Raw genomic sequence first — 57,671 nt, forward strand, 5'->3', positions numbered from 1 at the left:
AAAAGCTAAGCAAAACTTTCCTTCAGGCACCAATACTCTGCGTATTTCAGACAAATGCGTTTTAATAGATTCCCAAAAGTAGATGGTGTGGACAGTAATCACCTTCTCGAATTGACTGTCAGCAAACGGTAACCTCTCCGAGGTTCCAACCTTAAAGTCCATCTGTCCCGATTCAATGTGTTTAGAGTTGAGAGTTTTCGCGCTCGCTACCATTTCACTAGACCAATCAATTCCGGTATAGCGAATGCTGGAACCTTTTCGAAGTACATCGACTGCAAATTTACCATTGCCAGGCCCAATCTCAAGAATATGGTCATGATCCACCACACAAAGTAATTCTAGTGCGGCCAGGTTCGTTGCTTTATTGGCCTTATTCATCTGCAGTGCAGTATCTGAAGCTAAGGCGCCAGATGGCTTCCTTAGTTGTTCGGCGACTAGTTGAGGATCTTTAGACATTGTATCTCCATTTAGTATTTATCATAAAATGTATATTAATATCCAAAATATATTATTTATGATACTTACAAATTGACATTCATTCAGAGATTAAAAATAGTCCTCTCGAGGTGGTTTTGCCTTAGTGTTTAGCCGCCACAAAGAATTTACTATCTTTTATTGCTTAGCTTATAAAGCTCATCATTAAATTTATCTAAATACACCAAAAACAACCAAATACTTTTATGGAAAGCCCTAGAGTTCAAAATAGATCACCCTAAGCAATTTCAATATATAACGTTAAGCGAGTTCATCAGGAAGTTTTAAATGTCGAATAAAAATTAAGACTAAAGGTATTCCACCTGCATGCGCCATAGCGCAGCAAAAGTACGTACATATACAACTATGTAGCGGTGGGTAGATAGTAGCTAATGCTCACCCGGATTCTCAAAAACCAGCACCTATCAATTAAACTACTAGATACCGGCACAATCTTTAAAGAGAATCTGGCATGCTAAATGGCGCTATGCTTGTCTGGTTTATTTTCGCGGCTATAAGTGTGGCCTTTGTCGTTTGGGATTCTATCACCAACGCGCCGACCAGCTGGGTACAGCGCATGGCGTGGATACTGGTTGTTGTATATACAGGTGTTGTTGGGCTGATTCTGTATTTACTGACTTGCCGGCGCCCCTTTCCCGGTGGTCACGATGCATTTACGCGCGCCACTTGGAAACAGAGTGTCAATAGTGAGATGCACTGCCTGGCCGGTGATGCCACCGGTATTGTTATTGCCGCATCCATTGTACCCTTCTTTGGACTCACCAATGGCTGGGATGCCACCATTGAGTATATTGCTGGCTTCATTTGCGGGCTGTTCATTTTTCAGGCGTTGATGATGCTGGGTATGTACCAGGGCAACTATTTGAAAGCGGTGCGCAAGACATTTTTTGCTGAAACGGTTTCTATGAATATGGTAATGGGGGGAATGATTCCTACCATGGTGATTCTGGCTTCAGTGTGGCCAGAATCGGAAGATCCCACCAATGCCACATTTTGGTTTCGAATGAGCCTTGCAAGCATTGTCGGTGGCTTTATCGCTTATCCCATCAACTACTGGCTGGTAAAAAACCACCTAAAACATGGATGCATGACCCTACCAGGACTGGATGGTCCTGCGCCCTGTCTAGGGTTCTGTTCACCGGAAACTGATCCTGATATCAAGAATAGCCAGCCAATCCCCTCATCCACCCATGATTCACAATCCGAACATGAGGGGCATACCATGACAATGCAAACATTGCCTTTTATTGCATCCAGTTTTTGGGTAGCGGGAACTTTTCTGTTTCTCTTATTTGCGATACTAGTGACTAATCAGTTTGTGCCGTTGAAGTTTTGACTGTTTATTTAATAATCAGTCTCGAAAAGATCAGCAAGTAAGATTGAATTATCCTCTGATTCGAGGAATTATGGTAGGATTCGGTTCATTCATCAGTGTCCTTTGGAAGCTAAGAACCGTTCGCTTTAAGCAATAAGGCTCATTTCCCTGACCTGATTTTAAGTATAAATTGCCTTGTAAAGGCTTATCATTGTACTTAATTACGGCTCGCCTTAAATGCTATTTATAGCATTTCAAGCTTGCCCGTAGCAGCGAAATAAATTCTAAAACCTATGGGTTTTCCTCTGCTGATTAAAGGAATACAGCAAATCTATGAATAGCCGTTTACTTAACCTTGATGCACTGCGGGGGCTTGCAGCAATTCTTGTTGTTTGGCAACACAGTAGTGAAGTTTTTATTCGTAATTCCAGTATCGCCCAACATGGCACCGAGCTGGCTGAGTTTGTGAACCAACTAGATTTTGGCCGAATAGGGGTAATCTGTTTCTTTTTAATTTCGGGCTTTGTTATTCCTTTTAGCCTCTCTAGTGCTCAAAGCTCTTTAAAGAACTTTGCCATTCGCCGTTTCTTCCGTCTGTATCCAGCCTACTGGACATCGCTATTTATGGCACTTGGCCTAACTTGGCTTATCAGCGACTGGATGTATCCTGCAGCCACTATTGTCGCAAACACAACCATGCTACAGGGGTTAATGGGGTTTGATAATGTGCAAGGGCTTTACTGGACCTTGACAGTTGAATTAATTTTTTACTGCTTATGTGCATTGATTTTTGCCAAACGGCAACTTGCTAACCCCTTAGTCCTACTACTCTTCTGTTGGGGAGGGTTATCCCTATTTATAGGTTGGCAATTATTGGAACAATTACCCATTAAGCTGCCAGAGATGGCTCCCACCATTACTTATATTCCTTTCTGTATCGCCGTTATGTTCTGCGGAACCTTGATCCGACATAGTTATGTGCGTAAGAAAAACTACTGGTATGCCATTCTCGCAGTAGCAGGCACCTTCTCTATTCCGCTGATGGTTTTGTTTCTTTATTTCCTCGGTAAACCGGTCACCGAAGATCCTTTGCGCTTTGCCCTACCGCATCTCATTGCTTTGGCTATTTTCTTTGTAGTTCTGCTAGTACCCTTTAGGCCATGGCGCAATCTGGTAGCATTGGGAACCATCAGTTATTCCGTTTATCTATTCCACCCCATTGTGATGCGTGGGCTGAATTGGACCATACAGCAGTCGTGGGCACAGTCATTTTCTGCTTATTCTGTAGAGGTCTATATGTTGGCCACGACTCTTGTGAGTATTGCCCTGGGAACTTTGGTGTACAAGCTGATTGAGAAGCCGGCTATCAATATGGGTCGCCACTTAACCAGAAACACAGAAAATAAAGAGATGGCCATTGCCTAAGAGGAAGCTGCCACCAGTTAGTGTTTTTTAACTTGAGGGTATTGAGAAATGCCTGGATAAACGTGTTTTACCCAGGCATGTATGCATCAGAGCAGTGAGCCAATAAAATTTACCTGCCACCACTCCTTATTAAGTGAACTTACTACTGTGCCCAGAGAAGGCTGGCAGCAATCGACCACATCATAATACCCACCAATACATCCAGCACGCGCCAGGTTTTTGGGTTCTTAAACAGCGGCTGCATCATACTGCCACCAACCGATAACAGCGCAAACCAAAGCACCGAGGCACTGCAAGCGCCAATCACAAAGAATAAAGTACCTTCTCCTGCGTACTGGGCACCGACCGAGCCAATCAAGACAACCGTATCCACATAAGCATGGGGGTTTAACAGGGTAAGCGCCACAGCGGTAATCAAGGCAGAGCGCCTGGATTTAACCCACTCTTTCTTATCCTCTAGCCCCTTATTGGTAAAAGCTGAACGAAACGCCATAGCACCATAGCCAATCAGGAAGGCCACGCCCAACCAGGTCAACCAGACCATCCAGTTTCCTTCTGCTTGGGCCAAGTGTGATACCAGGTAGACACCACTGGTGATCAGGACAATATCCATCAGAACACACAGCGCAGCGATACTGTAGTGGTACTGACGGCGAATACTCTGCGTCAATAGATAAGCATTCTGCGCGCCAATTGCCATAATCAAGCTGATAGTAGTGATAAAGCCCTTAGTCAGAGGGGCTAGCAGCAAACCCGAAATCACGTTGCCTCCTGTGGTCATTGGGGTCTGCCCGCGGTGTGCGGGTCGGAAAGTGGCGGGAGATTAAGAGGCGAGCTAGAATAAGTAAATTTAATTATATTGATACCTCATAAGAATATCTTATGTTAGATCTCAAACAGCTTCAGGCCTTTGCTTTCGTGGTAGAGGAGCAGAGTTTTGATAAGGCCGCCGCTTTGCTTCACGTCAGTCAATCTGCAGTATCCCAGCGAATCAAAGCGCTTGAGGGACAAGTCGGGCAGGCCCTACTCATCCGATCAACACCACTGCGCCCTACTGAAGCCGGTCTTAAAGTGCTGGGTTATTTCCAACAGATGCACCTTTTGCAACACGAGCTGCTAGCAGACATAGACCCAGAGGGCAGTAAAACCCGTTATAGCAACCAAAATAAGGTGCGTATCGCCCTTAACTCGGATAGCCTGGACACTTGGTTCCTTAAAGCCGTGACCCCTATCATTCGTTCCCACCACCTACTTGTTGACTTGAAAGTCGATGACCAGGAAGCCACCTTGGAGCTGCTCAAGAACGGAGAAGTCATTGGCTGTATTAGTTCGGTAACCAGTAACCTACAGGGCTGCCAGTCCATTCTATTGGGACACATGGCTTACTACCCGGTATGCACTCCGGCTTTTAAGGCACACTACTTCTCGGACCCAGTCGATGTGGATGAATTTCGCTATGCCCCTGCAGTTGAATTCAACTATAAGGACCAGCTGCAAAGCCGATACTTAAAGCAGTTTTGGGGAATAGAGGCCGGCCAATACCCGTCTCACGAAATCCCCTCTTCTAAGGGATTCCTCAATTTTCTGACATTGGGCTTGGGCTGGGGAATGGCACCAGATATACAAGTGGAGGATTTGTTAAGACAAGAGAAACTGATCAAGCTGACTCCAGATCAGCATCTGAAAATCCCCTTGTACTGGCATGTTTGGAATTTGAAATCCAAGTTAATTAAAGAAATCACGCATACTTTGGCTGAGTATGCTCATAAAGCATTGCACCAGTAAGCAGCACTGGTGCAAATAAATACTTGACCTTAGCTACGCCTCATCTCACTACCTGTTTCAAAACACCGAAGTAGTTACTGGCCAGCTCAACATCATCGTAATAACCACGATCCTTTAGCAACTTATGCAACGCCCTGAGGTTATATGTGGGCACCGCCATGTAGGCATGATGTTCACAGTGGTAACTCAAACCTTCTGTGGGACTGACAAACAGAAGCCCTAAAATACCCCTAGGCACCGAACGCGTATTGTATTTTGGTTCCAAGTGGTAAAGATCTTTGACCCCAGCGTGTTCGGCGATCTGACGCATCCGAATAATAGCCATATACACGGTAAGATAAGCCACAATCCACAATAGATATAACTGCGGGACACCAAAAGCCCACAGTATGGCAAACATTACACTATTAACGAATAAACCTCGGGTTAACTGAAAATTCACTCGCTTTTTACGGCTTAGTAAGTCTCGTCCACTCAAAAATAAATATAAATTCGCTTTTAAACCAGTTAACCCCAAAAAATCTCTGGAAAACTTCCTAACCAAACTCTTTTTACTGACAGGATAATCCTTATAGTTTTGCAGGTCTGGATCTTGATCTGTACCGGCTTTGCGGTGATGCATCATATGACTTTTTATATAGGTTTCTCCATCCATTAACAAAAACGGTGAAGACAACCATTTACAAACAAAATTGTTATAGGCTCGAGTTGCGAAAAGTGTTTTATGACCAGTTTCGTGCATAATGGCTGCCAGGGCCTGCTGCCGCCCAGCAAGTAAAAATACTGCAACAATATAAATTGCCCAGTGTGGCAATAACGCTGCTATGGTAAAAATTCCCATTATACCGAGCCAAGTACTGACCACTATCCACCAGGCCTTGGCATCACTGCGCTGTAGGAACGGCTTAACCTCTTCTTTACTAAGGGGGATATTCATTGCAAGTCACCATTTTGTGATTATGTGTCAACGCCTAACTTCTGCAATTGTTCCAACCAAATATTGCGACCTGTACGGTCATACTTGCGTACAATATTTTTTAGTTCCTGGTATTTATTTTGTGGCCTGATTACTTTTGGTAGTAAAGGGTCAGTCGCTAAACGATGGATAGCCTCGCCACCCAAGCGGCATGTTTCAGATAACGAAGCTTTGGCAGGCTTTGATGCCAGGTTTGTAAGACTGCTCTCAAGAGCATCTATCAAGGCATCATACTCTCGATCTAAACGTTCAATATCCCACAAATCGTGTCCCCATTGATTAACCAGTGTGTCCGATACATCCTGCAAGACAAAGCAGTGCGCATTGGTTTCGAGACCTAGTGTAATCAGCATGTCGGTTAATTTTGCATGACTCAGTGTGAGATTATTGGGTCGCACCAGCAGGTGATCCAGACCTTCGGCAAATCCATACCACTCAAGTACTATTAATGATTTCTTACGAACTGCACGTGCTGCTCTTTTAGGTAGGTGGCAGGCTATCCACCTAAAATCCCAGTTATCGTATAGAAAGGTATTGTTTTTCCAACGGTTTATAAAAGCGCGTTTGGACAGTGCTTTTTCTGTCAAACTGTAGATACCACGCCGATTTTGAGTGATCAGGCCGGTGCCCACCAATCTATTAAGTGTCACCCGTAAATTATTTGTGGAAACATCAAATGCATCAGATATGAAACCCAGTTGACTGGTTGCCAGTTCATGTCGCTTATTAACCCCCATCAAATCCAATAGAATATTTTTGGGGGTAGGCTCATAGGTAAACTGATACATAGTGAATATTACGTCATTAATCCTGAGATACCTTTTGTGTAATATTACAGAACCAGACATAACACACAACACTTTGTAATTTTGACTTTAGAAAAAAGTCATTTAAATCAACATAAACATTACCTGGAGATTACTAAAGGCATTCAGCTCGAACTCTCACTTATTGCCACCTAATAGCATTGCGATTAATAAAACACCCTAAACATACCCATAGAATGACACATTCCCCCACACCCTACTTAGACAAGCACTATACAAATCGCTTACCACCACTGAACACCTTTAATTGTTGATCCAATTTACACAAAAAGAGGCCACCTATATAAACGACCAACCAAACAAAATATATTAACCAATCAATTAGCACCTCCCAAAATGGCAAGACTAAAATTAATTAAACTCAATTGACTTTACGAAAATCTTTTTAAAACAAGAAGACATCAATCAAGCCTCTAATGACAAGCTGGCGCTTAACATATGACCATTGATTAAAATCAACCTACCGAAGATCTGGAGCAACTTTCATTGAAAACCGACTGAAACTTTTACTGAGTGATCGCTATTAGTCCATATTTGTTTTAATCGCAGCTACAACTCACCTTGAGATTCCGGCCCAACAGCCTCAAGAGAAATCCGGGCTATTTAAAGTAAACTTACTCTAGGGCGTCATTCAATAAATATCATGCTGTTTCACTTTCCACTATTACAAAAATCAAGCATCAAGATTAAAAAACGAAAAATAAATAAATTTTTCACTAATTAATTTACCTTCTCAACAGTCCATAAACCATCAATCATATTGCAATAAAATACATGTCACGCTTCACAGAATAACGGAAATGCCTCTCTATAATTCGCTCGATTTTATAAAAGTACAACGTGTAAAGTGGGTCTGATATGAATGATTCCTTCAAACTAATAACAGCTATCTGTTTATCCGCCCTCCTGGCTGCCTGTTCAGGTGGCGGGGGTGGTTCCGACAATGACAATAAAGGCACTCCTGAGGTTAGTGATGATGGAGGGATGAACCAAAATCCCAGTCCTGATTCCGACCCTGATCCCGACCCTGATCCCGACCCTGATCCCGATCCCGATCCCGATCCCGATCCCGATCCCGATCCCGATCCCGATCCCGATCCCGGTGAAGATGGTTCCTTTGAACTCTCTTTGGAACAAAAACGTATCATGTTAGACACTCACAATGAGTACCGGGAGAGATGCGCGAAGGGTGAATCTGGAGAAGGTAACGGCCCAGAATCTGCCGGTAATATGCAGACCCTTTTTTGGGATGATGCTTTGGCAAAAATGGCCAAAGAAAGAGCATCAGCCTGCTATTTTGGTCACTTAAATGAGGCAACCGGTATTAGAGAGGCATTTGAAAAAGTTAAAGGTGAAGTATCTTTTGTATTGCCCGCTGGCAGTATTGAAATCGGAGAAAATGTTTCAATTAATATTTTTAATCCACCGGCATCGCAGTATGCTGCCGAGACCTGGGCCGGCTCAGTTAAATCTTGGTATGATGAAAGCTATGGGTATGACTGGGATAATGAATTCTGTCATGCGGAAACATGTGGCCATTGGGCCCAGGTATGCCATGGAGAAACCCGTTATGTTGGCTGTGCTGTAGCGGAATGCGATAGCATTATTGGTTCTAGTAACCCTGCCTATAACGATGGCGCACATGTGGTGGTATGTAATTACTTCCCCTCATTAGATAAGAGCCGACGTATTCCTTTCACCAATGGCTGGGGATATGAAACCTGTAGAACGTGCCAAAACTACGACCTTCCCTACTGTGTTGATAACATGTGTACAGGAGGGATAGCCAAAGATTGGAATGCCTCAGAAAAAAGAAACAAGAATGTAGATCAGTGTACCGATGGCTTGGGCAGAGATATAGTACCTTGTAGCTTTTACGATAATGAGGGTGTTCCCCCCCAGGTAACAGGGTTCAAATATAAATACTCTGAAGGAAAAGTAATATTATCATGGAATGAAGCCATTAAAAATGGTGGCACACATCACTATAAGATTTTCCGAGATGAGGAGTTTGTAGGTAAAACTCGCCACTTGACCTACAGTGACTCTGATTTAGGTCAGGAAAAAAATTATAGATATAAAATAATTGCTGTGGATCATGCTGATCAAAGAAGTCAGCCAGCATTTCTGGATGTAATTATTGATTAAGTTTACAAGGTCCTAATATAGCACTTGATGACTCAAGGGACCAAGAAGGCTATTAGGGTCTACCTACTTCAATTATCGTAGTTAGAATAATGAGTGTAGGCAGGCCCTAGTAAGAGTCTCAAGAGTTGTTCTTCGTAATAAAAATTGCAGCCAATATAAATTGGCTCAATGCGTACCTTGATGATATGACTTATTAACTCACCGATCTCTAACTACTAATAACTATTTTATCTGTCATAGAGGACCATAGTTTTAGCTTTTCCATAGTCAGAACTCTTTATGGCGGCTCTAAAGGATCTCTGAAGAATACGGTAGATTCTCCTTATCCGATGGGTAAGAGGGAGCTATATGGGCTTCCAGCCTATGCCATGGGAGGAGGCCATCCATTTGAGAAAGGAATTTTCCCAGCGGGTTTTAGGACGCTTCAAACGGTATCCTGCTTCGGCAAAGGTGACTTGGTGCATGATCTATCATAGCCTTGACTGATAACCGAATACTATTAGATTTGATCCGAATTATTGAGGCCCCTTAGAAAAGAAGGTAGCCTCCATGATAACTACCTCAATGTAGTTATCATGGCAGGGGTTTAGTACTACTAACACTTTAAGATAAGAGGATAAAATAAACTAAAGCACGTCATCTAAGTGCTGTAAGAAAGGTACTATTGTTTGATTCCTCACATCCTGACTCATATCTCGACCGATACTCGTATGATCCAAATTTACCCATCTCTGTGAATACCACCCCAGGTCAGTATCTTGAGCGGTATAAGCAAAAGAGTGAACCCCAGATAATTCAATGACCTCAGCCCCACCAGTCAACTGCCTAAGATATAAATTATCTTTGTAAGGAAATTGTGTATTGAGATCAGTGTAATAGCTTAAGTAACTAGAATTCATGGGATTACGATGGAATGAAGAAGTTACTCCCAACTCATTTTGGGTCCATTTACAAACACCATCAAAACTGTGTACAACAGTTCGTATATTACGAAAATCGGGATCAGCTCGCATAGCTTTCGCCAATCTCATAACGAGACAACCACCACGAGAAGAGCCCGCCAAGTAAATAGTCTCTAGATTGGAGGCATAAGCCTTTGACTTTAGCCAACTGAGGTATGCATTTTCTATACGAGACTTCTCATTACCACTAATCATCTGGTTAAATTGTGTATCAAAAGCAATCGCCAAGAAGGTCTCATCTGTTGGAAAATGCTCTGAATCTAGCAACTGTCGAGCAAGTGAACGTCCATCTATACTGCGAGAGCAAGATCTCTTTAGTACTCCACAGTCTTTTTTATAGCCAGACCTCTGGCCTGTCACAGAACTTTCTGCACCATTTCCTGGTGGCTGTTGTCCTGCAGCAATAAATACTAAGTTTTTTACATCATCGCGTGCTGGGTTTTGCACTCTAGCAATCTGAGTATGAAGCTGACGGCTATTACTAACGCCCTCTATCTCCCAGGCTCGATACTCAGATAGGGTGTCTTGTTTGAGGCACCAAAATTCCTGGCAATACCGAACCCGCTCCAAATTCACCGAAAAATCCGACTTTGGCTCGAAAGCTTGAACCTGGGCAGAATTAAAAGCAATCGACAGCCAAAATAATTTTTTTATTATTTGAAATTTCATTATTCACCAATAGTGTACTTTAACAATCTAATGATCCATGGGGAGCCAAACCTCATATAGCCCTAATTACTGCCTTTAGCAATGAAGTAGACCGCAATTGAAAACTATTCTACTCCAAGCGAAAGAGCCATCCATGGCTCTCACTGAGGCAGTTACTACTCAACGGTTTCTGGATTATTTATATTCTCGGCATCAGATTTAGAAACATCAATATGCCGGAAAACTATTCTATCTACCTTAAATTTCTGTGAACGGCCTGACATCACCAGCTTATACGATTCGCCTGCTTTTAGCTTATAAACGGCGACACGTTTATTATCATGACCACCAGGATCAAATTTATTGCCAGATTCCCAGATGAATTTATTATGTTCTCCACCAAAGAACTTTGTATCTTTTTTTAATAGTTCCAGAGGAGCATCTTTACCATGACTATTCCCAGCATTAGGTCCCGCCTCATAATTTCCTTCAAGTCGAAAGTAAGCGTCATTTGCTAGGTCTGTACGAAACTCACCCTCATACACCAAGTTTTCTTTCGCAGCGTGCAGATGCAAATAGTACAAACCACTTCTTGTTATATTGAAAGTGTACTCCAAGGGAGATTTAGGTGGGCCGTTTAGTGGCGTATTACCATTAAACTCAAGATAACTGCTCCCTGTATGGCCGCCAATATCATTTTTCTTGATCCATTCACCTAGATTTGAGTAGGTATTTTCAGCCTCCATAATTACCAGGCCGTTTTGTTCCGTGTAGTCACCTTCAGGTTGATCTGGATTTAACTTATCAAAATTCCAAATCGGACCGATATGACCACATCCTTCTTTACCTATATCCACACGGCCGGGACAGTAGTTTTCATCACCGGCATCATTTGCCGGGCCGTTACCACACTGAATATCATTGTATTTGGGACGGCCAGCCGATCCTGGGCCCGGGCCAATTAGGTCACAAGCTTCTTTAACCGTTATTGTTCCATGGTCGGTCGAAACCATAATATCGGCCATATTGTGGTCAAAAGTTGACTCACAAAAACATTGATCCCCAATAGAATAACTATCCATCCAATTAGTTTGAGGTTCGAGTAAAACATCATTAGGGTTAATTGGTAGAACTTTTACAATATCTGGGTGAACATTGCTATTTATACCTTCCGCTTTGATGACTACTGCCCAGTCCTGATTAGCTTCTGTTGGGGCAGTGCCAATACTATGAGTACCTATTCCGTCAAGTTGATTACCCGTTGTCAACTGGCCGCTTCTTGGATTGAACCAGTAAACCTTATAGGTATCCTCATTTGGAATCTCTATATTCGTTGTGCCACCTTCACGCAAGTAAACTAGATAAACATTACCGCTATCTGAAAGCACCCAATCGTTATTGGTTGAAGTTACTTCATTATCCACATTCAAACTGTGTAGATTAACTTCAAGTTGATTTTGCAAAATATCGTTAAAGAATTTAACAAAGTGACCAGTTTGCTCCCAATGGTTGTCAAACTCCCTTAAGTTCTCTACCGCTAAGTCATACGCGTGGCCGGAATTAGGATTTTTTAAATACCACTCAAATCCTGCACCACCTCCCATAACACTGCCCCACATCCAGTTGACCCTCTGAACTTGGGTAACCTCAGAATGGGGCACAGGCGCTTGCCCGCCGGAAGCTTCAGTGAAAGTAACATACCAAAGATGGTTATTATTCTGGGATTCAGTCAGCCACTTTCTACTCATCTGATAAGGGGCATTGCGATGGTTCGCATCGCTAGGAATATTATCAATTTGAATACTCGGTCCATTAAAATTACTATTTCCCAACAATGGCCGATAGTGCTGATCCCATTGGCCACCATACGTATGGAGCAGGGTGGGATGATCGTAGGGGTCTACATCCTTTAAATATTTAGCGATTGCCTTGTGTTGCTCTTGGCTAAGAGTGCTCTCCTCACCCATATTCCATTGTAGCGCCGGGTGATGTCCAAAGCGGGAAATCATCTCCCGGTAATATAATTTACGTTCAAGCCCTAAATTACCGTTATTCAGAACTTTATTATTCTCTGTTTCCTGCGTCATAAAGTGAATCAGCATGCCTTTACTGGTCATGTGATCCATTACGACTTCCCACTGGTCTAATTTGCTGACATCAAAAGCCCGATGGTTACCATCATATACCGTCCAAGGATGAGCATCGCAACCATCACCACTCTCGGTGTTTGCCATGATATAAATTGCGTTGACATTTTTTTCAGCTATATAATTCACTAAACCAATAAGGCTTTTTCCTTTACCATCTTTCCAGGTAGGGTCTCCATTATTCCAATCACCAAGGTGGGGCTCAAAACTGTGTAATATGCCTTTGCAGGAATTTACGTTATAGTGTTTTTCTGTATTATCAAAGCTTGAATAACCAAAAATATTTTCAGGGCTATCCATTCCACCTTCTATATATACCGACTTATCCCCCAGATGCTGCAAGTAGCGGGTTCCTTTTTTATGTACCAGTAATCCCTTACTCCTCATATCAAGCTCAGGTGCTGTGGATTGTAATACTGGGAAATAACCACTTTCACCATCAAATGAAATAGCATTACCTGCATTTGTATCTAGATCAACCGCAACCTGGCTCCCTTGTCTCATAGATATATCGAAGAACCATTTACCTGAAGTTGGCGGTGAAAAATAGGCACGCCACTTAGTTCCTTCAGTTGCACCTGTATTTGCTGAATTGCCATCAGCGGCGAAATGTCCAGGCACTGTGTAAGACAAGTCACCTTGTGTAAAGATCACGTTATATCGATAATCGGTAAACGTAGCATCATCATTTTCTGATGCATACAAATCATCACAAGTGATCGTTATACGGTGCCACTTTTCCAGCGTACCGGAAACAGTACAATGTTCACTATGGCCGATATCATCCGGGTCAACTGGACCCGGAGGATCTGCTGGATCTGGGTCTGGATCTGTAGGATCGGTTCCATCATTCTGCTTTACAGTAAATGTAATTGAGGCACTGGTTCCGGCAGTGCCTGCCCCATCATCCAGAGAATAAGGTGTTGCGGTAAGGGTGTAAGTTCCAACTGCGGGGGTCCAATGATTAAAATCACCCTGATCATCACCAAATAGAGCATAGGGCGAGACATTTTCAGTCATATTGTGCGTCTGAGCCCCTGCCAACTCAAATATTACACTCTCTGCCTGATCACTATTTGCCCTAATATTTAACTGGCTTCCAACCTGGCTTAGATATATCTCTGCACCATCGGTAAGTGAAAAAATATCCGAGTTGCCCTGTGAATTGACCAGAGTGAAAGACGATATTGCTAATCCATTCCCAGGGTCCGTTATATCAGAACCTGTCGAAGGAGGCGGGCTCTCATTATCAGATTCCCCAGACGACGAGTCGCCACCACAACCAGCCAATGTGGCGGTAATCAGAAGTGCCAAAGGCAAGCTACTGTTATTCATTTCCAGTTTTCTCTACTTTAGAAGTAAACAATTATTTACTAATTACAGGATTTAATAGGCATATAGAAATTGGCTACAGCATGCAGCACTGGCCAGATACTAAATCGCTCAGATACATACCTACCGTGAATTCAGTCACATGTAATCAGGACTAGTTCCACAGCTTATAGATTGGCGAAAAAAACTATTTTTTTTCATTTTTCTCAAACAAGAAGGTTTTGATCCACCTTCACTTTAATAGCATTAGAATTACTCTTATCAAATCCTTAAGCTAACCAACAAACCGAACAAAAGATTCTGAATAGAACCAACAGAACAATTAGCCCCAACAAGATAAAATAGTGAGAAATAAGATGAGTAATGCTAAGAAATTATTCGACGGAGCGGGAAATCTGGACGATGCTATACCTCACTCAAAATATACACCTGCGAGAAAGCTATCTGTTACGATAGAAGAGATTACTTAACCCGATAATTTATAGCTTCAGATTATATTAAAAGCTTTCGCGCGATATTACGATAGCGCTTTTATTTTCACTCCTGATATATATTAAACCATTTTTAATTTATATCTCCGCGGATTAGACAAATTGGAACACCAACTGTTTAGCAAGGATCAGTTAAAATCGGAAGCGTTACCGCCAGCGCAGTAAAAATTATACCTTGTAAGTACTGGAGGAATTTAATCTCACCAAATCCAAATCGCCAGTCAAAAAAACTGGTTCAAAATCACACTTTAAGTGTTAAACTCATACTATAATCGCGTTGCTTTATACATTGACTTAAAAAATTCACCCAAATAATTTATTTGTTATTTGGCGACCAACTTCATAGATTATTAGCAGTACAAAAAAAATCAGTATGACTACCAATAACCAGGAACTTTATGCTTCTGAGCCAACAGGGTTGGCAACTTCCACTTATCGTCACGTACTATACTGGCAACACCTGGGGTTTCCAAAAGATAAGTTAAAGAATATATATGGTGATCATTACTCTGAGTTTCAAAACCTACAACATCGTGTACCAGTAAGGCTGACTGGACAAGCACTTCAAGAGGTATCCGACTACTTCAGTGATAACACCATAGCGTTTCGTACTGGTCTAGATGTGTCAATTTCCAGCATTCAAGCATTTGCTCATGTCTTAATGGCTTGCCCTACTGTCAGACATCTTGTTAGCCTCGGTACGCAATTCCAACAACTGGGCACACAAGGCTATCAAGGGTTATTCAGTGAGGGGAATGAACGCTCCAGTTTTGATATTTTAATTCCTAGCTTTTCGCCTCTCACTACACAACAAGTTGAATTGAATATTGGAGTCATTTTTAAGCTAATTTCAGATATTGTTGTCGATTATGAAAGCTGTCATCCGGTTATTCACTTTGCTCATCATAATTCCGAATTAATGAATAATACCTCCTCCTTAATTAATATTCCCATTGAATTTGGACATCAAAAAAATTGCATTAGCTTTGATAACTCCATTCTTGATAAACAACTATGTAGCCCAGGAAAATCCTCCCTTGACTTTAATAAGCTCACTGCAAAGAAGCAGCTCCAGAAGATGAAGTCAGATGAATCATTACCCAATCGATGTAAAGATATTATCAAAGATTATTTATCAGAGGGTGCAGCCAACCTGGATTTCTTGGCAGACATACTGCAAATTAATAAGCGCTCCTTACAGATTCGCCTAAATGCACAAAATACATCTTTTAGACGTTTATTGGATTTAGCCCGGAGAGAAAAACTGAATTCACTGGATATCCAGTCCATGGACAAGTTACAAGTCGCAAAAGAATTAGGGTTCTCAACAATTATAGCATACGAAGAATCCTACAAACGCTGGAAAAATATTTGAGCAAGCCTGTCAAATAAAAAATAAATAAAAGAGAAAATCAACACACCACCAACCAAAATCATCTTATTTAAACTCTAACTGTTAATCCTACAGCCCACGAAAATACTTCTAGCGAGCATATAGATGTCATTCGATCTATATTGCTCGCCCCCAGAAATTCAACCATCTATTCTCCGACAACTCCTATGGAACTTTTCAGATCATGCTTTCACAACTGAAATTTTAAGAGTGGTCCTGGGACCAATCTTCTATTTATGAAACTCTGGAGAACGTCAGCATCTTCATAAGTCGAATCAAACTCAATTAAGCCACCTAGAAGCAACAAAAATCAGGAATTTTTAAACCACTGATGATTGCCATCAATAAAGCAAATCAATCACCCCAAAATCTAAAGGCTCACATTTAACAAAATTAGTGGCGATGTATCTCCCCCACTAAACACCGATCTATATCTCCTGGAGTACTTTCTAACTGCTTCAATCGCTTTTGGCTCTCCAGCAGAAGATTATTGTTAGCCTGATATTTAGGCTTAAAACCCATAAGCCGTTGGTGGGCAGCACGATAAATATTCTTCGCTTCAGCACTCATCAGAAAATCTGTAATCGTGCTACTAAACAACAAGCGATGATTGTAAAACGCCCCTTCAAGCTGGGCCCTCTGAAGTAAACTAGATGGCTCTGAAGAAATATTTCTAGCTCGATAATTTGCAGGAATATCTATTTTACAAACATTTTCCACATGCGGTTTCGACTCAAATTTATATCTACAATCAGACTTAAAACTCTGCTTCAGCCTTTCTATATTCTTCCCAAAATCCGGATCTGATTGGCCATAAATAACTCTAGAGACCTCAAGAAAAATCATCATACCTCCACACATCATACAGGGCTCCAGAGTGCTGTAGATCGAAGTATCATTCAGGTAATTAGTCTCTTTCCCTCTACATTTACTGCCGATACATTGCTGCATTAATCGCACTTCCGCATGTTGGGTTTTATCTCGACACAAACCAACTGCATTGCGCTGTACGCCTATAATTTTTTCCTGCACATTGTCATACAGGACTGCCGCAATATTGTAGCCGCGCTTCTGTTTTTCTTTTGGCTCCACCCAATCAAGGTAAGCTACCGAGTAAGCAAGCAGCATGAGTATCTCGTCTTTCTCCTGCTGAACAACTGAGCTGGGCGGCAACTCAGCCTGAGCACCCATGGCAATAATCCCAAAATATAACCAGCAAATAAAACGCAACATAAAATGTCCGAAGTATTCTAACGGTTTAAAGCCACTCCCTAGCTAAAGCAACCACAGTTTTTACCCGCGCCGGTAACGCCTTGTGGCGACGTGTAATTAGAAATAAAGTCTCAGTGATAGAGTTCGCCAAGCGATGAGGCTTAATTTGCGTAAAATTATGAAAGGCATTGACTGCATGAGCGGGTAATACCGTAAAACCCAAGCCCATACTGACCGGTTCCAAGATCAGGCCAATTTGGTTACAAAATCCCTTGAGTTTAAACATATCTACATGCTGGAATTCTGAGAAATTTGCCCCCAGTAACAAGCCCGCTTGATGAGCACCATCTGGGTGACCGATATAACCCAACTCTAGCAACACCCTCCAACTCAACTTCTTGACTGACGCAGGAGTCACAAGCAGTAATTCTTCACTGCCTACAGGCTGACTCGCTATCTCCGCCATTGTTGACGGATTAGTTACAAACCCAATGTCTGCCTTATAACCAAGTATGGATTCTTCCACAGCCTGATTTGGAGCAAAACGATAGTCTATGGTCAGTTTCGGGTATTCTCTTTGCAGGTCCAGTAATTTTGGATAGAGCTTTAGACCCACACTACCTGGGGATTGAATACTCACTTGTCCCTCATAAGCTGGATCTTCGCCAAGTCGTTGACCCAGTGTAGAGAGGGATTCGACGATATCTTGAGCCTCTAGGTATAGCTTTTCGCCTGCCTCGGTCAGGGTGAATTGTTTCCCCTGCCGATGGATCAGCGCCAACCCAAGGAAGTCTTCCAGGCGGCGTAAGTGTTGACTAACGCCAGATTGGGTCATATGCAGGTGCTGCGCCGTTTTGGTAAAGCCACCCTGCTCCACCAAAGTACAGAAACTACGCAGCCACACAGGATTAATCATTACAAAAGTTACTCAAAAAAATCACAAATCATAATTATACGTAATGATCTGGGCACAGTAACTTATGCGAAAGTAATTGTTGGAGAGTGACTAATGAAGAGTGTTTATCCGAGAAACTTTTCTCATATCGGTATTTCAGTGCCAGACTTGGAAGCTGCCGTTAAGTTCTACACAGAGGTCATGGGCTGGTACCTGATTATGCCACCAACGGAAATCAGTGAAGATCACAGCGCCATTGGTGAGATGTGTACCGATGTCTTTGGAGCCAAGTGGGGTAGTTTCCGCATCGCTCACCTTTCCACCGGCGATCGTATCGGTGTGGAGCTATTCCAGTTTCCCAACCAGGAAAACCCCAAGGATAATTTCGAATACTGGAAAACCGGCGTATTCCACTTCTGTGTTCAGGACCCGAACCTGGAAGAACTGGCAGAGAAAATTGTCGCAGCTGGTGGTAAAAAGCGTATGCCAAAACCCAGATATTACTATCCAGGAGAAAAGCCATATCGCATGATTTATATGGAAGATCCGTTTGGCAATATTCTGGAAATATACAGCCACAGTTACGAACTGATTTATAGTAGCGGTGCCTACAACTGATTCTATAGTGAACCGGCACCGGTACTTCCGGTGCCATAGTCAACAATTGGTTGATCGCTAGCAGTTTGTATTGCTAGTGCAAGACTTTATTGTCTGAGAGGAAATCGGCAATCACCTTGCCTAGAACCGAGTGTTGATCCTCGTCTAAATGAATACCATCCCGTTCACTGACTTTGACCCACCTATTTGCATCCAGAAATAAGGTACCCAGATCGTTAGAGACTTTTTCCAGCTCCTGCGGGAAACCTTCGCAGCGTTTTTTCGCACCAGTAAATTTATAGCCAATAATGCCGCAAGGATTGTTGATTGTTAGGGGGGCAACAATTAGAACCTTAGGTACTGGCATACCCGGCTCGATAGGTGCACTGCGAATTACGGAGACTAGCTTAGCCACCCCCTGGGCAGACATACTGGCTTTATTATCGTGAGTATCTTGGAAATCATTGGTGCCCAACATTAGGATTACACAATGCAATGGGGAGTGCATTTCAATCACCTGTGCCAATCCTTCAACACCCCGCCGGCCCTCACGAAATGGATCGTCCCAAACGGTCTTGCGACCATTCAGGCAATTTTCAATCACTCGTACATTATGCTTATTTTCGTTTAAGTGGAACTCCATAACCCCAGGCCAACGCTGGGCAAATGTCATGCGCTGTCGCGTATCCGGAATGATGCCCCAGGAAACACTATCGGAATAAACCAGAATATTATCCATCTTGCCGACCTCCTTCCTTATATTTGGGGAACTCACTTACAAAGAGATTCCCGAACTTTATGGACAAAGGGGCCAACTCCTAAGGAAATGTAAGCCCAAGCTAAATTTAAACTCTAGTATGGCACCGCCAAATGCGCTATTCCCCGCAAAGTTAGACGTGAAATAATCAACGAACTGACACCACAAACAGCAATAGCTGCCGTTAACGGCAAAGGCGTGCCATCAAAAACCAGACTGGTTAAAACAATAGCCAATGCTCCGAGCAACATTTGTAAAGCGCCACCCAGGGCTGCGGCAGTACCAGCAATGGGGCCATGTTCTTCAAGAGATAACACCATGGAAGTGGGAATAACCAGCCCAAGGAATATATTACAGGTCAACAACATTGCCACCAGTAATAAAAATTGATCATAACCCCAAAACACAACCATACACATCACCAGAGAGCTGATGGCAAAACCAGCAGTAGCCCACTTCACCACCGCCACTGAACCAAAACGGGTCCCCAGGTTTGCAGCAAATTGACTAGAGATAAAGAAACCCAGCGCATTTAAGGCAAAAGCAAGGCTGAACTCCGTTGGTGTCAGTCCATAAAAATCGGTGTACAGGAAAGAGGCCGTGGCAAGGAAAGAAAAAAAGCTGGCGATACCCAGACCACCGATGCTAGTCAGACCCACATACACAGGGTCGCGCAGCAATGTCGAGAAAGCGCCAAGCATGGCATTTAAACGAAATGGTACACGGTGATGATGATGTAAGGTCTCCGGCAAGCTGGTTACTGCCAGCAATAAGCTGGCCAGGGTCAGCAGAGCAATCAGTAAAAATACACTGCGCCACCCAAAAGGGACTATCAAGGTACTGCCTATCAGCGGGGCGAGCATCGGCGATATAGAAATAACCAACATCACCGTAGTCATTAAGCGAGTGGCCTGGGTACCAGTGTAATAATCTCGAATCACAGCCCTGGGGATCGACATCACCGAAGCGGCACCAACGCCCTGTAAAAACCTTAGAGCGATCAGCGCCTCTATTGAGGGCGCCAGAGCACAACCGATAGAAGCCAAGGTAAAAAGAACCAATCCAAAATACAGCGGTGGCTTTCTACCAAACATGTCCGAAGCGGGGCCATAAAATAGTTGGCATACCCCAAAAGCAACAAAGTAAGATATCAGGGTGTACTGAGCAGCCTCTATAGGGGCTCCCAAATCCTGGGCGATATCCGGTAGGGCCGGCAGATACATATCAATAGCAACAGGCCCAACACAGCTCAATAAGCCCAGAATGAGTGCCATCTTAATAAAATTCAACTTCATAGAATGTCCAATAAATCAGGCTCGGAAATACAAAAAAATCGAAATGTCGCTATCAGGAAATAACCTGATGCTTCCAGAGTAAATTCTCTTATTTCATTCAAGCTAGCGCTCTTGCAGTACAGAATACCTGCCTAGGTATAAGAAATGCGAACACAAACGTTTACAGCCCAAAAGTCGGCTCAACCCCGCAATCTTTTTACTCCCCAATTCCCACAGTTATTCAGTGGCAACTAAAAGCTCTATCGCCCAGAAGTACTGACCATTTCCTAAAAGCCTATACCGACTGGATAGTCGGACCTTAAGATTAGCCAAGGCAAAATTTTGGATGGCGATGATCTAGGAGGATAGCGTTCAAGACGCTGGGGGTTAGGTAAAAATAGATGAAATTATGCGTCCGCTCCCCTATTGACCCTGTTTAGCCCTCCTGCTGATGGGATAGAAATATGTTTGAATCCTATATCTCACTAGCCAGACTGCAGTTTCCTATCGGTAGTTTTATCTACTTACAGAGAAATAAGATATTGTGGCACTAGAAAAACGCCGCAGGAATCACTCTGTACCCAGTTGGTCATTAGCGGCTGCAAAAGCCGAACGTTTGCCCCTGCGCTCTCGCCACCGCTTTGCCCCACAAATTCCTCTACGCACTCGGCCTACACTCAACCGGCGGCAGCAAAAAAACCCTTTGTTTATTGCCCACACGCCCTGTTGGGTAATCACAATGTATCCAGAGGGGGAAACTGTAAATCGGTTACTGGGAACCCTGAAATCTCAGCGCCTTCGTGCTAGCCAAGTCGCTGGCGTTGAAGGGCGCAATGGTATACCCAAGCTTGAGGACGATGAGGTTCTCTGTAACGCCATCACACGTTGGCGTCACTTATGTGAGCTGAAAAGTTCTGAGATCGGTTGTTATCTGGCTCACCTTCGCGCTATTCGTCAGGCTTACCAGGCCGGTCTACAAAGGGTATGTATCCTTGAGGATGACGTTCAGGTGGAAGGTGACTTTGCCAGAGTATTGGCGGAGCTGGAGCGATTGCCCCCAGAAGTGGAAATGATCCGTTTGATGGGGCTGAAAGTACGCAAACGCAAGATCATCCGATCCCTCAATGATGGTGTGCACAAGCTAGTTCGCCCAGAGCGGGGTTGGTGCGGGGCCCAGGGTTATTTGATCAATCGCTGTGGAATGGAAAAGGTTCTGAGGTATGCCAGGCGGATTTTCGAGCCTATCGATAAGGTCTTTGATCACTTTTGGCAGTTTGATCTGAAGCTTTATGGTATCGAGCCCCATCTACTATGGGAAACCGAACACATTTCCAGTATCGAAAAATCTAACGTCCACAAGGCCAAGGTGGCCCGTTGGCTGTATTGGCTACACCCTTTTGGCAAGCTGTGGCGCAGTATTGAAAGACATAGCTACCTATATCGTTTTAAAGGCGATTTTTACCCAGCAGAGAAACCAAAGAAACGCCCAGGGCGCACTGCCCGAATGAAACTCTAATTCAAGAGATAACCAGGGCGCCTCTGAATAATTCTGTGATGCCTCTGGGTTTCAGAGCCGTTCTCTATCAAAAAGTGGCTTTGCACAAATATCTAAGACCTTTCAAGAGAGCACATCGCATAGTGTGAACACTCCACAAGGCCCGCATAGATCTTATGGAATTATTCAGTGGCTCCCTAGATATCCCAATAGCGCTGCATTTTTAAAAACATGAAAGAGGCCGTCCAGGTAATCATGACCAACCCCGTTAAAGCCTCTAAGCCAGCAGTGAAGCGTAGATGCCCCAAAGGCTCAATATCGCCAAAGCCAAGGGAGGTATAAGTGGTAAATGAGAAATACGCACAATCAAGCAGGCTGCCGTTGAAATTACCTTCTAGTGTGCCGAAGTAAGGCGAATTCACCATAAAGTAATAGCCATAGGCGAAGAGCCAGATTTCCGCTACGTGAGCCAAAAGGGCACCAAACACCCCCAGCACTATGGCAAAGTTGTGCCGCACCGGTAGCCAGCGCCCCAGGTGCACCAAAGCATTGAGGACTTCATGATGAATCAGCACCACAATAGCAACAATGATGCTGTTCACCGCAAAGGCAAAAGCCAATTCAGCGTCGATCATGGAAAAACTCGCGCACCAGCCTCCCGGCCTCTTCAGCCATCACACCAGACTCCACAGAAATTTTATGATTGAAGAAACCAGCTTCACCAAGCTTCAGCTGGCTTTCCACCACGCCGGCACGTGGCTCTTTGGCACCAAACACCAAACGACCTACACGCGCATGCATCAAGGTTCCAAAACACATGGTGCAGGGCTCGATAGTGACGTAAAGCGTGGTATTTGGCAGGCGGTAGTTTTGCTCTGCCTCCGCCGCGTGACGCAATGCGACAATTTCCGCATGAGCGCTGGGGTCACAGTTACCAATAGGGCGATTACTGCCCTCGCCAATGATTTTACCTTCCCGCACCAATACGGCCCCAACCGGTACCTCTCCCCGCTCTGCGGCAAGCTCGGCTAATTCCAGGGCTCTGCGCATAAACGCATAGTCTTTAGGTGTCGCCATAACTCTTTCTTAGACCTCTACTACAGGGAGTACCAACGCATACACAAAGTATTTCGCTGTCATTTCTACTAGATTATTTTCTCTTGATGAAACGACGAACAATAAAATCCGCCTCGAGAACCAGGCTTTCCTGCCCTTCCAGCTCCGCGCGAGCCTCTCGATTGCCCTTCCAGGCAAAAGGCGTCATCGCGAGAAAATCCGCAATCGCTTCGTGCCCGCGCAATTCAAAAGGAAAACAGCAGCGTAAATCAACCTCGGGATACAGCCCCTCAATCAATTTTGGGGCTGGGTGTTTACGAGGCTCCCGGTAGAGGTGTCCCTTCAAACTCCACAAGTGATCCGGACCGGGAGAAACATCCAGCAAATGCCCCCCCTCCTTTATTACCCTAAGCATCTCAGTATCCGGTGCAGGCGCAAAAATACGTAAGAGGTGATCCACGCTATTTGAAGCCACTGGCAGGTTGGTATTGCTGGATACAACAAACTGAGCACCACTGTCGGCTTTAGCCGCCATACGGACGCCTGACTTGGAAATATCTACCCCGGCCAACGCATGGCCGTGCCATCCGGCAGACTCCAACTGGCGTAAATAGTAACCTTCGCCACAACCGATATCCAAAAGCCGGCGCCCAGACTGGTAGGGCAGCAGCGCGGTAATCGTGTCCACTAGTGGGCGATAATAGCCCGCCTTGAGAAAGCGGCGACGGGCATGCAGCATTTCTGTGGAATCTCCCGGGTCCTTGCGCCGCTTGCGATAGACGGGTAACAAATTAACGTAACCCTCCCGCGCGCGATCAAAACTGTGCCGGTTACTGCAGTGCCAGGTATCTTTACCCAGCGTCAATGGCGTTGCGCAGAGGGGACATTGCCAAATCATTCAACTTCCTGAACTTGTGTATTCTTCATCATTGAGGGAGGGGTGCGCTGTAAAATAAGATCCGCTGCCTTCTCCGCAATTGCGATCACCGGTGCATTGGTATTACCGCTGATCAGGGCCGGCATTATGGAGGCGTCCACAACCCTCAGTCCATCTACTCCATGTACTTTTAACTCCGCGTCGACTACTGCGAGATCATCATTGCCCATCTTACAAGTGCCCACCGGGTGATAAATTGTCTCGGCATGCTGACGAATATAGTGTTTGATGGAAGCCTTGCTGCTGAGCTTATGCTCCGGCAGCCAGAGGCGCTTCTGGTAGCGTTGTAAATCTTCCTGGTGGATGATGTCCCGAGCCATTTCGAATGACTCCAGCATCACCTGCATATCTTCGGGCTCGCTAAGATAATTGGGTTGGATACTCGGCAGGGCCTTGGGATCCTCTGTATTGAGAGTTATTTCACCCCGGCTTTTGGGGCGCAATGCACATGCATGCAAGGTGTAACCATACCCCGACTGTTTATTGAAACCGTGTTCAAAGGATGGCACTGCCGTGAAGTGGAATTGTATGTCCGGGCGGCCGTTGGCCAAGGTTGAACTCGCGAATCCCCCCGCTTCGGCAACATTACTGGTCAATGGGCCCCGATTCAGGAAGAACCATTCAGGCGCACGCATGGCGTGCTTCACTCTCGCCCACAAGTCATTCGAAAAAGTGATTGGGTCTGAGGTCTCCACCACTTGAGAGATATCGAGGTGGTCCTGGAGGTTTTTACCCACCCCTGGCAGGTGGTTCTGCGGCAGAATATCAAACTTACGCAGCTCCTCTTGTGGGCCAATGCCTGAGAGCAATAGCAAATGCGGGGTCTGTATTGCGCCTGCGCAGAGTAATACCTCCTTATTGGCCAATATTTTTTTACCATTGAGTAATTCCACCCCCACAGCCCTGTCACCTCTCAATATCAGCCGAGCGACTGGACTACGCGTGAGTACTCGTAAATTGGGACGCTTTTTTATCGGATGTAAATAGGCTGCAGCAGCAGAGCACCGCCGACCTCTGCGCTGTGTTACCTGGTAAAAGCCCACTCCATTCTGCTGGCTGCCATTAAAATCACTGTTTGCCCGGTGTCCAGCAGACTGAGCTGCGCGCAGGAAGGCTTGCCCAGACTCAGTTTTCCACTTCAGATCACTTACCGTGAGCGGTCCATAGCCACTATGGTGCGCATCACTGCCACGCTCATTGCCCTCCGACAGAAGAAAGTAAGGCAATAAACTACGCCATCCCCAGCCTGTATTACCTGCGGCTTCCCAGGCATCATAGTCTTCACTTTGACCACGGATATAAACCATCGCATTAATCGCGCTACTGCCACCGAGGGTGCGGCCTCTCGGCCAGAACAATCGACGCTTGTTCAGGCTTTGCTGTGGTTCCGTGTAATGGTGGAGGTTATAGTCTGTGCCTGACATCAACATCCCAATACCCAGGGGCATGGATATCAATGGACTGCGATCCGGGGGCCCTGCCTCGAGCAGGCAAACACGATGCTGCTCATCAGCACTCAGCCGGTTGGCCAATACACAGCCGGCAGAGCCGGCACCTACGATCACATAATCAAACACCATTTGAGTGGACATGGGACCTCAGCACCTTTGCAGCTGGATTTTTCTCGACGGTACACTCAACCTCGTCAAAATTACAGAGATGAAGGGACGCAAAGATGAGGGATTGCGAATTTAGTGACAATAAAGTCCTACGCAGCTGGCACAATAATGCCGGCGAGTGGGTGAAGGTGGTGGACCGGGGAGCAATACCCAGCCGCAGGCTGATCACCGACCAGGCAATTTTTGAGGCTGTCCTTGCACATAATCCCTCCAGCGTGCTGGATATTGGCTGTGGTGAAGGATGGCTATCCCGCCGCCTGGCAGCAGAGGGCATGGATGTCTGGGGGATTGATGGCGTGGACGAGTTAATTAATGAAGCCAAGCGCAGAGGGCAAGAACGGCAACAATTCCGTACTGTTTGTTATGAAGAGCTAGATCCGCAGGCATTTGAGCGTAAATTTGATTTGATTGTATGCAACTTCTCTCTGATTGGGGAGGAAGCCACCAATGCCATTTTTCACAGGGCTTGCTCCCTGCTCAACCCACAAGGGTATCTACTCCTCCAAACTTTACATCCCCTACTCTCCTGTGGCGATGAAAAGTACCTGGATGGATGGCGACCGGGTTCCTGGCAAGGTATAGACGGTGATTTTCAGGAGGCAGCGCCCTGGTATTTCCGCACATTATCAAGCTGGACCCAATTATTCATCGAACATGGATTGATGCTCACCACCCTGGAAGAACCCCTCAACCCAACCACCGGAAAACCTGCCTCATTAATCTTGGCAGGACAAGTTTGCCCTTAACCCCTAAAGCAGTTACTGGCGCCAGTTTTTGAATGCCCGGTTATCAGCGTAGTCGCTTTCAGCGACACTTTCGCGCTCAAGTCTACTGAAAGCCCACAAGCTCCCCTCAAATACGGCGCTCAAAGCAAGACCGTTTTTTCATCAACCATGGCGCACCAATATCAAAAAAATAATAAAAAAACATTGGCGCTCACCTGATCACAGCTAGGACTGCTTGGACAAAAATGGAAAAGGGTCCAATCCATGCGGCTTTCAGGGATGTTTCCGACAATTTGCGACTGTCCAGTAAGTGAAGTAGCAGAAGCCGCCTATTTTCTATGGGAAAACGCTTCGAGGTGGGTATCCCATAATAAATTCAACGACCGCTTGCGGCCTTCCGAAATGAGATGCAACACCTGGGGTAGATAGAATGGCACTCTGCAGTTTCAGAATCAGACCGGGCAAATCCTTACCCAAAACAGTTGGATTACTGCTTTTTCCCACCTGTTGTATCTGCTCTGCGGACGAACTTTTTATCCCCGATTCACAACAAGCCCTAAATATACAATCCGTGAACCTGTTTTTCTCCGACAGTGCCTTCGCCATGGACAATGCTGCACTATTCCAAGCCGCAGATTATCTCCGCAGTAATTCCATGAATAGTACGCAACGCCGCCTCAACTACCAGTGGCTACAAATGCATACCTACCCCAGTGAGTTTCGACCAACCACTGGCGGTAAGGCACTATTCAAAATTGTTAAGATTGGTTTAGATACCTACAAGCAGCGCAACAAGAGCACGGTGCAAAAAAGTCTTCTGCGTTACACCACCAACCGGGGCAAGATAGGCAACTCGGTAGATTATGGCATCAACCTTTCTGACGACAAATTCAAGATTTCTTTCGAGTACGAATTTTAGACCTGGCAGACGACTTGCCCTCCCCTAGTTTTGTTAGAATCTCCGCCAATCGATTTTGGCGGAGATAGCCGTGAGCAGCTCAAGTACCCCTTCTTCATTTCCCGAACTTCCAATCGCCAGCGTCGGCCGGCGCTTGGCGGCCCTGATGTACGACCTGTTAATCCTGATGGGACTGATGATGGTGTACGGCTTTATAGCCCTGCCAGTGGCCTCGGTATTTGGTGGGTTAAGCTGTCAGCCAGCAGCTATGGATTACAGCCCGTGTGTCGGCGGACCAATTTATCAACTGGGCGCTCTAGCGGTGATCGCCGGCTACTTCTTCTGGTCCTGGCGGGTAGCCGGACAAACTGTGGGAATGCGCGCGTGGCGCTTGATCGTGGCGAATCCAGATGGGGTACAGCTTACTTGGCGCCAATGTATCCTGCGAGCCATTGTCGCCCCTCTCTCTATCGCCTGCCTGGGCCTCGGCTACTTTTCCGCCTGGGCCCGCTCCGACAAGGCTACTTGGCACGACTTGATTTCAGAGTCTCAAGTGCGCCTTTTACCCAAAAAGAAGAAAAAAGGGTAACTGCCAACAAATTAAGCTCAAGGGGCCCTATCGGGCCCGCTTGAGTAATAGCCAGCCCGCACCAAAACAAAGAAGAACCGGTAGCAGTACAGCCAGCAGTGGTGGAAAACCAAAAACCAATGAAGAGGGGCCGAGTATCCCCTGCACAGTTTGGAAGATGATCCCCACCATAATCCCGGTAAAAACTCTCAACCCCGTGGTTACTTCACGCAGTGGGCCAAAGATGAAAGAAATTGCCACCATAACCAAACTGGCTATGGTCAGTGGTTGTAATATTTTCTTCCAAAACTCCAGCCAGTAGCGGCCGGAATCTTCCCCCTTACGATCCAGGTAAGTACCGTAATCCCAGAGGTTGCGCGGGGAAAGATCCGAGGGCAGCGGCACGATCAGGGCAAACAACTCCGGCGAGACCTCCGCTTTCCATACACTGGTTGGCAGGTCTTTACTCTGCGTATCTTCCCCCAGGAACTGGGTGCTACGGCTGTTCTTAAGCAGCCACTGCTCATTCTGAAACTGCCCCCGTTCAGAGAACTCCACCCATTGCAGCTCCCGGTTATCCGCAAAGTGATAACGGGTTACGCCATAGAGTTCACCATCTGGCAGGGCAGCATTAAAGTGCACAAATTCGCCGCTATCTTTTAGCCACAAACCGCTTTCGAGGCCACTTGCTTCGAGCTCACCCAGGGCGCGTGCTTTGTTGTTCTCGGCGATTACATTGGTCTTGGGAATCACAAACTCCGCCAGGGCCAAACCGATAAAAATCAACAGAATGATTGGTTTCATTACCGCCCAGGCAATACGGCCGATAGAGACACCAGCCGCGCGCATAACGGTCAGTTCACTGGTGCCGGCCAGTGTCCCCAGCCCCACCATACATCCCACGAGGGCGGAGAAACCCAACTGCTCATAAATACGCCCCGGCAATCTCCACATGACATATTGTATTGCCTGGCTAAAGCCGTAATCGCGCTTGAGGTCTCCCAGTTGGTCGATAATGGCGGAAATAATATCCAGGCCGAGAATAATCAATAGCACCACGAAAACCGCTAGGGCGATGGTGCGGCCAATATACATATCCAGCTTATACATCGGCCGACTCCTTAACACCTTCCGGCAATGGTTTGGGTTTAGGGCGCCAATTTCTCGCCGCCAGAAGCAATAACCCAATTAGTAGGAAGGGCGGGTGTACCAACCAGATCACCGCGGGGTTGGCGAACTTGCCATCCTCTACAGCTCCGCGAACCCCCTGCAGAACCACCAGGTAAATGAGGTATAGGAGTATCGCGGGGAACATCTTAATAAAGCGTCCCTGGCGGGGATTAGTACGCGATAGCGGTACTGCCAGCACCGCAACCACCAGCACCAATACTGGCAAACTCAAGCGCCAGTAGAGGTAGGCTGTCTCCCTGGGATTGTCACTGCCAATCAGCTGCGTAGTGGGGGCCGACTCAATTTGGTCGCGCCAACGGCTGCGCAATCGTGGCGCCTCCATCAACACTTCATAGCTGGAGAACTCCATCTGCCGGTATTCCCGCTCACCCGGCACGCCCTCATAACGGTAGCCATCGCGCAGTACCAGGTAGCGCAGCCCTGTCTCGGGATCGATTTGCTGGACCCCTTCTTTGGCGCGAGTAACCACCTGGCGATTCGCCTCAGTCTCAGCTTCCGTGGCCCTCAACTCGGCGAGGAACACTCCCAGCATGGTGGACTTATCCTCACTCAGGGCCTCTGCGTAATACACTGCCTGGCCGCCACTGGTGGATATAAATTTCTTCGGTATCAGGTGATCAAACTCATTGCGGGATTTTTCCGCGTTGAGCATCAGGTTGGAACGCTCGGCACCAGCGGGGGTGAGGTACAAACTCATTGAAGCCACAAACAAAGCCACTGCCAGAGCCGGTGCCAGGGTGTAAAACAGCAAACGCCATTCGCTGAAACCACAGGCGTGCAGCACTGTCATTTCGCTCTCTATATAGAGGCGCCCATAGGCCAAAAGAATCCCGACGAATAATCCCAGTGGCAATATCAATTCCAGGAATCCCGGTAAGCGGTAGGCCATTAAGGAGAAAAGGATATTAGCCGAAAGGTCCCCTGCGGCGGCTTCCGCAAGGTATTTCACAAATCGGCCACTCATCACCATTAATAGCAAAACTGCGCTGACCGCCAGCGTGGCAAACAGCAGCTCGCGGCAGAGATAGCGGAAAATAATCACAGGGCGAACGAATTCCTTGGTGACAGCGGTGTGATGAATTGGACTTCAGTCGAACAAGTTGCCCACTAGGTACAGCAATCCATAGACGAGCAGGTTAAACTTGTGCGACGCATTATCACTAAAAATTCTTGCTATGTCTCGGTTCAGAGCTATGCAATCTATTGTCAGATTTTAAGGAAAGCGAAAAATGCAGTTCTCCGCAAAGGTCTCGGATATCTCCAAACAGCGCGCAGCCTGTTCCGTTATTTCAGCTGATGCTAAAAATGGCTTAAGCCCCAGCGGTAAAAACCTCGATCAACTCGCAAAAGGAACTATTGGCAAAATTCTCAAGCGTGGTGATCTGGGCGTAAAACCCGGCAGCACCCAGTTAATCGACCTGCTGGACGGACCCAGTGAGCGAGTGCTGGTCGTTCGCACCGGCAAGGGAGACATCAGCCAGGCAGAGTTCCGCAAGCTGGCCAGCGCCAGTGCCGCAGTGGTGAAAAAGTTCAAAGACGCTACCAGCTACCTGTGCGAGCTCGAAGTAAAAGGGGCTGATAAAGCCTGGCAAGCCCAGCAGATTGCGCTGGCCACAGGTCTGGCCACCTACCGCTTCACCCAGTGCCTCACTGATGCCAAACCCTACCCTCTCACCAAGTTCACCCTGCATGCCATTGATCGCAAGCAGCTAAAAACCATCCAAAAAGGGATGGAGATTGGTGCCGGCCAAGCACTGGGAAGCAATGTAGCACGGGAACTGGGTGATCTGCCTGGCAATATCTGTACACCCAACTATCTGGCAGCTCAGGCCCGCACACTGGCCAAAAAACACACAAAGCTCTCCACAACTGTGCTCGACGAGAAAAAAATGAAAGCGCTTGGTATGGGCGCACTTCTCAGCGTAGCAAAAGGCAGTGACCAGCCCCCAGCCCTGATCGCCATGAACTACAAGGGTGGCAAAACCAGCGAGAAACCCATTGTGCTGGTGGGCAAAGGTATTACCTTCGATAGCGGTGGTATCAGCATCAAGCCCGGTCAGGCTATGGATGAAATGAAATACGATATGGGCGGTGCGGCCAGTGTTTTCGGTGTGATGAACGCCCTGGTGGAGCTGCAGCCATCTATCAATGTGGTGGGCCTGGTCGCCGCCGCAGAAAATATGCCCAGCGGCCGCGCCAGCAAGCCCGGTGATATCGTCACCTCCATGTCCGGAAAGACTATCGAGATTCTGAACACCGACGCCGAAGGCCGCCTGGTACTTTGCGACGCACTCACCTATGCCAGCAAGTACAAGCCGCGCGCGGTCATCGATATCGCCACTCTCACCGGTGCCTGTGTAATCGCTCTCGGCCACCATGCCACTGGCCTCTATGCCAATAACGAAGAACTCGCCCAAGACCTGCTCAAGGCCGGCGAAACCAGTGGCGACCGCGCCTGGCAAATGCCGCTTTGGGATGAGTACCAGCCCGCCCTGGACTCCAACTTTGCCGATATGCAAAACATCGGCGGCCGCGATGCCGGCTCTGTAACCGCCGCCTGTTTCTTGTCCCGCTTTGCCGAAGAGTACACTTGGGCACATATGGACATCGCCGGTAGCGCGTGGAAATCCGGTGCCGCCAAAGGGGCCACCGGTCGTCCGGTACCGCTTCTGGTGGAATACCTGCTGGGAAAATAACTGGCAAAAGCGCACAATAGCCGCCCCCGAGCGGCAGCCGTAACGGCCCCTCGCGGGCCGTTGTCGTCTCTGTACAAATAAAAGCCAGCATGACCCGTATCGACTTTTACATCCTCTCCTCCGATCAGCCCCAGCAAGCGGATATCTTCGCCTGTCGCCTGGCGGAAAAGGCCTATCGCAACGGTCTTCGGGTTCTGCTTGCCGTGGATAATCAGGAACGTGCCGAACAACTCAACCAACTGCTGTGGACCTTCCGTGAAGACAGTTTCCTGCCCCATGCCAACCAAGCGAATGGCGAGCAGGCAGCTATCGAAATCAACTGCGGTGAAGATCCGCAGGCACACCACGGCCTACTGATCAACCTGTGCAGCAAAGTCCCCAACTGGTTCAGCCGCTTCGAACGTCTTGCCGAGATCGTCGTTCAAGAAGCCAATGCCCTGCAACGCTCACGATCGCGATTTGGTCACTTCCGCGATCGCGGATATCCGTTACAATCCCATAAGATCAACCAGAGCATGTAATCACTAACTACCGCCATGTCCGGTCGAAAGAACAAGCACAAGCAGCGCGGACAACCACGCAAACCTTCCAGCGAGCTGCTCGATGAGCTGAACTCACTGCACGACCTACTCAACAGTGACGATCTCGATGAAATCCCACTGCTCAACCAGGTAGCGGGCCAAGTAACGGGGAAGGATGAGCCAAAAACCCTAACCGCTGCCCCTCCTACAGAGCCTCCATTGTTATCCACCGAGCCAGAAGCCCCGCCCCCCTCCCCAATGGATGACACCTTGGAAGAGGAACTGCTTCAGCAGGAGGACCTGCCCATATTGTTTTCCCCAATCGAGGAGACACTGGGCGAAGAACATAAAGTGCAGTTGGCCGAATCAGATCTAGCCCTATTGCGCCCCTTACAAAACCTGCCCGGCAAAACAACGGCAGAACCCCAAGTGCAGACTTCCCAGGAAGCGTCAGCCCATGACGATGATGATGATGATCAACCTGGCAATAACACTCAATCGAATAGTGAGGGGACTGACACGGATCGTACAATCGCAACAGATACAGCTGCGGAGGCTCCCGTACCGGCACCCGACAACCCCTTCTTACCAGCCCATATTCGCTCGCGGCTTACCGGGGGGCGTATTCCATCCCATGAAAGGCAGCCCCAAACCAAACCCGAGGCCATAGAAACCGCCAGCGCGGGTACCCGTACCCAAGCATTGGTAATGGCCCAGGCGATTGCAGAAAAGGAGGGGCCAGTAGAAAAATTGGAGCCCTCAGAGAAAGAGCGCCAGCGCAACGATTTGATTGAAGAATTGGTAGCCCAACAGCTCCCTCAACTGGAAAAACAGTTGCGTGCCCAGATAGAAAAAGTGGTCGACGAGCTAGAGATCTGGGACTGAGTGCGATTTAGCCCCACAGCTGCCTTTTGCCCACCCTACCCCCGGCGGTATAATTGCCGCCTTTTCCGCGCAGCCCGAGCAAGCACCAGACTATCCTGAGCCAAAACGCTGTGCACGCAGTCAGTTAAACACAAGGTTTCCCGCCCGTATGGACAAAACATACCAGCCCAACGCCATCGAACAGCAGTGGTACAAAACCTGGGAGGAGAACGGCTACTTCAAGCCTTCCGGGGATACTGAGGCCAAGCCCTACAGCATTATGATCCCGCCGCCGAACGTCACCGGCAGCCTGCATATGGGCCACGGTTTCCAGGAGTCCATCATGGACGCCCTGATTCGCTACCACCGCATGCAGGGAGACAACACCCTGTGGCAAGTGGGCACCGACCATGCCGGTATCGCCACCCAGATGGTGGTAGAGCGCCTGCTGGGCGCCGAAGGCGTATCCCGCCACGACCTGGGCCGCGACAAGTTTATTGAGAAGGTCTGGGAGTGGAAGGAAGAGTCCGGCGGCACCATTACCCGCCAGCTGCGCCGCCTGGGCGCCAGCCCCGACTGGTCCCGCGAACGCTTCACCATGGACGACGGCTTTTACAAAGCGGTGCAGGAAGTCTTTATCAAACTGTATGAAGACGGCCTGATTTATCGCGGCAAGCGCCTGGTGAACTGGGACCCGAAATTCCACACTGCGATCTCCGACCTGGAAGTATTAAACGAAGAGAAGCAGGGCCACCTGTGGCACTTCCGCTACCCGCTCTCCGACGGCTCCGGCCACTTGGTAGTTGCCACTACCCGCCCGGAAACCATGCTCGGCGATACCGCCGTAGCCGTACACCCGGAAGACGAGCGCTACCAGCACCTGATTGGCAAGACCATCAAGTTGCCCCTGACCGACCGCGAAATTCCGATTATTGCCGACGAATACGTCGATCGTGAATTCGGCACCGGCTGTGTAAAAATCACCCCGGCCCACGACTTCAACGACTACGAGATGGGCCAGCGCCACAACCTCGAGATGATCAACATCCTCGATGCCGACGCCCACCTAAACGACGCAGTGCCGGAAAAATACCGAGACATGGAGCGCTTTGCCGCGCGCACCCAGATTGTCGATGACCTGGACGCCCTCGGCCTGCTGGAAAAAGTAGAACCCCACACCCTCAAGGTGCCCCATGGCGACCGCTCCGGCGCCGTGATCGAGCCCTGGCTCACCGATCAATGGTACGTAAAAACCCAGCCCCTGGCCGATGAAGCCATCGCCGCCGTTGAAGATGGCCGCGTTGAGTTCGTACCGAAAAACTACGAAAACATGTATTTCTCCTGGATGCGCGATATCCAGGACTGGTGTATTTCCCGCCAGCTGTGGTGGGGCCACCGCATCCCCGCCTGGTACGACAACGAAGGCAAAGTCTACGTTGGCCGCAGCGAAGAGGAAGTGCGCGAGAAGCACAACCTGGGCGCCGACATCAGCCTGCGCCAGGACGACGACGTACTCGACACCTGGTTCTCCTCCGGCCTGTGGACCTTCGGCACCCTGGGCTGGCCGGAAGATACCGAAGAACTGAAAGCCTTCCACCCCAGCTCCGTACTGGTTACCGGCTTCGATATTATTTTCTTCTGGGTCGCACGCATGATGATGCTGACCCTCTACTTCAAGAGGGAAGTACCATTTAACACCGTGTACGTGCACGGCCTGGTGCGCGACAACCACGGCCAGAAGATGTCCAAATCCAAGGGCAACGTGATCGATCCTATCGACCTGATCGACGGTATCGACCTGGAGAGCCTGGTAGCCAAGCGCACCGCCGGCATGATGGTGCCGCACCTGCGCGAGAAAATTGAAAAGCAAACTCGCAAGGACTTCCCCGAAGGGCTCGAAGCCTACGGTACCGATGCCCTGCGCTACACCTACTACTCACTGGCATCCACCGGCCGCGACATCAAGTTTGATGTGGGCCGTATCGAAGGCTTCCGCAATTTCTGTAACAAGATCTGGAATGCCTCCCGCTACGTACTGCAAAACTGTGAAGGACAGGACTGTGGCCAGGACAACAGTAGCGACTTCGAGCTGACTGTCGCCGACCGCTGGATTATTTCCCAACTACAGCGCACCGAAATTACCGTACGCGAAGCGATGGATACCTACCGCTTCGACCTCGCCTCCCAGGCCCTGTACGACTTTATCTGGAGCGAGTACTGCAGCTGGTATCTGGAACTGTCCAAGCCGGTACTGTGGGACGACAACGCCTCCGACGCAGTGAAGAAAGGAACCCGACGCACCCTGATCCGCGTACTGGAAACCATTTTGCGTCTGGCTCACCCACTGATGCCGTTTATCACCGAAGAAATCTGGCAGCGTGTAAAAACCCTCGCCGGCTCCAACGGTGACACCATTATGCTGCAAAAGTACCCGGAAGCCGACAGCAGCAAGATCGACGAAGAAGCGGAAGCGGCTGTTTCCTGGTTGAAGCAGGTTATTGAAGGCGTGCGTAATATTCGCGGTGAAATGAATATTTCCCCAGCGAAGAAAATCCCACTGATTCTGCGCGGCGGTTCCAGCCGTGACCAAGAACTGCTGGCGCAAGCCCGCAGCCTGCTGATCAAACTGGCCAGCCTCGAAGAAATCACCTGGCTGGAAAGTGGAGAAACTGCACCAGCCTCCGCCACTGCCCTGGTAGGCGATATGGAATTGCTGGTACCCATGGCCGGGCTGATCGACGTTAAAGCCGAGAGCGCGCGTCTACAAAAAGAGATTGATAAACTTTCCAAAGAACTCGCACGGGTTGAAGGCAAACTCAACAACCCCAAGTTTGTAGACAAAGCCCCCGAAGCCGTTGTTGCCAAGGAGAAGGACAAGCTCGCGGAAATGAAAGGTGCTCACGAGCGCCTGCAACAGCAACTTGAGGAAATCAGTAACCTTTAATGGTTCTGGTTATCCGCTCCATTTAAGAGCGGATCTGATTTAAAAAAGGGGGCTCTGCCCCCTTTTCTTTTTTTTGATATAAATCAAACTGCCCCTTCTAGCCCTAATGCCTTTCGATTTTCTATCAACTTCAGAACCCGAGTATGTGCGCAATGTACCTGCATCGCTTATGAGTTTGTCAGCTCCAAAATCAGCTTTACCGAGGTGGTATACGACCTAAAGCGCAGTGAAACGCTTCAGGCACTGCTCCATTTTTCTACCCTCCTAAGTAACTGATAAGAAATCAACATGATTTTGAATCGGTTTGGCTGTTATTTTTTATAAAGATCCTAATTGATTGGAAGTTCTAAGTACGATAATGAATTGGAGAAAATCTATTCAGTAGGGATAGTGGGCAAAGTGATCATTTTTTATTTGGGACAAGAGTTCAAGCTTGTGTGTGATTTATTGATTCCTCAAGGTTATTACGCACTTCTTCATTAGATTGATTCCAGGGTGGCAATCATGATAATAGTGGTCAGAATGATTACTATATAAATGTTAAGTGCCAGGAGATCTAATGTTCGACCTGAATATAGATAATAAAAACAATCTCCATGTCATTGAAAATGGCAATGAACATATAATCCCTATTGTAATGGAGTATTGGAATACCAGAGATTTAATACTTCACTGGGGATATGAAACATACGACTTACTAGATGGTTATGCTTTGAGGTTTCTTTTAACAGGAATGCATGTTCTTAAGGGGCAAGGTTATATAAGAGCATTTCGAACAGTTAGGACACGTAACAAAATTCACTTTGATGATGTTCTAATAGTGGCGCCATGGAACGTACAGCAATGGGAGCCAATAGAAGCGCTCGAATATATTGTATCCCCGCATACTCAAACGGTTTATGACTATCAATTTAAACTCCCAGATAGAATTCCTGAGTTTTTTGTTACAAGTGATGAGCTCTCTTTCTGGAATAATGAGACAATAGAAAAAGATCCTCTGGCAGGTACTTATGAGCCAAAATATAAGCTATACACAGAACAACAAAGCACCTAACCAGCGAAGGTGCACAAAAGTCGCCGTTGCTGCGGGCTTAAGGCTATAGATTATGTATCGAGCAGGTGAGGAAATCATCAATAAGGGGCTGAGCCCATTCACTCGCATACTACTTGGCTTTGTATCAGGAATGTTTGGCCTTGTAATGATCATCTCTGCACCGCCAACTGATAAAGCAATCGGCTTCAATGTCTTTGCTGGTGCTTGTTTAAGCATTTCATTTGCATGTATCTTTACTGGTAGAGTTCGTCAATTTTTCGGTAGCTTAATTGGTCTTGGATTGTTTTCTGCATCAATGTGGTATCTTTTAACTCAGCTACTACATGGCCCGCTATTCTCGGCACGCTCAGAGCAATCTATTCTAAATGCAGTGTTATTTCTCGTTTTCTTCGGTGTTCCAGGTGTTTCTTATATATTCAAAGTTAGATTTGGTTTTGTACGTAAAAAGTCTTAACAAACGCAATCACGCGGACCGGCTTTAAGCTGTCTCCGCTTCGCTACATCAACTTAAAGCCATCCAGCGTTGCGGGCGTTAACCCTATCACCCGGCGGACTGGACACGCCAACGCGCGCCACTGCTTAGGGCGCTCCGTAATCTCAACCAACTCCATCCCCCAGCACCTTCTCCTTTTGGACACGTCTATAGATTTCCTCACGGTGAACGGGTAGAGATTTGGGAGCACGTATGCCTATCTTTACCTGATTACCCTTAACTTCCAATACCGTAATTGAGACGTTCGATCCAATCCGTAAGTTTTCACCCGTCCGGCGCTTTAAGATCAACATATTTGCTTCCTATTAACACTCAAACCATGCGTAGACCTCCCTTAATGGAAGGATTTGAAAGTAACTTTTAAGGAAGTATCAGGTGGGGCGCGAGAACGGTAGGCATAGAAGTAGAAAAGGCAGACGCAACGCTTCCAGAGCCAAGGGACACGCCCCAAACTGCTGAATGGACTCCACTTTATTGAAGACGAGCGGGTTTCTAGCGTATGATCCATATAGCCATTTTGATAGTCTAGTTATCAATTTGGTTAGCTGGCCCCAGGTGTTCCACCACCTTGGGTCAGCGCCTTTTACTTACTCTTATGTCACGCTACCGTTCTCCTTTGAGGGAATGGTTTTTAGAAAATTCTTGATTCTCTCGAATCTCTTTGGTCATCGGCCTTTAGAAGGCTGCTCAATGACGACCCAAATACCGATAAATATCCACCGATTTTACGCAGCTTTGACACTAAAACAAACTGAATAAAATCCAATAAGATTATTTTTGTGCCTATATTTTTGGTGGTTCACGCTTTGAAAATTTTGGTTGCGTATAAAAATGGTTGTTAAGACAGGTACTCTTCTCTGCCGTTCGCTTTGGAACCCAGAAACAATAGATCACCCCTAGCGGCTTCGATTTGCTGCTTTTACATACAGCCTGTTGTTTTTCTGTGCTCTCTATTTCGAAGATCAAGAGTAACTACAAGTATTCACTGCAGAAAGAACATTAACTTGTTGATTTTGAATGGTTTACGTCTGTTATCAAAAGGAGCAAAATATCAGGGTATAATGCGGCTTCTTTTGAATACACTGTTAGATGCAATTGCTCATAAATATTGAATTCTTTTTACTTTGGTACCGTTTTGATAATCAAAACTCATTTGTCCTTTGTTTTTCTGATGAAGCTGACGGAGTATTTGTAGATTCTGTCGGACAAGCACCAACTCTTTCGTCAGCGGAACTGACAGTCAAATACGCTGGGGGTTTAGGGATTTCAGCTGTAAATAAAAGACCAACACCCCATAACTTGGATAAAGTTATAAACTGTTTAGAAGACCCTAACCAATACGCAATTGATTGTGATAAAACTCTTTCTATTTGGAATTTATTTGATGATATTTATCGCCCTTTAGGCAAAGGGCTGTCGTCAAAAAAACCAATAGTGAATAAAGTGTATGAAAAACCATTCTATGGTGATAACTTACCAACAGTTATTCCTAAAGGATCTCATTGTGAGTCTATCTGGAGCGTCGAAGAAATCACATTAACAACTCGAGTAATGAACTCAGGCATGAAAAAATTAAGAAAATCATTATGCACTTATAAGCAATGATAAATGTATCCAAGAAAGCACAGCAACCCAACTCTGCAGACCCTTTCACCTTTTGTAATTTCACACCAAAGCCGCCAAATTTGCCACACAGTGATGCTGTGCGCTAACTTTCTTTGAAAAAATGAGAAGTCAAGTTGAACCTATACTTTTCTAAAACAACGAAAATAGAAAGTCATGATGGCTTTCATTTACTACAAGATCACAAGGGGACAAATCATAGCAGCCCATGGGATGATTATGGCTACACTGTTAAATTTAAACTTTATTATATTGATAATATATCAAAGAAAAATCTAGGGTTTCTCAGACTTTTTATTAATGAACAGAAAGACACCTCAGAATTTCTTATAGAAAAGGGGGAGGAAGTCGAAAAAGATATTTACAAAATAGACAATGTAATTAATCAAGAAATTGCCGTATCTCTACCGCTTGATATCGATTATTACCATAAGCTGAACAAACTACTAAAGACAAACTCTATTGGCCAATTTTTGGCAATGATATGTGACGCTAGTTATTTTTATAGCAAGATTTCTACCTATAGAAGCTGGAATGGCTTTAACGGTTCTGTAATGAGGGAAGGGAGCAACTCTGAAGCAATTCTCAGAAAAGGTCATCAGATTGCAACAGGAAGATACTCTCCTGAAGGGTCATTTACAATAAATATCGAATTAAACCCTGAATCATATGACCCGGTTAAGTTTGTTTTTGATAATGATCGAGAGGTAAGTAAAACAAATATAAATCTATTGATTGGAAAAAATGGGGTTGGCAAGTCATTTCTCCTAAAAGAGCTTTCCAAGATTATTACAGGAATTCAAGAAATTGACGATAAATGGCCATATTTTCATAAACTGATAGTGGTAGCATACTCACCATTTGAGGAATTTTATACTAAAGATGAATTACTTGATGAATTAGATAAAAAATACTCAAAGAAAAAGAAAATAAGAAAGACCAGGGCACCATCAAGAAGAAGAATGAATGTCAACGAATATGCATATGTTGGATTTAGAAATGAATCTGGAAAGTTTAATATTGACTGGCCTAAAAAGCATAGCGTTGAAGCATTAGTTAATATACTTAAATTTGACAAAGAGAATTGTTGGTGGGAAGAAAGGGAAAGATTTGAAATATTAAAAGAAACTCTAAGCTTATCCATTGATTATGATAACATTGCTGTTAAATCATCGGACTCGGAAGAGTTTTTAATAATTGATTGCGCTTCAGATGAAACTATTAAATTGATTGAAAGCTGTTCATCAAAAGAAGACGGCTTGTTTTTTATCAAGAATGATAATGTTTTAAATCTAAGCTCTGGCCAGCTTATATACTCCTACATGATCCCTTCTATTGTTTCTGAGATAGAAGACGAAAGCTTGATCATACTTGATGAGCCGGAATTATACCTCCATCCACATTTGGAGGTTGGACTCATTGATATGATGAAACACTTGCTTTCAGAAACGTCATCATATTCTATTATAGCAACCCATTCAGCAATATTAACTAGAGAAGTAGAAAAGAAGGCTGTAAAGATACTAAGAAAAATAAATGGTAGAACTGAGGTCTCTGACCCTAGCTTTGAAACATATGGTGAATCATTAGAAACTATAATTGGCGAGGTATTTGATGATTATACAACGGTAAAGCCATTTCAGAGCGACCTTAAAAAACATGTAAGTTCAGAAAAAAATGTTGACTCTGCAATTAAAAATATAAGATCAGATATCGGCGATGAGGCACTTGCATATATTGTTTCAGAATTTTGTGGCGATGCAGATATTCTTATTGAGGACGAATAAGTGAAGTATTTGGATTCAATGAAAATTGATAACCCAGAAGCTTGGCTTAAAGAAGCTCTAAGCTGTAGAAAACTCAATGTGAAGCAGCTTGAAAGTATAGAGCAAGAGCTTACTGATAAATATAATGGTTATAATGAAATTATTGATAACTGTGACACAAGACCTGTTGACAGTGAGTTTTTAATTCATAAGGAGCTGTTGATTAATTATTATGAAGCCCCCCCTGCTAAACTTAATCAGCTTCTAATCTCAAGAAGAGCTGAACATGGTCTATTAGAGTGCCCCTTCTGTGGAAACCCAAAAGAGCCTGACACACTAGATCATTTCATCCCCAAAGATGACTGGCCTGAATTTTCTATAAATCCCAATAACTTAGTCCCCCAATGCAGAGGGTGTGCTCCAATAAAAAGCTCCAAGTATTACTGTGATGAAGATAAGGTGTCGATATACCTTCATCCTATGTATACGGATTTGCTTTCTAAATTTAGATTTAAGATAGCTGTATCGTTTTCCGAAGATACTGAAAACGTATCTTTTAGACTTAGTCTTTCGAAGCCCCAGTCAATTGATTCACCATCTACGGATAGGGTTTTACGCCATTTTAGTCAGCTAGGACTCCAGAAACGTATTCAGCTGTATTGTTATAGAGAGTTCAAAAAATGGAAGGAGTTGTTAACTAAAAAGAGATTCAAAGTTGAAGATGCGCTCAATCAGCGCTTATCTGAGCGAGCTTCGCAAGAACAGGGAAGGGACTGGAAAACTGCGCTCTATATTGGAATCCTAGAGAATATAGATCTTGTCAATTATTTGAATGGCTTAGCAAATGAAGATTCGAATGAGTCTGCTGAAGAGACAGAGGTTGAACTAGAATTGTGGGTAACAGAAAGCTAAATCTTGTAGCCGGTAGTTTCTGGATGCCGGCCTCCACACCACCCATCGTACGGGTCCGCAATAGGCGGTTACCTATCCGTAATGAATCTCTACCCAACGATAGTGTCGAGCAGCTCTTCATTTGAGTTGAGTGTCATGGCAGTGCGCCACCTCAACTTTATCCGACTGAAAACATATCGGTAGGCTACCCCTGTCTTTTAACTCGTGGAGTTTGGGTTCAGGCCTTCACCTTGTCCAAGGTATTCATCTTGGCATTAGGCTACTATGCCGTCGGCTGACTTCTGTTTAATCACCTTGATCATTACTGACCAAGGCGCTACTGTGTTCCGCCACTTTTGTCTATCCTCACAATGATGATTAGCGGGTTGCACCTATTTATGAGTCAGGGGCCATGCTGACAGCTTCACAGCAGCAAGCTAAACAGATTTCTCCAGATAAGAACGTGAACTTTTACTACACAGCTGCATCATTGACTCTACCCGTTAGAACACCCGGCTTCGGTGCCCCTGGCCACCTCGCCTCCAGGCTAAGCCTTATAAGGTGTTTCTGTTCGTCAGCTCGTAGTTTTGCTAGCCGCTTCCTCCCCACAAGACCTCACGGTGTTGCAGTTGCCATTCGCTAGCAGTTAGCATTTAATGGCGCCCATTAAACGGTGATTTTCCTATACGGGACTTTCACCCCATTAGTTCATGCTCATGCTGGGTGTACCAAGGCGAAGTACAATCGCCAGCAAAGCTGGCTGGACCTACATTCCGCAGCTTCGCTGCTTCATTTCGGCCCATGCTGGCAGCTTTATAACTCATGAGGGCTCTGTGACCTACATAAAGTACTTGTTTGTAATCTTGTTTCCTTGGTTAGCTTTTTTCGTAGGAGACATGATTTATGGCTCTTCGCATGTGATGTTTCATCATCCCTGCGAACAATCAGAATATGGGTGCTGGCCTATAGATTCTACAAGTTTTGCAATAAAAGGGGCGTTGTTTGGTATCTTTATAGGCTTGGCAAATTTGACGTCCTCTCAGCTTAAAATATCATTGGTGTCGGCATTAGTGTTGTTGGCTTTGATTACCGTCAGGCTGGGTGCTGTTCAAATGGAGGGTATTCTGTCTGTAGTATTGGGTGGGTATTACTGGTTAAGTTTATTTGTCCCATTATTATTTAGTGCAGTGTTTTTTTACCTAGGCTCAAAGTATGTGTCAGGTAAGTTATAACAATACCAAGTACGATCGCCAGAAAAGCTCGCTGGACCTACATTCCACAGCCTCGCTGCTCCAATTCGGTTCGTGTTGGCGACATAAGTACTATAGAGATATAAGTAATGGGAAGACCTTGGAGTAAACTGCAGAAGGAATTTTATTTGCTGCGAACAGATGGACTTGACCTGCAATTGCATTGCCGAGCCTATAGAATGGATTCAAAAATGGGATCTACCGATATTCCTAGATATTGGATTACATTAGGCAAGGAGATAATCTGGGACTACCCAAGAGATTTTATTGGTAAGAATCATCCTAAACGAGTAAATACTAAGTGGTATCCCTATGGCAATGATGTTCCAGATATTTCCAATCTAATAAGAGAGTATATTGACACTCCAAAAGATGAGCTGATGTCAAAGAATTTTCAAAATGACCATTGGGGGTTGATTAACATATTTCGAGCTTCAGATAAGCGTATAGGTTTAAGACGCCTACCTGAGCTAAAGAGGAAAACAAAAAATAGGGCCGCATTGAAAGTAATTGAGACGCGGCTAGAAAGCACTAAATCGAGTAGCCGGTAGCTTCTAGCTACCGAACCCCAGACCACCCATTATGCGGGTCCTCAATGAGCGGCTCCCTATCCGTAATGAATCTCTACCCAACGATAGTGTCAAACAGCTCTTCATTTCAGCTGAGTGTCATGGCAGTGCGCAGTCTCAAATTTATCCAACTGGAAACTTATCGGTAGGATAACCCTGTCTTTCAACTCATCGAATTTGGACTCAGGCCTTCACCATGTCCAAGGTATTAATCTTGGCATTAGGCTACTATATCGTCGGCTGACTTCTGTTTAATCACCTTGATCATTACAGACCGAAGCGCTGATGTGTTCCACCACTTTTGTCTATCCCCGCGATGATGGTAAGCGGGTTGCACCTATTTATGAGTCAGCGACCACCTTGACAGCTACACATCAGCAAGCTAAACAGATCTCCCCAGATAAGAACGTGAACTTTCACTACACGACTGCATCATTGACTCTACCCATTAGATCACCCGGCTTCGGTGCCCCTGGCCACCTCGCTTCCAGGCTAAGCTCCATAGGATGTTTCTGTTCCTCAACTCGGATTTTCTTGCGGCTTCCTCCCCACAAGACCTCACTGTGTTGTAGTTGCCATTCACTAGTAGTTAGCATTTAATGGCGCCCATTAAATGGTGATCCTCCTACAGGGGACTTTCACCCCATTAGTTCACACCCATACTGGACGTACCAAGGGCCAGCACAATCGCCAGATGCGAAAAACTCATTCGGCTGGACTCGCTACACTGCGTTCTGCTCGCCTGTGTGGCCGGCGTTATAAGCCTAGGACATCATGAACACTAGATATTTAGATGAAGGGTTTCCTCTTTTACATTGGGCAACAGAAATTGAAGCTGTGTGCCCTAAGTGTAATGAGGTTGGAGTTATCAGCGGAAATCCATACTGGAAAGATTGGCGTGCTACATTCTTGTGTCACGGTTGTTCTCATTCATTACAAACAGATCGTGATGGTTGGCACGGACCTGTTCTAGGAATGGGGCGTCGTCCTTGTGGTACATGCGGTCATCAGTGGGTACGAGTAGAGAAAGTATTTGATGATGCGAGCAAAATAAATGGCGAGTCTACGAAATCTAAATGCCCCCAATGCAAATCAGAAAATAAAGTATCTTTAAAGTTCACTCGTACCGAACCGACTGATCATGCTATTGATCCTTTTTTTGGCCTAGAGCTAGCTTTAAAAGAAGATACTCGTCATGGCACTGTTTGGGCATATGGGGCAACTCATTTGGAACAGCTCAAACTATATACCTCTGCTCAATTAAGAGAAGGGGATGGTACAAAGTGGTCTTATTTCACGAGACTTCCAAAGTGGTTGAAGACTTCGAAAAATAGGAAGATGGTTTTAAAGGCCATTTCTAAATTAGAGAAACGCCTTATAACAAACAAAGACAGCGGATAAGCCGCTGCTTTGGGCGTTCGTAATGAGTCTCTACCTGGTGATTGTCGCACAGCTCCCCATTTGAGTTGAGTTTCTTGGCGGTGCGCTACCTCAACGTTATCCAACGGGAAACATATTGGTGGGCTAGCCCTGTCTTTTAAGCCGTGGAATTAAGTTCAGATCTTCACTCTGTCCAAGGTATTACTCTTGGCATTTGGCTACTATGCCGTCGGCTGACTTCAGCTTAATAACCTCAGCCATTACTTGATGACTTACTACAACTGGAAGCGTCCCCACCAATACAATGACGGATTACCGCCTGCAAAAGTGGAAGAAAAATTTAACCTACTGTCCAGAAATAGTTGACCACTACACCTCCTTCCGATACCTAAACATCAAGATATTGAGACATTAGAGAGGAAAATTGCCAAAGAAGAACTAATGTGGCTTTCATGACAAAAAACAAAATTATGAATATTAATTCTTAAGCGTGTTTCTTCTCCTTCGACCCACAAAATAAGTACGATTGTTCGACTCCTTATTGCCTGCTGCATTTATGTATGCAATATTTGGGTGGATTTTTTACCTCATGAAATCTAGCAAGGAGAATTTTTTATCCAAAAAATCCACATGATAGGTCTATATGATCTTTTTCTGCCCTATTTCTCAGCTAAATTCTCACACCATCAAGAATAAATATAAAATTTACGATTAGAAATGCAATTTTATGAAAATTAAAGCCCTGTATGGAAAAGCTCTTTTACTCATACTTATTTCCCTTTGTTTTACCTCCACAGTAAATGCTCAGTCTGGTTTTGAGGCTGTAGTGCCAGGGCCGGTTCATCTGGGTGTAAATGTCAATACTGAAGATGTTCCGTTTTGGAAAACATTGGATAATGACCATCAAGATGACTGGGATGGACGTGTACTCCATTACCCTGCCGATTGGCGAATAGCGAAAGGCAGCGATGGTCGTTGGATCACTTTTCCCCATGAGTGGGATCACCGCGAGGGTTCGGATGGCCGAATTGTTGCCTATCCCCACGGTTTTTACACACAAGAAGGAGATGATGGAAGGGTAATTTCCTATCCTTATAGTAAATGGAGGTACTTTGAAGGGGGAGATGGTCGCGGCGTGGCAATTCCAGGGGATTGGGATGTAGATGAACACGGTAACAAACTGTGGGGAAAAAATGTTAAAGCAGGCAGTGATTACCGCAAGATTGTAGTACCTCCCGGCTGGGAATCCGATCAAGGACGCGATTCAAGATTGATAGCTTATCCTGCAGGCTGGCTAACAGACTCCGGTTTTGATGAAAGGCTGGTAGCCATTCCATCTCTCTCACCATGGAAGACCGCCTGGGGGAGGGATGGGAGAATGATTACCTACCATGAAGGTATAACATCAAGAGTTGTTGAAGGAAATGACGATAGAAAAGTCGCAATCACCAATAACTGGTACTATCGATCAGGCCCCGACGGAAGAATTAAACAAAGGCCCAAAAGTACAATTAAAACACCTTTAACTTTTGATAATCCAGCACAAATTGCGCTGATTAAGAAGCTGAAGGAAGATGCCGAATTATCAGATGAGGAGTACCATGATTATTTGCTTTACACATATCTCAATAGTGACTAGATTTCACTAATAATAAATCATCGTGAAGGCCACCCTTACAGCGGGTGGCCACATGCCACTCACCAAGGGGTAATTAATAGTTTTGGCAGGATTCAAACTATCACGTTATTTTACTTCAATACACGTCGACTATTAGCGACTTACAATTAGACACCGCCGATAGAAAAGTAATTTAATAGTTGGCTTTGGAAGGAGTTCTACTACTGCTAAAGGATACCTTCCTCCTCTATCTCCACTTCTATAGTTTTACCACTCACATATCATTAATGGATTACCGCCGGCAAGCTCATCAACTGGAGCATACTGCACCGCTCGACAGTGCAGTAATCAACTATTTCCGGACGGTAAGTTAAGTTTTTATACCGCACTTTGCCACTGCAGCTGATTCATGGAGCTTCCCTTCGAAGTTGATGGAGGGACATCATGCCAGTCTGCCATAGCAATTTATAAAATCTCGTTTATGTACCGCTTACTGATTAACTCTACTCGTTAGATCAGCCGGGGGGGCCTTGGTCACTCCGTCTCCAGGCTAAGCCTTATAGGATGTTTCTGTTCACCAGCTCGTGGTCTTGCTAACGGCTTCCTCCCCACAAGACCTCACGATGTTGCAGTTGCCATTCGCTAGTAGTTAGCATTTAATGAAATCCATTAAATGGTGATCTTTCTACAAAGGACTTTCACCCCATTAGTCCACGCCCATGCTGGGCGTATCAAGCGTAGGCAATCGACCTCAGGCAACTGCCACCTTTTGTGCGGGGGAGCTACACAAAAGATGGCATTTACCTCCGGTGGCTGCTGCCGGCGTTATGGAACCTTACTATCAAGAGTAAATTTATAGAATGATAGATTCAAAAAAATATGTATCTATAGCCATTCAGGAATTAAGGCAGCCTACATTTGAGATTACGAAGCAATACCTTCAAGTTATGGAGGTTGAGCTTGAACACGAAGTTCCTCGTGTAGCGAGGATTGATTTAGACCATATCAATGACTCTATTGCCGTTTATTTTTTTATAAAGGAAGAGCAATTTTTTATCGTAGTTAACCTTTCTAAAGGGGATACTCCACAAGTGGAGTGGGTATGGATTGAGTCTGGTCACCGGGTATATTTAACAGCTACATCGGAAGCATTGGGATACGATGAGTTGTCGAGCTACCTTCCATATAATTCACTAACTGGCTGGTCTAAAGGTGATATTGATAAAAGTGGAAAGAGAGCATACAAATTTTCGAGAGTTTCTTACGAGCCGGTCGTAAATGAAGCATATGGTCTTGAGGAGAAGCTGCTTAATTTACTTATAGATTTAGAAAGGTCATCAGGGGCGATTCGCAAGTTAGTTGAAAATTCAAAAGCCTATATTTCTATCTGTAGGCATCAATATATAAGCGCAAATGCGGGTATTCACCTGGATCTAGAAATATTACATCGACTCAGCTCGCTAAACTTGGAACTAGATGTTGATACTTATATAACTGGAAATGAAATCGAGTAGGAGATGCCCCATAAATCGGGTAGCCGGTAGTTTCTAGCTACCGGCCCCCACACCACGCATCGTGCGGGTCCGCAATGGGCGGTTCTCAATCCATAATGAATCTATACCCAACGATAATGTCGAGTAGCTCTCCATTTGAGTTGGGTGTCTTGGCAGTGCACCACCTCAACTTTATCCGACTAGAAACATATCAGTAGGCTAGCCCTGTCTTTTAATTCATGGATTTTGGGTTCAGGCCTTCACCCTACCCAAGGTATTAATCTTAGCATTTGGCTACTATGTCGTCGGCTGACTTTTGTTGAATCACCTCGGTCATTACTGACCGAGCCGCTGCTGTGTCTCACTACTTTCATCTATCCCCGCGATGGTCGCTAGCGGGCTGGGCCTATTTATGAGTCAACAGCCACGCTGACAGCTTCACTGCAGCTAGCTAAACAGCTTTCCCCAGATAAAAACGTGAACTTTCACTACACAACTGCATCATTGACTCTACCCGTTAGACCACCCAGTTTCCGTGCCCCTGGCCACCTCGCCTCTAGGCTAAGCCTTGTATGATGTTTCTGTCCGTCAACTCGTAGTTTTGCTAGCGAATTCCCCCCCACAAGACCCAACGGTATTGCAGTTGCCATTCGCTGGTAGTTAGCATTTAATGGCGCCCATTAAATGGTGATCTTTCTACGGGGGACTTTCACCCATTAGTCCGTGTCCATGCTGGGCGTACCAAGTACAAGCAGGTTTCTGCGGGACTTTGGCCCTTCGCAAGACGGCCTACGCTACGCTCCAGCTTTCCCTTTTGTGGTCATTATAACCAAGGATAGATATGGAAAATAATAAGATATTTCTAACAATCAACAGAGTTAACTCAATACTCTTTCTACTCTTATTGATTGCTTCATTAATTGGGGCTTTTTTTATCTTTCAAGAGATAACGAAAAACACAAGGAGAAATGCGGTAGAAATCGCAACTCCTGACAAAGAAACTAAAGAAATAATCGAGCTTTCAGATGTAGAAACAATTCGAGACAAAGGAATCCAGTATATACGTGTCTATTCAAAGCGTGACGGTGTTTTAAAGTCTGGGGGATATAGCCGAACCCTTCGAAACCTGCTTTTCTTAAGTCAAATCGGAGAGGAACCTACATGGTTACTTCCGGACAATAACTCTCAAATTATTAATCATCGCATTCTTAAAACATATGATGATCAAACAAATGAATCGACATCCGACTACATATATGTGGAGATTAGCCCTAAATCTGAAGGGGTAAGCGCTTGTGTCAGCGCCACCGATGGAACAACCCTTGAGTGCCTTGATACTGGATTAAACAAAATCATCCAGTACGAGTATTTCTCAGATAAACAGACGTTGGGCTTGCTTGTTCAAGTGTCAAATGAACTTCGCTACAAAGTTTTTGACCTTATCTCGAAGAAGCTAGAGTCTGACAAATTTGTGATAAAGCTATAAATAGGGTAGCCGGTAGTTTTTAGCTACCGGCCCCCACACCACCCATCGTGCGGAACCGCAATGGGCGGTTCCCTATCCGCAATGAATCTCTACCCAACGATAGTGACGAGTAGCTCTTCACTTTAGTTGAATGTCATGGCAGTGCGCTACCTCAACTTTATCCAACTGGAAACATATCGGTAAGCTAGCCCTGTCCTTTAACCCGTGGATTTTGGGTTCAGGCCTTCACCCTGTCCAAGGTATTAATCTTGGCATTTGGCTACTATACCGTCGGCTGACTTCTGTTTAATAGCCTTGATCATTGCCGCCGAAGCTCTGCTATGTATCACTACTTATATCTAATCTCGCGATGGTGGCTATCGGGTTGGGCCTATCTATGAGTCAGCTACCACGCTGTCAGCTTCACAGCAGCAAGCTAAACAGATCTCCCCAGATAAGAACGTGAACTTTCACTCCACAACTGCATCATTGACTCTACCCGTTAGACCACCCGGCTTCGGTGCCCCTGGCCACCTCGCCTCCAGGCCAAGCCATATAAGATGCTTCTGTTCGCCAGCTCGTAGTTTTGTTAGCGACTTCCTCCCCACAAGACCCCACGGTATTGCAGTTGCCATTCGCTGGTAGTTAGCATTTAATGGCGCCCATTAAACGGTGATCTTCCTACAGGGGACTTTCACCCCATTAGTTCACGTCCATGCTGGGTGTGCCAAATTTAGGCAAGCGGACAAATTACTACGCCTTCGATTCCGTAATTTGCCGTGGCTAAAGGCGTTATGTGGGGCTAAACCGAGGTCTTATTGAGAGATGTGGCGTAATTGACATTAGCTTAAAGAATCATCCTGACACTCACTGTAGTGCTACGACAAATTTACCAGACACAATAAGTTGTTTTTATGCAGCCTTTTAATACTCAATTTACCTTATCTAGAGATTACCTTGCCGAATGCTATGATCAGTCTCTACCCTATGGGAAAAATGTCAAGCCCAATTATCTTCTTCCTACATTATTATTATCTTCTGGTGCGGGATTACTGTTTTTTACTGAGCAGCCTAAGATCGCAAGTTGCACGTTAATTGCATTAGGCGTGCTGGAACTGATTCACATTCGATATCGACGAGCTTGGTGGTTAGCACGGCAGATGCTTGGGAAAAGTGCCGGTAGTGAGGTGAAATTAACCATAGATAAGGATGGAATCCAGACACAGAATCCTTATACGACAACAGCTCTATTGTGGGCAGATATCGAGCATATTATTGAAACCGATTTAGGGCTTATTTTGGTGGCTAAATCCGGGGGGCAGCAGTACTTGTCTAAATCGTTATTACCTGCTGAATTAATTAATGAGATAGTTACCAAGATTAAGGGTAAACATTGATTTCAATAAAAATTAAAATCGTGCCTACAATGCAGCTAATACAATACATAACAAGCTGCTCAAACGCGACGACCCTACGGGGTCGCCGCTTGGCAAGGCGTTAAATGCACACAAGGAACACGTAATGCAGTTCATCCGAAGAATACAGCGAAATAGAGCGATAAAATCGTACTTACGGAAATTGCCTAAGTTGCTAGCGAAAGATTATGGAAAATCTAAAAGGTATCGCCCAAAACAAGTAAGGGCTACGATTGAGAGGTCAGGGCTCTCAATTATTTATACCTGTTACGCGATTTCAATTTTTTGCTCAAAGAAGGAATTTGATGCATATCATCATGAAATTGGTGAAGTGTGTGATTACGGAGCAATGCGTGGAGAAGTAGGAAATCTTCATTTTTACGGAAATGCAAACTTTAGTAGTAACGATGTTGCATCTGTTGGCTCTGACTTTGGTGCCGGTTCACATGGCATGGATGACGGCGGCACAGATTGAGGCATTTAAATCGGGTTTAGCTACCGACCCCCACACCGCCCATCGGCGAGTCCACAATGGGCGACACCCTATTCGTAATGAATCTCTGCCCAACGATAGTAACGAGTAGCTCTTCATTTGAACTGAGTGTCATGGCAGTGCGCTACTTCTGAGTCAGCGGCCACGCCGACAACTTCACAGCAGTAAGCTAAACTAATCTCCCTAGATAAGAACGTGAACTTTCACTACGCAACTGCACCATTGACTCTACCCGCTAAATCACCCAGCTTCGGTGTCCTTGGCCACCTCGCCTACAGGCTAAGCCTTATAGGATGTTTCTGCCGATCAGCTCGTAGTTTTGCTAGCAGCTTCCTCCCCACAAGACCTCGTGGTGTTACAGTTGCCTTTCACTAGTAGTTAGCATTTAATGGAAACCATTAATCGGTGATCTTCCTACAGAAGACTTTCACCCCATTAGTTCACGCCATACTAGGCATATCAAACGCCTGCAATCTGACTTCCGGCCATTGGTACCTTTTGTACAAAAGCCGTACAAAAGCTGCCGGCAGTTAAGGTAGGCGTTAGCTTTAGTCGGAAATAGCAAACCAACAAGGAAGTTAAATGGTACGTTTTGATAGATTATGGGAAAACTACCCAAATGAAGATCCATGCGACGCAAAGAACCGGGATGGTGAAAAGCTTTTTGGAAACCAATGCGCGATTCGGCTAAGTCATGCAATGAAAAAATCTGGTATTAAATTCAATACTTTTCCAAAAGGAAGGAAGTGTTGGGTTCACCCAGGAGAGGAACATATTCTCGCAGCAGCAGAGCTTGCAGATTGGATTCAAAACTCAAAAATTCCAAATATGCTAGTTACTGAAAATATTACCGGTGAAAACTGGAGAGAAAAAGTAGAATCGAGGAAAGGAATTATATGCTTTGAAGATTACTATCTCCGCAGTGATGGTAGCGGTGGAGATCATATCGATCTCTGGAATGGTAGAGCTATGACTGGAATTGGCTCATACTTTCGTACGAGATTCAATATAGTTATTCCAAGCATTTGGTCTGACTTAGGTAAATCTAAAAAAATAAGGTTCTTTCCGGTAGCATGATGAAAAAATTACTCTGGTTTATCATCGCGTTTGTTTGCATCAGCATTGCTTATTTCTTCTTAGTGTATTTGGCTGGATGGGCCTTGAGTCTGGCAGATTTCAGGCTCTACAATTCTGAAGCGGATCAGCAGCGTAATTTCAACATCGTAATGTCAGGGTGGCTTTTACTTTCCATAGTGGGTGCTGCTTGGTTAAGTAGGCGAAAAAACTGATAATGCGCAGCAAGCTGCAGTAGAGCGCGGAGTTAGCACCAAAAAGGTGTTAAGCAACGCATCAAGAAGAAGCTCAGGCTTTTGTACTAGATATCCTATGGTCAGTTATCTACGTGTGGAACCACAATTATATTTCTAATAAAGTTGACTATAAAGCTAGCTGCGCTAAAGCGGGTAGCCGGTAGTTTCTAGCTACCGCCCCCCACAACACCCATCGGGCAAGTCCGCAATGTGCTGCTCCCTATCCTTAATGAATCTCTACCCAACGATAGTGTCGAGCAGATCTTTATTTGAGTTTTGTGTCATGGCAGTACGCTACCTTAAATTTATCCGACTGGAAACATATCGGTAGGCTAGCCCTAACTTTTAACTTGTGGATTTTGGGTTCAGGCCTTCACCCTGTCCAAGGTATTCATCTTGGCATTAGGCTACTATGCCGTCGTCTGACTTCTGCTTAATCACCTTGATCATTATTAACCGAAGCGCTGCTATGCTCCACCACTTTGTCTACCCCACGATGGTAGCTAGCAGGCTGGGCCTATTTATGAGTCAGCAGCTACGCTGACAACTTTACAGCAGCAAGTTAAACAGACCTCCCCAGTTAAAAACGTGAACTTTCACTCCACAACTGCATCATTGACTCTACCCGCTAGACCACCCAGCTTCGGTGCCCCTGGCCACCTCGTCTCCTGGCTAAGCCTTATAGGATGTTTCTATTTGCCAGCGCGTAGTTTTGCTAGCGGCTTCCCCTCAACAAGACCTCACAGTGTTGCAGTTGCCATTCGCTAGTAGTTAGCATTTAATGGAATCCATTAAATTGTGAGCTTCCTACAGCGGGACTTTCACATCATTAGTCCATGCCCATACTGGGTGTAGAAAGTCAATCAATGCCACCCCTTCGGGGCTGGACCTCCACACTAAGTGCTTCGGCCCATTATTGAGGCGTTAAGTGAAGTGATGAAATACACTCCATTAATCTTACTATTGATGTGGGCTACACCAGAAAATGTTTTTGCGTGTATGAAAATTGCTCCCTTCATGCTTAAGGAGTATGAGGGTATGTCAGCCTATGAATCGAATTTGGCTTCGAGTGATATTGCTTTTCGAGGGTACTTGATACAAGCGGAAACTACGGCACGAGCATCTCGGGAAGAGGGTGGTGTAAGAATCTATAAGTATCTCGTAATTGAGCCATTTAAAGGGAATATTAAAAAAAATGAGATCGTAGAGGTATCACAAAATCGTACTTATTGTAGCTTTACCTATAGTATCGACAAAGAACATTTAGTTTATCTTACAGAAGATAAAAACGGACTATATCAATTTGGTATGGCTAACTCTGGCCCGCTATTAGATCAAATTCTTGATATGGAAAAAGAGGAAGATGAAGAGTTTTATCAAGAGATCGTGGAAGCCGGTAGAGGATCTGATTATACGGTGCGATCATATTTTCCCGACGGGAAGCCAAGAATTTACACATATAGTGCTGAAAAACAGCTGGACAAAGTTCGTGCCGCATCATTATTTAAATCGGGTAGTCAGTAGTTTCTAACTGTCGGCCCCAAACCATCCATCGTACGAGTCCGCAATGGGCGGCTCCCAATCCGTACGAGCCAACGATAGTCTCTAACAGCTCTTCATTTGAGCTGAGTGTCATGGCAGTACGCTACTTCTGAGTCAGCGGCCACGCCGACAACTTCACAGCAACAAGCTAAACAGATCAGCTCAGATAAGATCGTGAACTTTCACTACATAAAGGTATTATTGACTCTACCAGTTAGATCACCCGGCTTCGGTGTCCTTTGCCACCTCCCCTCCAAGCTAAGCTTTATAGGATGTTTCTGTTCGTCAGCTCGTAGTTTTGCCAGTAGCTCCCTCCCCCACAAGACTTCCTGGTGTTGCAGTTGCCATTCGCTAGTAGTTAACATTTAATGGCGACCATTAAATGGTGATTTCCCTATAGGGGACTTTCACCCCATTAGTTCACGCCCATGCTCGCGGCATTATGCGTCATTTAACATAGGGTATTGATTGAAGAATGAATAAAGAACAACCAAATAATCCGCTACATGGTATTACTCTTGAGAAAGTTGTTACACGATTGCAGGAGCATTATGGCTGGGATGGTTTGGCAGATAGGATTAATATCAATTGCTTTAAGAGTGACCCATCAATTAAGTCTTCGCTCAAGTTTTTACGCAAAACCCAGTGGGCGCGAGATAAAGTCGAGAATCTGTATATCTCAACTTTTGAAAATAAATCTCCGTGGGCTAATCGTAAATAAGCACTATTTGGTAACCACATAGATGTCGCTGTGATTAGGTAGGGGCAGGCGCATAAATCGGGTAGTCGGTAGTTTCTAGCTACCGGTCCCCACACCACCCATCGTGCCAGTCCGCAATGGCCGGTTCCCTATCCGTTGAATCCCTACTCAACGATAGTGTCGAGTAGCTCTTCACTTGAGTAGAGTATCATGGCAGTGCGCTACTTCTGAGTCAGCGGCCACCCTGGCAGCTTCACAGCAGCCAGTTAAACTGATCTCCCCAAATAAGAACGTGACCTTTCACTTCACAGCTGCACCATTGACTCTACCCTTAGACCACCCCGTTTCGGTGCCCTCCAGGCTAAGCCTTATAGGATGTTTCTATTCCTCAACTCATATTTTGCTAGCGGCTTCCTCCCCACAAGACCTCACAGTATTGCAGTTGCCATTCGCTAGTAGTTAGCATTTAATGGCGTCGATTAAATGGTGAATTTCCCACAGGGAACTTTCACCCCATTAGTTCACGCCCATACTGGGCGTACCAAGTTACTCAAGTACACTCCGTTCCGCTTCCATGGGACAGCCTACACTGGGTTTCTGCTGCCTACTGGCAAGGGTTTAAAGTACACAAGGATAAGTATGATTACTCGGAATACAATAAAATTCAAAGTAACTGAATTACCGATTTCTGATGTTGTTACAAAATTTGGCGGTCAGCCCAATTGGCTTGAGGAAGCTCAATGGCCAATAAGCTCTGAAACGGATTCTCCCATGCGCTTTATTTGTCAGATCAAACTTACAAATGATTTATTTCCAGGCTGTGAGGGAAAAGTGGCCTATATCTTCATGACAGATGATGATGAGTACGTTGATGGAACATGGGAGCCAGACGGTGGCGAGAATGCAGTAATTATTCAACCGGGTGGTAAGCCTCAAATTAAGGTACGAAATATCACCACTGGACCAACTTTACAGGACTATGTTGAAGTAAAGGGGAAAACTGGTCTTTACCCAATAGACATCGAATTAGCTGTTGATCTTTCAGCCTCAAAAGACCCAGAATTCATTCCAGAAGCAGAACGCTTTGACCTAGCTGACGAGGACTATGAAAAATACTGTAATAAGCTGGGAGGAAATAAAATTGGTGGGACACCCAGCTTTCTTCAAGGTGACGAATTTCCCGGAAATACGGACGACTGGTCACTTCTTATGCAGCTAGATTCGTGTGCAGTTCCATTTAGTATCAATTTTGGAGACTCCGGTGTTTCATACGCATTCATAAATAAAGAGGGAACGATTGGTAAGTTCCTCTGGCAATGTTGTTGAGTAGCTCAAAATCGTGTAGCCGGCAATTTATAGTTACCGGCTACTACACCAGTCATCGCGGGGTACGTAATCAGCGGTTCCCTATCCATGTACTTAACGATAGTCTCGAACCGGTTAGGCCTATATATGAATCTGTTATCGTCCTGGCAGCTTCACTGTAGTAAATTAAACAGACTTCCCCAGTTAAGAGCATGAACTTTCACTACACAATTGCATCTTTGACTCTACCCGTTAGATCACCCGGCTTCGGTGTCCTTGGCTGTTGCAATTGTCATTCGCCAGTAGTTACCATTTAATGGAACCCATTAAATGGTAATCTTCCTACAGGGGACTTTCACCCCATTAGTTCACGCCCATAGTTGGCGTACCAAATTAATCAACGATTGCCTACGGCTGAAGAGCCAAGTTATTTGTCCGCTATTGAGGCGTTAAACCAAAAAGGAGCTACCCAGTGTATCGATGCATAGTATTTATCCTGATTCTATTTGCAAGTCAGGTTAGAGCAGATTACGGATATACATATAGTGGCGATTTAAATGGTGATGGTATAGCCGATAGAATCATGTCTGGACCATCAGCAATGTTCGGCAATAGTGGCGGCCCTTTTATAATCTATCTAAGTAAGGCGGATGGAACATACATGAATAAAGTTGTGGCATTTCACCCAAAAGCAATTGCTTTCGAAAAATATGAATCCGGCCGTAATAGTCTATGGGGTTATTGGAGACATGGAACGCGGCAAGGAACATTATTCAAATTATCTTTGGATGGTGAGTTCAAGGTAGAGAGCATCACTATAAACCCAATCGGGTCTAATCTTTCGTCGGGTATATATTCGACGGTTTTTGATAAAAAGTCTTTATTGAAAATAAAAAGAGTTGAGGGCTACATGCCACCAGATTATCCATGGGGAAAGGGTAGAAACACACACTAGGACAGTCAAAGACTGGAGGATTATGTCAACAGTAGCGAAAGCTCTATTTCTGACGATTCTTACTCTTTGATTTAGAAGTAAAGGAGTTCAAGTTCTGGGAATTTGCATTCAGGTCTTAGAAAACGCTATTTTTAGATCAAAGAGCGGTAATCTTGA

At 45.5% G+C, this 57,671-nt stretch carries 50 protein-coding genes (1 of these 50 running past the window's edge); 33 read left to right on the forward strand and 17 right to left on the reverse strand.

Annotation, left to right across the window (positions count from 1 at the left end; genetic code table 11):
- Nucleotides 1–456: the 5' portion of a class I SAM-dependent methyltransferase gene (locus ACJJI0_RS10265; protein ID WP_444885793.1), read on the reverse strand. 195 nt of this gene lie to the left of the window's left edge; 456 of the gene's 651 nt are visible here — the first part of the coding sequence; it begins with the start codon at nucleotides 454–456; its stop codon lies off the left edge, out of view.
- 490 nt (nucleotides 457–946) lie between these two features.
- Between ACJJI0_RS10265 and ACJJI0_RS10270 the strand changes: the two genes are divergently transcribed.
- Together ACJJI0_RS10270 and ACJJI0_RS10275 are read left to right on the forward strand one after the other, a co-directional pair.
- Nucleotides 947–1,831 carry a DUF4396 domain-containing protein gene (locus ACJJI0_RS10270; protein WP_444885794.1) on the forward strand — a complete coding sequence of 295 codons (885 nt, stop codon included), beginning with the start codon at nucleotides 947–949 and terminating at the stop codon, nucleotides 1,829–1,831.
- A gap of 312 nt (nucleotides 1,832–2,143) precedes the next feature.
- On the forward strand, nucleotides 2,144–3,235 hold the full coding sequence (locus ACJJI0_RS10275; protein WP_444885795.1) for an acyltransferase family protein: 1,092 nt from the start codon (nucleotides 2,144–2,146) through the stop codon (nucleotides 3,233–3,235).
- 142 nt (nucleotides 3,236–3,377) lie between these two features.
- Here ACJJI0_RS10275 and ACJJI0_RS10280 read toward each other — a convergent pair whose 3' ends face one another.
- Nucleotides 3,378–4,016 (reverse strand): LysE/ArgO family amino acid transporter, encoded by a 639-nt coding sequence (locus tag ACJJI0_RS10280; protein WP_252084900.1) that lies wholly within the window; start codon nucleotides 4,014–4,016, stop codon nucleotides 3,378–3,380.
- Nucleotides 4,017–4,117: 101 nt separating this feature from the next.
- Between ACJJI0_RS10280 and ACJJI0_RS10285 the strand changes: the two genes are divergently transcribed.
- Entirely contained in the window at nucleotides 4,118–5,020 is a 903-nt protein-coding gene (locus tag ACJJI0_RS10285) for a LysR family transcriptional regulator ArgP (protein WP_444885796.1), read from the forward strand.
- Between the two features lie 40 nt (nucleotides 5,021–5,060).
- Here ACJJI0_RS10285 and ACJJI0_RS10290 read toward each other — a convergent pair whose 3' ends face one another.
- Together ACJJI0_RS10290 and ACJJI0_RS10295 are read right to left on the reverse strand one after the other, a co-directional pair.
- Nucleotides 5,061–5,861: a fatty acid desaturase family protein gene (locus ACJJI0_RS10290; RefSeq protein WP_444885797.1), complete on the reverse strand. Its 801-nt coding sequence runs from the start codon at nucleotides 5,859–5,861 to the stop codon at nucleotides 5,061–5,063.
- A 116-nt stretch (nucleotides 5,862–5,977) separates the two neighbouring features.
- Entirely contained in the window at nucleotides 5,978–6,844 is an 867-nt protein-coding gene (locus tag ACJJI0_RS10295) for a hypothetical protein (protein WP_444885798.1), read from the reverse strand.
- 837 nt (nucleotides 6,845–7,681) lie between these two features.
- Between ACJJI0_RS10295 and ACJJI0_RS10300 the strand changes: the two genes are divergently transcribed.
- Nucleotides 7,682–8,971: a CAP domain-containing protein gene (locus tag ACJJI0_RS10300; RefSeq protein ID WP_444885799.1), complete on the forward strand. Its 1,290-nt coding sequence runs from the start codon at nucleotides 7,682–7,684 to the stop codon at nucleotides 8,969–8,971.
- 626 nt (nucleotides 8,972–9,597) lie between these two features.
- On the opposite strand, the gene ACJJI0_RS10305 is transcribed toward ACJJI0_RS10300, so the two are convergent.
- Together ACJJI0_RS10305 and ACJJI0_RS10310 are read right to left on the reverse strand one after the other, a co-directional pair.
- A complete protein-coding gene (locus ACJJI0_RS10305; protein ID WP_444885800.1) occupies nucleotides 9,598–10,602 on the reverse strand; it encodes an alpha/beta hydrolase family protein in 1,005 nt (334 codons plus the stop codon).
- Nucleotides 10,603–10,757: 155 nt separating this feature from the next.
- Nucleotides 10,758–14,063, reverse strand: coding sequence for a DUF5060 domain-containing protein (locus ACJJI0_RS10310; RefSeq protein ID WP_444885801.1), 3,306 nt, complete (start codon nucleotides 14,061–14,063; stop codon nucleotides 10,758–10,760).
- Nucleotides 14,064–14,924: 861 nt separating this feature from the next.
- On the opposite strand from ACJJI0_RS10310, the gene ACJJI0_RS10315 reads away from it, so the two are divergent.
- The gene (locus ACJJI0_RS10315; RefSeq protein WP_444885802.1) at nucleotides 14,925–15,926 is read left to right on the forward strand and encodes an AraC family transcriptional regulator ligand-binding domain-containing protein; all 1,002 of its coding nucleotides are present in this window, start codon (nucleotides 14,925–14,927) and stop codon (nucleotides 15,924–15,926) included.
- A gap of 411 nt (nucleotides 15,927–16,337) precedes the next feature.
- On the opposite strand, the gene ACJJI0_RS10320 is transcribed toward ACJJI0_RS10315, so the two are convergent.
- Nucleotides 16,338–17,177 carry a nucleoside deaminase gene (locus ACJJI0_RS10320; protein ID WP_444885803.1) on the reverse strand — a complete coding sequence of 280 codons (840 nt, stop codon included), beginning with the start codon at nucleotides 17,175–17,177 and terminating at the stop codon, nucleotides 16,338–16,340.
- A gap of 25 nt (nucleotides 17,178–17,202) precedes the next feature.
- Nucleotides 17,203–18,072, reverse strand: a complete 870-nt coding sequence (locus tag ACJJI0_RS10325) for a LysR family transcriptional regulator (RefSeq protein ID WP_444885804.1) — start codon at nucleotides 18,070–18,072, stop codon at nucleotides 17,203–17,205.
- A gap of 93 nt (nucleotides 18,073–18,165) precedes the next feature.
- On the opposite strand from ACJJI0_RS10325, the gene ACJJI0_RS10330 reads away from it, so the two are divergent.
- Complete coding sequence (locus ACJJI0_RS10330) at nucleotides 18,166–18,669, forward strand: lactoylglutathione lyase family protein (RefSeq protein ID WP_252084890.1); 504 nt, start codon at nucleotides 18,166–18,168, stop codon at nucleotides 18,667–18,669.
- Nucleotides 18,670–18,742: 73 nt separating this feature from the next.
- Here the strand turns inward: ACJJI0_RS10330 and ACJJI0_RS10335 are convergent, their stop codons facing one another.
- Both ACJJI0_RS10335 and ACJJI0_RS10340 read right to left on the reverse strand, forming a co-directional pair.
- Nucleotides 18,743–19,387 carry an SGNH/GDSL hydrolase family protein gene (locus ACJJI0_RS10335; protein WP_444885805.1) on the reverse strand — a complete coding sequence of 215 codons (645 nt, stop codon included), beginning with the start codon at nucleotides 19,385–19,387 and terminating at the stop codon, nucleotides 18,743–18,745.
- A 113-nt stretch (nucleotides 19,388–19,500) separates the two neighbouring features.
- Nucleotides 19,501–20,700, reverse strand: a complete 1,200-nt coding sequence (locus tag ACJJI0_RS10340; protein ID WP_444885806.1) for a multidrug effflux MFS transporter — start codon at nucleotides 20,698–20,700, stop codon at nucleotides 19,501–19,503.
- 523 nt (nucleotides 20,701–21,223) lie between these two features.
- Here ACJJI0_RS10340 and ACJJI0_RS10345 point away from each other — a divergent pair.
- Nucleotides 21,224–22,195, forward strand: coding sequence for a glycosyltransferase family 25 protein (locus ACJJI0_RS10345; RefSeq protein WP_444885807.1), 972 nt, complete (start codon nucleotides 21,224–21,226; stop codon nucleotides 22,193–22,195).
- A gap of 176 nt (nucleotides 22,196–22,371) precedes the next feature.
- Here ACJJI0_RS10345 and ACJJI0_RS10350 read toward each other — a convergent pair whose 3' ends face one another.
- From ACJJI0_RS10350 to ACJJI0_RS10365, 4 genes are all read right to left on the reverse strand, one after another.
- Nucleotides 22,372–22,809 (reverse strand): potassium channel family protein, encoded by a 438-nt coding sequence (locus ACJJI0_RS10350; protein WP_252084886.1) that lies wholly within the window; start codon nucleotides 22,807–22,809, stop codon nucleotides 22,372–22,374.
- On the reverse strand, nucleotides 22,796–23,251 hold the full coding sequence (gene tadA, locus ACJJI0_RS10355) for a tRNA adenosine(34) deaminase TadA (protein ID WP_252084885.1): 456 nt from the start codon (nucleotides 23,249–23,251) through the stop codon (nucleotides 22,796–22,798). The genes ACJJI0_RS10350 and tadA overlap by 14 nt, the downstream gene beginning before the upstream one ends.
- A 73-nt stretch (nucleotides 23,252–23,324) precedes the next feature.
- Nucleotides 23,325–24,128, reverse strand: coding sequence for a putative RNA methyltransferase (locus ACJJI0_RS10360; RefSeq protein WP_444885808.1), 804 nt, complete (start codon nucleotides 24,126–24,128; stop codon nucleotides 23,325–23,327).
- Nucleotides 24,125–25,759 (reverse strand): GMC family oxidoreductase, encoded by a 1,635-nt coding sequence (locus ACJJI0_RS10365; RefSeq protein ID WP_444885809.1) that lies wholly within the window; start codon nucleotides 25,757–25,759, stop codon nucleotides 24,125–24,127. Before ACJJI0_RS10365 ends, ACJJI0_RS10360 begins: the two co-directional genes overlap by 4 nt.
- 83 nt (nucleotides 25,760–25,842) lie before the next feature.
- Here ACJJI0_RS10365 and ACJJI0_RS10370 point away from each other — a divergent pair, with 83 nt between their 5' ends.
- From ACJJI0_RS10370 to ACJJI0_RS10380, 3 genes are all read left to right on the forward strand, one after another.
- Entirely contained in the window at nucleotides 25,843–26,532 is a 690-nt protein-coding gene (locus ACJJI0_RS10370) for a class I SAM-dependent methyltransferase (RefSeq protein WP_444885810.1), read from the forward strand.
- Nucleotides 26,533–26,941: 409 nt separating this feature from the next.
- The gene (locus ACJJI0_RS10375) at nucleotides 26,942–27,430 is read left to right on the forward strand and encodes a hypothetical protein (RefSeq protein WP_444885811.1); all 489 of its coding nucleotides are present in this window, start codon (nucleotides 26,942–26,944) and stop codon (nucleotides 27,428–27,430) included.
- Nucleotides 27,431–27,500: 70 nt separating this feature from the next.
- Entirely contained in the window at nucleotides 27,501–27,998 is a 498-nt protein-coding gene (locus tag ACJJI0_RS10380; protein ID WP_444885812.1) for an RDD family protein, read from the forward strand.
- A 27-nt stretch (nucleotides 27,999–28,025) separates the two neighbouring features.
- On the opposite strand, the gene lptG is transcribed toward ACJJI0_RS10380, so the two are convergent.
- Together lptG and lptF are read right to left on the reverse strand one after the other, a co-directional pair.
- A complete protein-coding gene (gene lptG, locus ACJJI0_RS10385) occupies nucleotides 28,026–29,087 on the reverse strand; it encodes an LPS export ABC transporter permease LptG (protein ID WP_444885813.1) in 1,062 nt (353 codons plus the stop codon).
- Nucleotides 29,080–30,210: an LPS export ABC transporter permease LptF gene (gene lptF / locus ACJJI0_RS10390; RefSeq protein ID WP_444885814.1), complete on the reverse strand. Its 1,131-nt coding sequence runs from the start codon at nucleotides 30,208–30,210 to the stop codon at nucleotides 29,080–29,082. The genes lptG and lptF overlap by 8 nt, the downstream gene beginning before the upstream one ends.
- Nucleotides 30,211–30,397: 187 nt before the next feature.
- On the opposite strand from lptF, the gene ACJJI0_RS10395 reads away from it, so the two are divergent.
- From ACJJI0_RS10395 to ACJJI0_RS10420, 6 genes are all read left to right on the forward strand, one after another.
- A complete protein-coding gene (locus tag ACJJI0_RS10395) occupies nucleotides 30,398–31,864 on the forward strand; it encodes a leucyl aminopeptidase (RefSeq protein WP_444885815.1) in 1,467 nt (488 codons plus the stop codon).
- A gap of 89 nt (nucleotides 31,865–31,953) precedes the next feature.
- Nucleotides 31,954–32,385 carry a DNA polymerase III subunit chi gene (locus tag ACJJI0_RS10400; protein WP_252084876.1) on the forward strand — a complete coding sequence of 144 codons (432 nt, stop codon included), beginning with the start codon at nucleotides 31,954–31,956 and terminating at the stop codon, nucleotides 32,383–32,385.
- 15 nt (nucleotides 32,386–32,400) lie between these two features.
- On the forward strand, nucleotides 32,401–33,270 hold the full coding sequence (locus ACJJI0_RS10405; protein WP_444885816.1) for a hypothetical protein: 870 nt from the start codon (nucleotides 32,401–32,403) through the stop codon (nucleotides 33,268–33,270).
- 148 nt (nucleotides 33,271–33,418) lie between these two features.
- The gene (locus ACJJI0_RS10410; protein WP_444885817.1) at nucleotides 33,419–36,193 is read left to right on the forward strand and encodes a valine--tRNA ligase; all 2,775 of its coding nucleotides are present in this window, start codon (nucleotides 33,419–33,421) and stop codon (nucleotides 36,191–36,193) included.
- Nucleotides 36,194–36,752: 559 nt separating this feature from the next.
- The gene (locus ACJJI0_RS10415; protein ID WP_444885818.1) at nucleotides 36,753–37,247 is read left to right on the forward strand and encodes a hypothetical protein; all 495 of its coding nucleotides are present in this window, start codon (nucleotides 36,753–36,755) and stop codon (nucleotides 37,245–37,247) included.
- Between the two features lie 52 nt (nucleotides 37,248–37,299).
- Nucleotides 37,300–37,701, forward strand: coding sequence for a hypothetical protein (locus ACJJI0_RS10420; protein ID WP_444885819.1), 402 nt, complete (start codon nucleotides 37,300–37,302; stop codon nucleotides 37,699–37,701).
- A gap of 143 nt (nucleotides 37,702–37,844) precedes the next feature.
- Here ACJJI0_RS10420 and csrA read toward each other — a convergent pair whose 3' ends face one another.
- Complete coding sequence (gene csrA / locus ACJJI0_RS10425) at nucleotides 37,845–38,033, reverse strand: carbon storage regulator CsrA (RefSeq protein ID WP_444885820.1); 189 nt, start codon at nucleotides 38,031–38,033, stop codon at nucleotides 37,845–37,847.
- Nucleotides 38,034–38,829: 796 nt separating this feature from the next.
- On the opposite strand from csrA, the gene ACJJI0_RS10430 reads away from it, so the two are divergent.
- The 17 genes from ACJJI0_RS10430 (at nucleotide 38,830) to ACJJI0_RS10510 (ending at nucleotide 57,515) form a co-directional block, all read left to right on the forward strand.
- The gene (locus ACJJI0_RS10430) at nucleotides 38,830–39,345 is read left to right on the forward strand and encodes a hypothetical protein (RefSeq protein WP_444885821.1); all 516 of its coding nucleotides are present in this window, start codon (nucleotides 38,830–38,832) and stop codon (nucleotides 39,343–39,345) included.
- 134 nt (nucleotides 39,346–39,479) lie between these two features.
- On the forward strand, nucleotides 39,480–41,150 hold the full coding sequence (locus ACJJI0_RS10435) for an AAA family ATPase (RefSeq protein WP_444885822.1): 1,671 nt from the start codon (nucleotides 39,480–39,482) through the stop codon (nucleotides 41,148–41,150).
- The gene (locus ACJJI0_RS10440) at nucleotides 41,151–42,041 is read left to right on the forward strand and encodes a hypothetical protein (RefSeq protein ID WP_444885823.1); all 891 of its coding nucleotides are present in this window, start codon (nucleotides 41,151–41,153) and stop codon (nucleotides 42,039–42,041) included.
- Between the two features lie 812 nt (nucleotides 42,042–42,853).
- A complete protein-coding gene (locus tag ACJJI0_RS10445) occupies nucleotides 42,854–43,252 on the forward strand; it encodes a hypothetical protein (RefSeq protein ID WP_444885824.1) in 399 nt (132 codons plus the stop codon).
- A 107-nt stretch (nucleotides 43,253–43,359) separates the two neighbouring features.
- On the forward strand, nucleotides 43,360–43,821 hold the full coding sequence (locus ACJJI0_RS10450) for an SF0329 family protein (protein ID WP_444885825.1): 462 nt from the start codon (nucleotides 43,360–43,362) through the stop codon (nucleotides 43,819–43,821).
- 792 nt (nucleotides 43,822–44,613) lie between these two features.
- Entirely contained in the window at nucleotides 44,614–45,240 is a 627-nt protein-coding gene (locus tag ACJJI0_RS10455) for a hypothetical protein (RefSeq protein ID WP_444885826.1), read from the forward strand.
- Between the two features lie 706 nt (nucleotides 45,241–45,946).
- The gene (locus ACJJI0_RS10460; protein WP_444885827.1) at nucleotides 45,947–46,858 is read left to right on the forward strand and encodes a hypothetical protein; all 912 of its coding nucleotides are present in this window, start codon (nucleotides 45,947–45,949) and stop codon (nucleotides 46,856–46,858) included.
- A gap of 839 nt (nucleotides 46,859–47,697) precedes the next feature.
- The gene (locus ACJJI0_RS10465) at nucleotides 47,698–48,351 is read left to right on the forward strand and encodes a DUF4279 domain-containing protein (protein WP_444885828.1); all 654 of its coding nucleotides are present in this window, start codon (nucleotides 47,698–47,700) and stop codon (nucleotides 48,349–48,351) included.
- Between the two features lie 820 nt (nucleotides 48,352–49,171).
- The gene (locus ACJJI0_RS10470; protein ID WP_444885829.1) at nucleotides 49,172–49,816 is read left to right on the forward strand and encodes a hypothetical protein; all 645 of its coding nucleotides are present in this window, start codon (nucleotides 49,172–49,174) and stop codon (nucleotides 49,814–49,816) included.
- A gap of 893 nt (nucleotides 49,817–50,709) precedes the next feature.
- Nucleotides 50,710–51,192, forward strand: coding sequence for a YcxB family protein (locus ACJJI0_RS10475; protein ID WP_444885830.1), 483 nt, complete (start codon nucleotides 50,710–50,712; stop codon nucleotides 51,190–51,192).
- Between the two features lie 124 nt (nucleotides 51,193–51,316).
- Nucleotides 51,317–51,685, forward strand: coding sequence for a DUF6559 family protein (locus tag ACJJI0_RS10480; RefSeq protein WP_444885831.1), 369 nt, complete (start codon nucleotides 51,317–51,319; stop codon nucleotides 51,683–51,685).
- Between the two features lie 600 nt (nucleotides 51,686–52,285).
- Complete coding sequence (locus ACJJI0_RS10485) at nucleotides 52,286–52,780, forward strand: T6SS effector amidase Tae4 family protein (protein WP_444885832.1); 495 nt, start codon at nucleotides 52,286–52,288, stop codon at nucleotides 52,778–52,780.
- Entirely contained in the window at nucleotides 52,780–52,992 is a 213-nt protein-coding gene (locus ACJJI0_RS10490) for a hypothetical protein (RefSeq protein ID WP_444885833.1), read from the forward strand. Before ACJJI0_RS10485 ends, ACJJI0_RS10490 begins: the two co-directional genes overlap by 1 nt.
- Nucleotides 52,993–53,949: 957 nt before the next feature.
- Complete coding sequence (locus ACJJI0_RS10495; protein WP_444885834.1) at nucleotides 53,950–54,537, forward strand: hypothetical protein; 588 nt, start codon at nucleotides 53,950–53,952, stop codon at nucleotides 54,535–54,537.
- Between the two features lie 493 nt (nucleotides 54,538–55,030).
- Nucleotides 55,031–55,276: a VF530 family protein gene (locus ACJJI0_RS10500; RefSeq protein ID WP_444885835.1), complete on the forward strand. Its 246-nt coding sequence runs from the start codon at nucleotides 55,031–55,033 to the stop codon at nucleotides 55,274–55,276.
- Between the two features lie 618 nt (nucleotides 55,277–55,894).
- Nucleotides 55,895–56,581 (forward strand): DUF1963 domain-containing protein, encoded by a 687-nt coding sequence (locus tag ACJJI0_RS10505; protein WP_444885836.1) that lies wholly within the window; start codon nucleotides 55,895–55,897, stop codon nucleotides 56,579–56,581.
- Nucleotides 56,582–57,032: 451 nt separating this feature from the next.
- A complete protein-coding gene (locus ACJJI0_RS10510; RefSeq protein ID WP_444885837.1) occupies nucleotides 57,033–57,515 on the forward strand; it encodes a hypothetical protein in 483 nt (160 codons plus the stop codon).
- The last annotated feature ends 156 nt before the right edge of the window (nucleotides 57,516–57,671 follow it).

The organism is Microbulbifer mixtoriginis (SeqCode), from assembly GCF_052466695.1.

What these genes read in the sequence shown, in the direction of transcription:
- ACJJI0_RS10270 (WP_444885794.1), top strand. Translation starts at nt 947, where the DNA reads ATGCTAAATGGCGCTATGCTTGTCTGGTTTATTTTCGCGGCTATAAGT.
- ACJJI0_RS10275 (WP_444885795.1), top strand. Translation starts at nt 2,144, where the DNA reads ATGAATAGCCGTTTACTTAACCTTGATGCACTGCGGGGGCTTGCAGCA.
- ACJJI0_RS10280 (WP_252084900.1), bottom strand. Translation starts at nt 4,016, where the DNA reads ATGACCACAGGAGGCAACGTGATTTCGGGTTTGCTGCTAGCCCCTCTG.
- ACJJI0_RS10285 (WP_444885796.1), top strand. Translation starts at nt 4,118, where the DNA reads ATGTTAGATCTCAAACAGCTTCAGGCCTTTGCTTTCGTGGTAGAGGAG.
- ACJJI0_RS10290 (WP_444885797.1), bottom strand. Translation starts at nt 5,861, where the DNA reads ATGGGAATTTTTACCATAGCAGCGTTATTGCCACACTGGGCAATTTAT.
- ACJJI0_RS10295 (WP_444885798.1), bottom strand. Translation starts at nt 6,844, where the DNA reads ATGTCTGGTTCTGTAATATTACACAAAAGGTATCTCAGGATTAATGAC.
- ACJJI0_RS10300 (WP_444885799.1), top strand. Translation starts at nt 7,682, where the DNA reads ATGAATGATTCCTTCAAACTAATAACAGCTATCTGTTTATCCGCCCTC.
- ACJJI0_RS10305 (WP_444885800.1), bottom strand. Translation starts at nt 10,602, where the DNA reads ATGAAATTTCAAATAATAAAAAAATTATTTTGGCTGTCGATTGCTTTT.
- ACJJI0_RS10310 (WP_444885801.1), bottom strand. Translation starts at nt 14,063, where the DNA reads ATGAATAACAGTAGCTTGCCTTTGGCACTTCTGATTACCGCCACATTG.
- ACJJI0_RS10315 (WP_444885802.1), top strand. Translation starts at nt 14,925, where the DNA reads ATGACTACCAATAACCAGGAACTTTATGCTTCTGAGCCAACAGGGTTG.
- ACJJI0_RS10320 (WP_444885803.1), bottom strand. Translation starts at nt 17,177, where the DNA reads ATGTTGCGTTTTATTTGCTGGTTATATTTTGGGATTATTGCCATGGGT.
- ACJJI0_RS10325 (WP_444885804.1), bottom strand. Translation starts at nt 18,072, where the DNA reads ATGATTAATCCTGTGTGGCTGCGTAGTTTCTGTACTTTGGTGGAGCAG.
- ACJJI0_RS10330 (WP_252084890.1), top strand. Translation starts at nt 18,166, where the DNA reads ATGAAGAGTGTTTATCCGAGAAACTTTTCTCATATCGGTATTTCAGTG.
- ACJJI0_RS10335 (WP_444885805.1), bottom strand. Translation starts at nt 19,387, where the DNA reads ATGGATAATATTCTGGTTTATTCCGATAGTGTTTCCTGGGGCATCATT.
- ACJJI0_RS10340 (WP_444885806.1), bottom strand. Translation starts at nt 20,700, where the DNA reads ATGAAGTTGAATTTTATTAAGATGGCACTCATTCTGGGCTTATTGAGC.
- ACJJI0_RS10350 (WP_252084886.1), bottom strand. Translation starts at nt 22,809, where the DNA reads ATGATCGACGCTGAATTGGCTTTTGCCTTTGCGGTGAACAGCATCATT.
- tadA (WP_252084885.1), bottom strand. Translation starts at nt 23,251, where the DNA reads ATGGCGACACCTAAAGACTATGCGTTTATGCGCAGAGCCCTGGAATTA.
- ACJJI0_RS10360 (WP_444885808.1), bottom strand. Translation starts at nt 24,128, where the DNA reads ATGATTTGGCAATGTCCCCTCTGCGCAACGCCATTGACGCTGGGTAAA.
- ACJJI0_RS10365 (WP_444885809.1), bottom strand. Translation starts at nt 25,759, where the DNA reads ATGTCCACTCAAATGGTGTTTGATTATGTGATCGTAGGTGCCGGCTCT.
- ACJJI0_RS10370 (WP_444885810.1), top strand. Translation starts at nt 25,843, where the DNA reads ATGAGGGATTGCGAATTTAGTGACAATAAAGTCCTACGCAGCTGGCAC.
- ACJJI0_RS10375 (WP_444885811.1), top strand. Translation starts at nt 26,942, where the DNA reads ATGGCACTCTGCAGTTTCAGAATCAGACCGGGCAAATCCTTACCCAAA.
- lptG (WP_444885813.1), bottom strand. Translation starts at nt 29,087, where the DNA reads ATGTATAAGCTGGATATGTATATTGGCCGCACCATCGCCCTAGCGGTT.
- ACJJI0_RS10395 (WP_444885815.1), top strand. Translation starts at nt 30,398, where the DNA reads ATGCAGTTCTCCGCAAAGGTCTCGGATATCTCCAAACAGCGCGCAGCC.
- ACJJI0_RS10400 (WP_252084876.1), top strand. Translation starts at nt 31,954, where the DNA reads ATGACCCGTATCGACTTTTACATCCTCTCCTCCGATCAGCCCCAGCAA.
- ACJJI0_RS10405 (WP_444885816.1), top strand. Translation starts at nt 32,401, where the DNA reads ATGTCCGGTCGAAAGAACAAGCACAAGCAGCGCGGACAACCACGCAAA.
- ACJJI0_RS10410 (WP_444885817.1), top strand. Translation starts at nt 33,419, where the DNA reads ATGGACAAAACATACCAGCCCAACGCCATCGAACAGCAGTGGTACAAA.
- ACJJI0_RS10415 (WP_444885818.1), top strand. Translation starts at nt 36,753, where the DNA reads ATGTTCGACCTGAATATAGATAATAAAAACAATCTCCATGTCATTGAA.
- ACJJI0_RS10420 (WP_444885819.1), top strand. Translation starts at nt 37,300, where the DNA reads ATGTATCGAGCAGGTGAGGAAATCATCAATAAGGGGCTGAGCCCATTC.
- csrA (WP_444885820.1), bottom strand. Translation starts at nt 38,033, where the DNA reads ATGTTGATCTTAAAGCGCCGGACGGGTGAAAACTTACGGATTGGATCG.
- ACJJI0_RS10430 (WP_444885821.1), top strand. Translation starts at nt 38,830, where the DNA reads ATGCAATTGCTCATAAATATTGAATTCTTTTTACTTTGGTACCGTTTT.
- ACJJI0_RS10450 (WP_444885825.1), top strand. Translation starts at nt 43,360, where the DNA reads ATGGGAAGACCTTGGAGTAAACTGCAGAAGGAATTTTATTTGCTGCGA.
- ACJJI0_RS10455 (WP_444885826.1), top strand. Translation starts at nt 44,614, where the DNA reads ATGAACACTAGATATTTAGATGAAGGGTTTCCTCTTTTACATTGGGCA.
- ACJJI0_RS10460 (WP_444885827.1), top strand. Translation starts at nt 45,947, where the DNA reads ATGAAAATTAAAGCCCTGTATGGAAAAGCTCTTTTACTCATACTTATT.
- ACJJI0_RS10465 (WP_444885828.1), top strand. Translation starts at nt 47,698, where the DNA reads ATGATAGATTCAAAAAAATATGTATCTATAGCCATTCAGGAATTAAGG.
- ACJJI0_RS10470 (WP_444885829.1), top strand. Translation starts at nt 49,172, where the DNA reads ATGGAAAATAATAAGATATTTCTAACAATCAACAGAGTTAACTCAATA.
- ACJJI0_RS10475 (WP_444885830.1), top strand. Translation starts at nt 50,710, where the DNA reads ATGCAGCCTTTTAATACTCAATTTACCTTATCTAGAGATTACCTTGCC.
- ACJJI0_RS10480 (WP_444885831.1), top strand. Translation starts at nt 51,317, where the DNA reads ATGCAGTTCATCCGAAGAATACAGCGAAATAGAGCGATAAAATCGTAC.
- ACJJI0_RS10485 (WP_444885832.1), top strand. Translation starts at nt 52,286, where the DNA reads ATGGTACGTTTTGATAGATTATGGGAAAACTACCCAAATGAAGATCCA.
- ACJJI0_RS10490 (WP_444885833.1), top strand. Translation starts at nt 52,780, where the DNA reads ATGAAAAAATTACTCTGGTTTATCATCGCGTTTGTTTGCATCAGCATT.
- ACJJI0_RS10495 (WP_444885834.1), top strand. Translation starts at nt 53,950, where the DNA reads ATGAAATACACTCCATTAATCTTACTATTGATGTGGGCTACACCAGAA.
- ACJJI0_RS10500 (WP_444885835.1), top strand. Translation starts at nt 55,031, where the DNA reads ATGAATAAAGAACAACCAAATAATCCGCTACATGGTATTACTCTTGAG.
- ACJJI0_RS10505 (WP_444885836.1), top strand. Translation starts at nt 55,895, where the DNA reads ATGATTACTCGGAATACAATAAAATTCAAAGTAACTGAATTACCGATT.